This is a genomic window from Sphingorhabdus sp. (genome assembly GCF_041737645.1).
Lineage (GTDB): Bacteria > Pseudomonadota > Alphaproteobacteria > Sphingomonadales > Sphingomonadaceae > Sphingorhabdus_B.
The window spans coordinates 57,672-115,342 of the sequence record NZ_JBGSRI010000046.1 but is presented as its reverse complement, the minus strand read 5'-3'; the positions used below and the strand labels follow the sequence as shown (position 1 = coordinate 115,342).

Below are 57,671 nucleotides of genomic sequence, written 5' to 3'. Positions count from 1 at the left end.
GCGAACCAGGATGTCTTCCGGCAATTGTTTTTTGCGATTTACACATTCCATATGCCGCTATTTTTTCTGCTGTCGGGCCTGATGGTTACAAAGCGTCTGGAAAAGGGGCAGGGGATATTCCTCCGGGGTTTGATACCTTCGATTATTTGGCCCTATTTTTTGTGGTCGGTAATTCAGTTTTCGATAATTTACGGACTCGGCAGTTTGGTAAACCGTCCAGCGGAGAGCTATTGGCCGGTCATATTTTCCCTCCCGTGGAATACGGTTTCGCAATTCTGGTTTCTATATGCCCTTTTCTGGATGCATATTTTATCAGTCCTGCTTATTCCAAGACTGGGTCGCGAGGGCTTTGTCCTTTTCGCATTGGCGTTAAAGTCACTGGCGCTCATCCTGATTTTGCCGGTGCCCGTAAAACTGGTTTGCAACCATTTGTTCTTTTACGCCGTCGGCGTCTGGTTAATGACTGCGGGTCTTGAAACGTTGGTCATAAAGCGCGGGCTGTTGGTCAAATCCTTGGTCTTGCCCGGTATCGCACTGGCTGTGATATTGGCAACATTAGTGGCGGCCCCGCGTTATGGTTCCGATATTATGTTGTTAAGGGCGGGCTCGCCCGAGATCGCCAATCTTGCGTGGCGCTTCCCGGCTATGGCGGCTTCGATATTTGGTGTTGTTGCGGTGGTTGCAATTGCCAGCCTTCCGCGCATTGCCGATTCCCGTATCTTATTGTGGCTTGGTCGCATGACGATGCCGATTTTCGTCTTGCATGTCATGTTTCTGGCGGGGACGCGCATTGCCCTGATGCGTTTTGGCCCCGCCGTTGATCCGGTCCTCATTCTGGGAATTAGCGTCGCAACCGGGCTAATTGGACCATTAGTCGTCGAACGGATTACACGGGCGCTCGGTCTCAATAGATATTTGGGATTTCAATGACTGGGTCAAACATATTACTTAACGGCAAATTCTTGTCAGCCGCACCCACAGGGGTTCATCGCGTAGCGCAAGAATTGGGCAATGCGCTGGCCGATTTGGTGTTTGAAGAGCATGAAGCCGTGCGGGGCCTGAGGATAGAAGTCGCCGTCCCGCATGACGGAATAGAGCGGTCGCATAACATGCGTTTGCCGGTGCGGCTGCTGTCTCCGTTCAGGGGAATCCCGTGGGAGCAAATCAGCCTGCCTTTGAAATCAGGTGACGCAACGCTGCTTAATCTGTGCAACATCGGGCCTGTGATTGCGCGGAATGCCGTGACAATGATCCATGATGTCCAAGTGCATTTGTCGCCGGAATCCTATTCGAAAGGGTTCAGGCTATGGTATCATGCCGTGCAACCGGTCATGGCAAAGCGCCATCGGCATATTCTGACCGTTTCCGAATTTTCGCGCCAGGAAATTGCAAAGGCGCGATTGTGTAGCCTCGACCATATCTCAGTCGTGCATAATGGCGTCGACCATGTTTTGAACGTGGCGTCAGATGATTCGGTTATTACCAAGTTCAATTTGAACCAGTCGCCTTATGTTCTGGCGCTGTCGACCGTGCAGGCGCATAAAAATATTAGTCTGTTGTTGAAGGCGTTCGCCGACAGCAGGCTGTCGGGTGTGAAACTCGTTTTGTTTGGCGGAACAGCGAAGGCATCGTTCGAAGCGACGGGAATCAAGGTTCCCGACAACGTAGTTTTTGCAGGCCGGGTCAGCGACGGGGAATTGCGCGGGTTGATTGAACAGGCGCTCTGTCTGGCGTTTCCATCCACTACGGAAGGTTTCGGATTACCGCCGTTAGAGGCGATGTTGGTCGGTTGCCCGGCGATTGTTGCGCCTTGCGGGGCATTGCCGGAGGTGTGCGGTGACGCCGCACTTTATTGCGCGCCGGATAAGGAAGAAGAATGGGTGGAGGGGATCTCGCGGTTGTCGATTGACCCGGCATTTCGTTCGCAACTGGCAAAAGCGGGGGTACATCATGCAAGCCAGTTCACTTGGCGCGCCGCCGCTATAAAGTTGGCGGGAATTCTTACACAAATTTGATGGTTAAAATTTAGTTAGTCACAGAACTGAAACCCTAATGCCTTCGAATCTACATGAACGCCGCGCAGAGGGTTTGCCGACCCGAGTACTAACTTCTCAATAAACCGTCAGGGATTCTTCTGCTTCTATGCTGTGTCGATCTGCGATATGTGCACACCTGTCCCGTGCGGCCGCCGGATTGGCCCTTGCGGCTGTCCCAACCTTGTCGTTTGCACAAGAGACGGGCATTGCTGCTCCGCAGGTTTTAGCGCCTCCTGAAAGCTTCATGATTAATGCTATCGATGTGGTGGGAGTCACAAGCCTGTCGCAAGCAGAGGTCGAGCGGACCATTTACCCTTTCCTCGGACCAGGTAAGACGCCCGCTGATGTCGAGCTGGCTCGTAAGGCCATTCAAGACGCATATGCCAAGCAGGGTTTTGAAGCCGTTGTCGTTGAAGTTCCGCCCCAGCCGCAAGAGGATTTTTCGCGGGGACTGGTGCAAATCCGGGTCGGCGAGGCACCCGTTGCAAATGTTAAAGTGTCGGGATCAAAACATCATTCTGCGCTTGTTCTGCTGAGCCAATTGCCTTCGGTAAAAACAGGCCAGCCGCTCAATTTCAAAGATTTGCAGCGCGAACTTGCCGCCGCCAATCGCTTTCCGGATCGTGAAGTCACGCCGTCATTCGATGCTGGCGAGGTGCCGGGCACCATCGACATCGATTTGAGAGTAAGGGGCGATTTTCCGCTTCATGCTTCATTTGATCTGAACAATGATAACAGCCCCAACACCGTGCCTCTGCGATTGACAGGGTCAGCGCGTTACACCAATTTGTGGCAAATCGGGCACACGATTTCTGCTGGATTTTCCATCGCACCCGAACGACGGTCTGACAGTGCCGCGATATTTGGATCCTATTCCGCACCAATCATCGGCACGCCTTGGACCTTTAATCTAAACGGCTACAAATCGAACAGTAACATCGCGACACTCGGCGGGACGAACGTTCTGGGTAATGGCTATCAGGTTGGCGTGCAGGCCATTTATCGATTGCCATTTGATAGGGACTATCACGCATTTCGGGTCGGCGTTGATTATAAAGATTTCATACAGGACATTGGACTGCGCGGGACTACACTCAGTAATTCCCCAATCAGCTATGTGCCTTTAACGCTTGGCTATAATGCCTCAATCAGTCGGGAAAAAGCCGCGCTGGACCTAAGCGTCAGTTCAACGCTTGGTTTGCGAGTGATCAAAAAAATTCGCTGTTTCGACCCAACGGCAGTAATTTGTCTTCCCGAAGATCAATTTACGAATCGTGAGGTGGATAGCACCGAAAACTTCGCGCATGTGAATGTCGACCTTACCTATACCGCAAGCTTTCCCGGCGATTGGGTAACAGAAGCGAAATTTTCCGGGCAATATGCCGACAGCCACCTTGTATCCAATGAGCAGTTCTCGATCGGCGGCCTTTCGACCGTTCGTGGATATTATCAATCCGAAGCGGTTGGTGATCGCGGTATCGCGGGGTCCGTAGAATTTCGCGCGCCATCACTGGCGACCTACGTCGGCACATTTGTCGATGAACTTCGCTTTTTCAGTTTCATGGAAAGCGGGATTGTATCGGTTATCGATCCGTTGCCGGATGCCCAGTCGGTATTCCGCATCGGATCATTCGGTGGCGGCCTCCGCATAAAGATACTCGGCCGCTTTACAGGTGAAGTGATGGTGGGTGTGCCTGTTGCAAGTACCAATGATACTAAAAAAGGCGACCCACGCTATACTTTTGCAGTCAAGGGTGAATTCTAAAAAATGTCTTCGGTTCAGGAAATTTAATATGATACGCCAACTCTTAGTACTTATTGTCTCTTTGATCGTATTCACTTTACCGGCACATGCTGCTACAGGTTGGTGGAATGAGGATTGGGATTATCGTAAGGCTGTTACGGTAGATACCACTGCAACTGGTGTGAATGTGAGTGGTCCGGTCGGGCGGACGGTTGTGCTTGTGCGTCTGCACAGCGGCAATTTCACATTTACCGAGGCACTTGAAAATGGGGCCGACATTCGTATCGTCGACACCGACGACAAAACGCCATTGCCTTATCATATCGAGAGCTTTGACGCCAAGACAGGCATCGCGACAATCTGGGTGTCGGTGCCAGCATTGAACGGTGGCGAGAAAAAGCAGCTATGGCTGTATTTCGGTAATGCAAATGCGAAAGTCGGCGAAGATGTCGCCGGCAGTTTTGACGCCGATTATATGGCAGCGTACCATTTTAGCGAAGGCCCAGGCGTAGCGCCTGCGGACAAGACCGCAAATGCAAACGCCGCCCAGACGGCTCCTCCCGGAGTGAATGACAATGGAATCATTGGTCGCAGCGCACGGTTTCCAGGACAGGGCGCGATCACCATTCCGGCGTCGCCCTCACTCGCTATGGCCGCCGGCGCACCATTTACGTTCAGCGCTTGGGTAAAGCCTGATCAGCTTACGGGCAATCAGGCCATTTTTGCACGGGGACCGATGGTTATCGGTATCAACGGGGGTGCGCCTTATGTCGCGTTGGGCGGGGCGTCAACGCAGGCGAGTTCAGCGGTAAAGCAAGCCGATTGGAGCCATATTGGTGTTGTCGCGGACGGCACGACGATCAAGATTTATGTCAACGGGATAGAAGCAGGGGCGGCGACCGCCGCGCTTCCAGCAATTGACGGTCCGATCCTGATCGGTGGAGCCGAAGGCGCGCCCTTTGGTGGTGAAATTGACGAAGTGCGTCTTTCGAAAGTGGCCCGTCCCGCAGCGATGATGTTGGCGATGGCCAGCGCAGAGGGGCCAACAGGCAAGCTGGTCAGCGTATCGGAATCGAACGAGAAACAGGGCAGCGGTGGCGGTGTACTGGGCTTCATTCTTGGTAAGATACACGCCCTTGACGCATTCATCATCGGTCTTTGCATGCTGCTATTGGGTGCTGCAATTTGGCTGATGTTCACCAAGATCCGTGATCTGAACAAGGCGGATCGCACGAACGCTGTGTTCAAAAAACGCTTTATGGACATGCATGAAGAATTGGTGCCGGTTGCGGACATCAAAGGTATCGACCCGGCTGAAGTCGCTTATATCAAAGCATCCCCACTTGGGCGCTTGTACGAAACGGGTATCGACGAGTTACTTCTTCGTCAGAAAAACAGGGGAGTAAGGCCACTGTCCGGCGAAGCCGTAGAAGCCATGCGCGCAGCCGTGGACGCCATTGTTGTAGATGAAAATCAGAAGATGGACAAATGGATGGTCATTTTGACGATCGCCATTTCCGGTGGCCCATTCATCGGACTGCTCGGTACTGTGATCGGGGTTATGAGTACTTTTGGCGGCGTGGCTATGGCTGGCGATGTCAATGTCAACGCAATCGCGCCTGGCATTGCAGCCGCCCTGTTGGCAACCATTGCCGGCATGGCCTGCGCCATTCCGTCCTTGTTCGGGTACAATTACATCAACAGCCGGATTTCGTCATCGGCCGATGAAATGCGGGTATTCGTTGACCGCTTGATAACCCGGCTCGCGGAAATGCAGGCCGATGCGGCGGAAACTCCGCCTCCTTACCAAATCGCTGCTGAATAAAGGGAGATCAGACCATGCAAGTCGGTGGCGGCCGCAAGGCCTATGACGAAATCAACATCACGCCAATGCTGGACTTGGCCTATGTGTTGCTGGTTATTTTTATTCTGATGGCGACGGCCTCTGTTCAGGGCATTAAAGTGGATTTGCCCAAGGCAAGTTCCGCAAAAAGCCTGGTGCAACCCAAAACGATTGCGTTGACCGTAAGCAATGACGGCCAGATTTATATGGACGCATTTCCGGTTACAATTCCGGATCTGGAAACACGTTTGCGAAACGCAAAGGCGACCGATCCGGAAGTGCCAATTGTATTGAAGGGCGACCAAACGGCGCAATATGGCAAGATCATGGAAGTCTTGGATTTGTGCCGTCGGCTTGACCTAAGCAAAGTCGGTCTGGTCACTGGCAAGCAAGCCGCGTCGTAGGCGATCGAAATCCATTATGGCACAGGCCCCAGCTTTTCAGGAACCAAATTCAAACGGTCCCAAAACCTATCTGGCGATGGTGCTGGGTGTTTGTGCGCTATTGGGCTTGATCTGGTTTATATATACTTCGTGGAATTCGGTATCGGGTGTTGCGGTTGAACAAACACCGCCGACGGCAATCGATATGCTGCCTCCTCCTCCTCCTCCGCCGCCACCGCCGGAACCAGAAGAAAAGCCGCCCGAGCCTACCGATAAACCGGACCCGACACCTGTACCCACACCCACGCCGACGCCAGATCAGCCGACACCTGCGCCAATGCAGATTGATGGTCCGGCACAGTCGGGTTCTGACTCATTTGGACTGACATCGGGCAGTGGTGGCGGCATGGGTGCGCCGTCTAGCAAAGGCACTTGCATCGGTGCGAATTGTGGGGGGGCACCCAAAGCGGCCTTAGGCGCTGACCGATTTTGGGGTCGTAATATTGCGAACGCTCTCGAAAACCATGTTGAGAACAGCAAAAAAGTAAATGTCGATTCATTTGTAGGTGAATTCGATGTCTGGGTCAGTTCTTCCGGTGTTCTGACACGCGCGAAGCTTGCACGATCAAGTGGCAACGCGAAGCTCGACCAAACGGTGCTGGGTCTGCTCCAGACCGCCCGCGGATTGAAGCCTCCACCTGAATCGTTGCGAATGCCGCAACGCGTTAAAGTGGGACGCAAGCGGTTCTGAAATTAATCGGTTCGAAGCCGAATGTTAAATCAAAAAGGAAAGTAAAATGGGATTGAACACAAACATTTCGACTTTGGGTCGGCACTTGCGAAAGGCTGTACTTGCGTCGGTTTTGTTGATGCCGCTTCCAGCATTGGCGCAAGCTGAGGCACCGTCGGAAAGTGCGATGGTCAATCTTGTCCGTGCTTTGGTCAAGCAAGGCGCTTTGGATGCCGATGTGGGAACCGCGCTGATCCAGCAAGCCGAGGCTGAAGCCGCACAGGCGCGCGCAGCTAACCAGCGGAACGTCTCTAGCGAATTGCCACCCGCACCCAATGGAGCCATTCGCGTACCTTATATTCCCGAAACTGTTCGGGCACAAATCAAGGACGAGCTTCGCAACGAAGTAATGAAAGAAGCGCGCGTCGAACGTTGGGCCGCTCCAGACCAGGCCGCACCAGATTGGACGCGGCGGATTAAAGTGCATGGCGATGTTCGGGTACGTTCACAATCCGAGCTCTATGCGCGGACGAACTCCAATGAAATCATCGATTTCGCGACAATCAACTTGCTAAGCCCTTATGGCATCGATGATCCGCGCCTTTTACTGCCGCTTTTGAACACACGTAATGATCGCTGGAATAACTTGCGCCTTCGCGCGCGCCTTGGGGTTGAGGCTACGATTGCGACAGGCGTGACCGCAGGCATAACAATAGCCACGGGCGAGAATGAAGGCCCGATTTCAACGAACTCATCCTTGGGCGGTGGCTTTTTCAAACGTGATCTATGGCTGGATAAAGCATGGCTGAAGGTAGCGCCCGTATCTTGGGGGAATGTAACTTTTGGACGGTTTGATAACCCATTCAGTTCAAGCGATCTGCTATATGACAAGGACGTCAATCTTGACGGGATTGCGGCGGACATAAATTCAGGAACCATGCTGGGTGAAGATATCAGCATAGCGGCACGCGGAGGTGCCTTCCCGCTTGATTTTGGTGCCCCAAGCACACCATTGTTCGAATTTGACAAGATCGATACGCCCCAAAAATATCTTTTTGCGGGCGAGATCGAAGCATCCGCCAAATTTGGCGATATTTCGGTCAAGCTTGGCGCAGGCTATCATATCTTCAAAAATCTTCAGGGCCAGCTTTCGACGCCTTGCCGGGTTGAAACGGACAGCTTCTGCTCAACCGACTTTTTGCAGCCGATGTTCCTGACCAAAGGCAATACTTTGTCACCGCTTCGTCAAATTGTGACGGTGAACCCAAATGCGGATCTTCCACAATTGGTTGGATATACTTTCAAATATAATATTCTGGACATCAACGCATCAGTAAACGTCCCGATAACGGACAAGATGGACGTAACTTTGGCAGGTAGCTTTGTAAAAAATCTTGGCTTCGATGAAGCCGACGTCTGCCGCAATGGTTTGTTGGGGCGCCCCTATAACAACAATGCTGCTGGTGGTGCGACATTCTGTGCCGCGGTTGATCCAGCCGAGTTTGTTGGAGGTGATACAGGCTATCGCTTCGAGGCTGTCCTGGGCCGTAAAGACATTGAAAAAGCAGGGGAATGGAACGTACTTGCCGGGTATCGCTATCTTGAAAGCGATGCCGTTCTTGATGCTCTAACGGACAGCGATTTTCACCTTGGAGGAACAAATTCCAAGGGGTATTTCGTCGGCGTAAACTACGGTTTATATGATGGCGTGTTCGTTGGAACCCGCTGGATGAGCGCAAATGAAGTCTCTGGTCCGCCCCTTTCAATTGACGTCCTGCAAGTCGATTTGGTTGCCAAGTTTTAGGCCGCAACAAAACGGTCAAAAGAAAGAAACAAATCTAACCTAGCTGTTGAAATTAACCGATTCGTAACTTTTCTCGAAACGGCTTTTTCTAAAAAAATGGGTAATTTGACATGGTTGATTTGAATGTCCGCTTGACGCGGCTTGGGTTTGGTACGCGTTCTATTTTGATGCGTACTGCAAGCGTAGCCGTTCTTGCGACGTTGATTGATCCCACCGCTGCTCATGCTCAGTTGGCGGCTCGTCGGGGTGCTACGGCCACTGCCCCGGTGGTTGCGCCGCGCGCGGTTCCTGGTCAAGTGCGACCCCGTGCCGCAACCGAAGCGCTGGACCGCTCCGTTGCCACGCAAACGCGCGCCGATGATATTCAGCGATTTGTCAAACAGGCACGTGCAGCGGCTGGCGGTGTAGTAGTTCCCGAAGGCTTGCAAGGTCTCGTCATTGCACGCGGGGTCACCCGCGAAGCGCTTGCCGCAGGAGCTTTGCGGGCAGCGCAGGATTCCACAGGTCGCGTCACATGGCAGGGCGCGGGTTTGCCTACCGAAACGGTAACGGGCAGCTCCAGCTTGGTGACCATTGTCCAAAATGAGTCTCGTGCGATTTTGTCCTGGGACCGGTTTGACGTTGGCCGCAACACCACCGTTCAATTCGATCAGGGTAAAAATAAGGATTGGGTCGCGGTCAACCGTGTGGTCGACGCAGCCGCCTCTCCTTCGCAAATCCTTGGCTCTATCAAGGCCGATGGCACGGTTATTGTCTTAAACCGTAACGGCGTTTTGTTCGGCAATGGCGCGCAAGTAAGCGCGAATTCATTGCTGGCCAGTAGTCTGGAAATCGGAAATTTTGTAAAAACAGGGAATGTCATCGCGCCCAACGGCACGATCGAAAACGGGTTTGTCGGACTGACCTTAAGCGAACGCAATATCAGCTTTTTACAAAACGGCTTGCTTCAACCATCAGTAGGTCAGGCCGACCAGGTTCTGGGGTCAACTATTGTATCGTCCGAAGTATCCGGTTTTTATACGTCTTCAAACTTCAGTTCGGCATTCGATGCCAATCCCAATGCAGCAATAACGGTCGAACGCGGTGCGAATATTACCGCTGGAACAGGCGGCTTTGTAATATTGGCGGGTCCGCGCGTATCCAATGACGGATATATATCTGCATCGGAAGGTCAGGTTAGTCTGCAGGCGGGCAGGGCTATCACCGCAACCGCGTCGACTGGAGCCACCGATTCAGTCGATCCTCTGGTTCGCGGCCTAATCCTTCGGACATCCTTTGGTGTAGCAACCGATACGGTAATCAACTCCGGTCTTATTGAAACAACGCGCGGCTACGCTTCCCTTGGCACCGGGTTGACAGGTAACATTACGAACGCGGGGCTTATTGCTGCGACAACCAGTGTCTCCCGGAACGGTAGCATCTCAATATTGGGTGGCAATATTATCCTGTCCGGCGCGGATATCGCGGGTGAGGCAAGCGGACTGGTTATAACCCCTGACAAAAATGGTGAAACTGTCCCGCAAGGAACATCTGCCGAGCCGGCCAATTTCAAAACGTCGCGGATTCAGATTGGCGGCGTATATCTCAATCCATTTGCTGGCGCGTCGTCGCCGCTGGGTGAATTTGGTCCCGCCGCGATAAGCTTTGGAAAAAATTCCCTAATTTATGCACCCAACGCAAATGTCGACGTGGGCGGTGCAGCCGGCCAGACCTTCGTTCGCAGCCGTTTCCAAAGCGTGGATATACCCGATGTATTCGCAGCATTGGCTGCGAGCAGGATCGACATTGCCGACGGTGTTTTGATCGACGTCGGCGGCGTTAAGGACGTATTGCTCGATGCGTCGCGCAACAGTTTGCTGATTGACCCGGTTAAACGGAACGAACTGCGCGACACCCCGAATTACCGCGAAACAAATACAAATGGTGAGTTTACACTCAACGGTACAGCGGTTTATGTCGACCCGAGGATCACAGGAGTTCGCGATGATGGTGTCGCTTATATAGGCTCGCCTCTGATCGAATCGGGTAGCGCCGCAAGCCAAATTGGCGTGACTGCCGCCGAGTTGATGACCAAGGGCGGAAATTTGAGCCTGAATGTCGGGATTTTGGAAACCGCTACATCTTTGGCCGCAACCCCCAAAATTACGATCAGCCGTGGCGCAACACTGGATTTCGAAGGTGGCTGGGTCCGTTATGCCGACGGCATTGTAAGAACCAGCCGCCTTTTGACATCGGACGGCCGGATCATTGACATCGGTCAAGCCGATCCGAATGATGAATTTGTTGCAGTCGGCGACGGCTTTACCGAAGTGCAATCCAAATTCGGAATTTCCCGCACTTATGCCAATTCGATTCTGCAAGGTGGTCGTTTTGAATATGGATATGATGAAGGTCGCGACGCTGGCTCGCTGATTATCAGCGCATCTGCGGCCACTATCAAAGGCACATTGCGCGGCAGTGCCTTTGCCGGTGCCCGGCAAATTCAAAGCGGACGTCGCCCCGGACTATCGTCCACTATTGCGGGAGATTTAAGGCAATTGCAGGCTAATGCCGGCGACCTGCCATCCGGCGGTTACCTGCGCGTAGGGGCTTTTGACCGGACGAACACGAACGAACTAAGTGGTGATATCGTCATCGGGCGCGGGATACTGCCAACGCCAACTGGTTCCATATTGCTTAGCGATGCCGCTTTGTCCGCCGCAGGCCTTTCTGCCATTTCTTTACGCACAAGCGGTGGATTTCTGCTCGAAGCGGGCAGCAATCTGTCACTTGCAAATGGCGGCGTGTTTAGCATTGAGGCTGGGCGCAATATTAGTTTGGATGGCAATATCACCACTGCGTCCGGTTCCATTCGCGCACGTACCACTGATTTTGGAGCCGCAAGTGGCATAAGCCTTGGCAGTGAGGGTTCGGCATTTCGCGACGATGATAATCTAGCCGCCTTCTTCGCTTCAGATCCCATTTTGAACCCGTTCGATATTTTAGTGACCGGAACATTGTCCACAGCGGGCTTGTGGGTAAACGACTTCATCGCCCCGGATAGCCCAGTAGGAAATGCTTGGGTCGATGGCGGTTCGATTAGCCTGACAGTTGCTCCCAGCGTTTTTGCCGGTATCGGAACCACAACCAATAATCTGACAGCCGCAGTGGACCTTTCAGGTAGCATCAGAATCGCACAGAACGCGTTGCTTGATGTCTCATCTGGCGGGTATATCGCATTCGACGGTACGCTGGATCTTACCGCTAAAGGCGGCGATATTGCGCTGATAAATCGCACGCGATATGCTGCTGCGGGGCTGACCGACACCGATACCAGCAACACCGGAAATGCCGATCTGCCACTTGGCGGGACCAACCAGACGGTCGGGTTCACGCCCTATAATATCGGTGAGACGAGCGTCACGCCGTCGCTTGTTCCCGATCGCCTTGTATCGGAAATCAGCTTTGAAGTCGGTTCGCTCAAGGGCTTTGGTTTTGGCGGCGGTGGCACGTTCCAACTTGTTGCACCAGATATCGCAATGGGTTCAACCATTACCGGAAAAGGCCCCCGTATCGGTTTGGATTTCCTGCAGAAAACAGGTTTCGGCACGCTTGATCTGTCGGCGTTCAAATCCCGCATTGTATCCGGGCTTTTCAACAATAATAATAATGGTAATTCGGCATTTCTGGAAACAGAAATATTCCGGATAGGAGCCGGAGAAACCTTAAATTTAACGCAATCTGTTTTGCCATCGTTGCTGGATATAGCAACGATTACGTCTTTGACGGCGCTGGCGACGGGCGGGAATATCGGCTCGATAGTTACCGCGGGCATTCCGGTAGATATATGGGATCAAAAGGCCGCAAATCTCCGACTGGGCGGCTTGACCGAACTTGACGTCGAAGCAGGCGGTTCGATTATCGGCGCAGCAGGTGCCACGATATCTATTCCAAGGCTTTACAATGCCGGAACGATAAGGATCGCAGGCGGTTCGATAGTCCAGAATGATACGCTTGATGAAATTTTAAGCATCGCGTCGCGGGCTTCGCGCGTTGTCGGTGTGCGTGATGCTTCACTTGGCGGCGGTGGTTTTACCGAAATTTTTGGCGGCGCTGTCGCCGGTCAAGCGAATGGCTTTGATGAAAACGCTTTGTCGCTTATCGATGCCTTTCCGAATAGCGCCGGTATCCAGCAAATTACCAATGGACAGCTATTCAGCCTCGTCAATCCGGCTACGGCAGGAAATGATGACGTCAACTTGATATTTACGGGCCGCGTTGATCTGAATGAAGGCATTCATCTGGCATCATCAAGTGTCACCGATCTTTCAGGTACGGCATTATATGATCCACGTGCGCCGTTTCTGGCCAATGGCAGCCAGCAAAGCACCGGTCGTCTGGTTGGCGGGGGGCTGATATCAACCGCGCGTTCTGGTGGCGTTTTCAACGAAACAGGCAATACATCGCCGATCGACCCGAGTAACAAACTATTCGCCGCTGCCGGAGCCGTTATCAATTTGAACGGCAGCAGCGGCCAGTTCGACGAGCGCATTTCCCAAACCAGTTTTGGAGCCGTCGCCCAGTGGAGTGACGCTGGTCGTATCATAATCGGCAACGGCGCATTGCTAACCGGGGCTGAGATTACGGCATTTGGCGGCGATGACGGAGATTCGGATTTAACTAAAACGCGGGCGAATGGCGGGTTTCTTGATTGGGTTGCACCGACTATTCGCCAAAGCGATGACGGGTCTGCAAATGCCGGAAACGCCCTTTTCGCCCAACAGATTATGGACGCCGGTTTCCAGACACTGGTGGCACGCGGCGGCTTTACAACAATCGGTGATGTCACCCTCAATTTGGGCAAGGCATTTATCGCGACCACAGATTTCGTCACCGGAGGCCGTTCGGTTGGCAACTTGGTCATCAATGCGGCTGCGGATTCAAATGCGTCGATACTTGCACCATATATCCGATTTGCGAGCAGCAACCAGATTATTGGCGGGCAAGGTGTCTCAACCGGCGCCGGAAATATCAGTTTCGGCGCTAAGGCAATCGATATCGTCGGTGCTGTCGAATTTAACGTATCGTCCCGGATAGACGGGGTTGACCGGGGAAGCGTCAGCTTTGACGCCTCCGGTGACATCCGATTGATCGGCACAACATTACAAGCCAATTCCGAAGGACAAATTTTACCCGGTCTTTCAGGGCAACTGGTTTCCAATGGCGATCTGTCATTCAAAGCAGCGCAGATTTATGCGACGACGGGTACCGGAAATCTACAACAGCTTATTGAAAATCGCCGCGCCGGTCTTCCGGATAATGCCAATCCATTCACGGTCGCATCCAGCAATGTAAACGGTCTGGTCAAAATAGAAGGGCAGGGCGGTGCAATTCCCGATGCTCCGTATTCGGCTGGAAGCTATCTTCGGATTTTGGGCGCGAATATTGAACAAAACGGTGTTTTAAGGGCACCTTTAGGTTTGCTCGACATCGGTTCGAACTCGTCCACCCCAGTCAGTTCCACGGTCATCGCACCAGCGACGCTTTCTCTAAAATTTGGTGCGGACAGCCTTACGTCGGTTTCGGCCCGGACGAATTTGAACTCCAACGACGCACTCTTAATTCCATACGGAACCACAACAGATACTATCGAATATTTCTTTTCGCCTGGAACTAACGCCGTCTTGACATCCGCGCCAGTTGGCGAATTGCGTCTGGCGGGCAGGGATATCTTGATCGATAGCAATGCGGCTGGCGAAGTGCGCGTCGATGCACGTGGCGGTGGCGATGTTTTTGCCTTCGAATTTATTCCGGGTACCGGTGGTTCGCGCGATGTTCTCGACCGGTTCAACCCCGACATTTTCAGCGGTAATGATGGCTTCCAATTTGCCGATGGCCGCCAAGTCTATGCGTTGCTACCCAAAAACAATGCAACCATCGCGTTGTTTGATCCAATATATTCGGCAGATTATGGCACAACCGCCGGTGGGGATATTTACGGGGCAAATGCGGGACGCAGCGTAACCCTTGATGCAGCTCCAGGAATTGCTGCCGGGGAATATATCTTGTTGCCCGCGCGCTACGCCCTTTTACCCGGTGCACTCAGGATAGTTGAAAACGCCGGCGCAGACGTACCGACGATTGGCACGTCAACGACATTGCTTGACGGCAGCGTCTTGGTCGGCGGCGTCTATTCGACCGCCGGGACCGAGTTTGCCGAATCCCAACGTCGATCATTTACGATCCAGACCAAAGATGTATTCACCAAATTTTCGCGCATCGAAGTCACATCCGGAACGGCATCAGCAATCAAGTTGGCAGAGAGAAGCAACAATGTTGCTCCGCTCCTTCCCCTCGATGCCGCTCGAATTGTTCTTGCGCCACTGACCTCGTTACGGGTCGCCGGTGCATTTGCAACTGCTCCATCCGCGGGTGGTCTGGGCGCACAAGTTGATTTGGGCGGTACGAAAATCCGTATCGCAGCCGCCGGTGCATTGGCGGAGGCCGCAACGCAGGATTATGTGTTGCTGACAACCGATACGCTTGCAAATTTCAACGCGGAAAGCCTGTCTATCGGTGCCATCCGGAACAACAACGCCGATGGAACGACCCGCTTGGACGTTGTTACCAACACGTTATTGGTCGACAACAACGTTAATTTCACAGCTCCCGAATTGTTATTGGCCGTAGGTGGCCCAGGTTCTCTACTAACTATTGAAGATGCGGCAGTGGGCACGACCGGCGCGGTTTTAACCGCTTCGGGTATTTTGAATGACAAGCGGACGGGTGATTATATCATCAACGCCGATGGGCTTGTCGGGTCTTCTTCGGGCAACATAGACCCAACCGGGTCAGGCGCACTGATCCGGCTGGCCAATGGCCCGGAGCGTCTGGTCACCCGTCAAGGCGATTTCATTCTTCGCAATACTTTACTACCTGCGCGGCTTGATATCGGTGCAGGGGCAACATTGGGCGCAGCCTCGATTACGCTGGATACCAGCCGGACATTTGCGATTGATCGAACTGCGAAAATTGGCGCAGCAACCAGCGGTGGCGAATTCACACTTGCGCTGTCTGCCGATGCCCTGCGGATCGGCAGCTTGACATTCCGTCCGGAAATCGAAGCGCAATTTGGCCTTGCAAGCCGGTTAACGTTGCGGTCACCCGATATCATCAATTTCAATCCTGGAACCTACCGTTACAAGGATCTGTCGATTGATGCCGCCGGTATCGGTCTGTCGCAACCCATCCCGCTAAATGCGTTGACCGGCGATGTGGCGATTTTTGCCGATAACGTCACACTGGGTAATTCATCCAAAGACGTCGGGGCGTGCAAAGATGCAGGTGCCCGTCTATGTGGTGCGTTGAGTACTCTCACTATTGATGCGACCGACATCACATTTGGCAGCGGTCAATTCAGAACCTATGGCTTTGACGCCGGCCTTGCAGGAACGGGCGTAACACTTGCCGCGCGTGAGGGGATGTATATCACCGGCGCAGGCGGGTTCAGCTCGGTCAATTTTGACGAAAATCTTGATACGCCGATCAATCTGATAACGCCGTTTATCATTGACCGGTCAAACGTTGCAGATCCGCGGCAAGATTACATCCGCCCTGATTACAGCTTCTCAACTGTCGGTGTGATTAATGTCACAAAGCTTGCCGGAACCGGGTCTGCATTCAAAGGTGACGCCGCACCAGGCGCGCGGATTGCGTTCAATGCCGGTAATGCTTTCAATGGGATAGCATCAGACATTACAATTGACGGGACGATCATTCGCGCATCCGCCGGTACTGTCGATGTCACAGCAGAAGGATCAATATTCCTAAAGGGCGAAGCCTCCATCCAGACACCTGGATATACCCGTACATTTGATGATGGCATCGACAAGACGGTCGTTTCGGCAAATGGAGGCAGGATAAACCTCATCTCGACCGGTGTGGGTACCGTCATAGATACATCCTCGGCAAGTTCGCTTATCGTCGATAATGGCGTCGGTCAGGCGGGGTCATTGAATATTTCGGCGGCCGAAGGCGAGGTTACCTTATTGGCTAATCTGAATTCGGGCATCGCGGCAGGAATCAATCGCAGCGCATCGTTATTCCTCGACGCAGGTCAATCTGCATTCTCGCTGGGCGAGTTCGTCACTAAATTTGGAACCCGTTTCCAGGGCGATATCGCCATTCGATCAGGCTCGGGTAATCTTGACCTTGCAACAGGACAGTCGATCTTTGCAGACAGCGTCAGCCTGACCGCAGACGGTGGCGTCGTCACAATCGCCGGATTGATCGATACTTCAGGCGATGATGTTACCAACATCGCGCTGACCGATCCGCGTTACAAAAATGCGCGGATTGATGGCGGGGACATCTCGATATTCGGCCGCAATGGTGTCGCACTCGCTGCCACCGCTTCGCTTGTGTCAACAACGTCCGGCTATGGCGAACGCGATGCGCGCCAAGCGAGCGGCGGCAATGTTACGATCGGCATTGGCATTCCCGAAACAACCGGAACCGAAGCCTTTTTGTCAATCGCCGATGGCGCGAAGATAAACGTTGGTGCAGCCCGGACCAATGATCGCTTGATCAGCGAATTTGTAACCGATCAGCTGACGCGCATTGAATCAACAATTTACCGGTTGGCTCAGGGCGATCAAGGGGGCTTGGTTTCGTTCCGTGCGCCGCTGCTTTCTGACAACAGCATCAATTTCATTAACAGTGGACAGATTTCAGGTGCACGGGATCTGTCGATCGAGGCGTATCGCACATTCGACCTTGATGCCATTTTCAACAGCGGCGTCTATTCCGGGGTCGGGTTAAGATTGGCATTCCCTGCAGATGTACTCACCCTTGATGCGGGTGAGATCACGCTTGGCAAGTCGAACTTCCTGAGCGACTTTGCGCCCGGTACAATCCCTGAATTCATCCGGAACTTTTCGGTATCCGGTCCAAATGGCGAAGCGCTGGACGATTATCGCTTGCGCCCCGGCGTCGAGTTGAATTCTTTCAACGACGTCCGGTTGCTCAGCAACTGGAACCTCGGTGCCGGGCAGATTGTCAATGCCGACGGCACAGCGGGATATCGGGACGCCATCGCAGCGGGGTTGATAGTCGAATCTCCGCTTGGCAATTACACATCCGGACCGCTAGCCGGACAGCCGCGTTATGAAGTTGTTTTCGGAAAAGAAGCCGAGCTTTTCGAACGGTTTGTCGACATGGCATATCGCGTCAACGGAAATGTTCGCGGCGAGGCACCGGTTATTACCCTGCGTTCCGAGGGCAATCTCGACATCAGGAATAGCGTGAGCGACGGGTTCTTTGCGTTCCATGATGCAACCAATCCCGATTACATCAACTACCAATTGGGTGGCGGAAACCGGACGTATAGCCCCTCACTCAACCTTGTTTGCGGCGTTGGTGAAGCCGCGGCTTGCGGGGACTCGGAACTATTTAGCAATATCACGCCCAGTATTATTGCAGGGCCACCTGCGACACGGGTAACCATTCAGATCGGCATCGCCCAACAGGGATCTGAATCCAGCCCATCTTATGTCAATGCGCCTTATAATCCGTTGGCTAACCAAGTAGCTGCCGGGGGTACCGGCGATCCATTTGGTGTCGCCGAACTGTTTCCTCTGTTTTCGGATGGAACCGCGGCGCATTCGTCGAGCATCAACTTTGTTTCCGGCGCAACAACCGGGTCGGCCAATCCGTTGCAAATCAGCCTGTCACGCACAGGTTCGGTTACGATTTCCGGCGAGACGAGCTATAAGATCGAGGGCACACGCGGCACAGGTAGGTTGGCCGGCGCGTTACAGCTTGGGTTCAACGGCCCTGAAATCGGGAATGTAGATCGCACACTATATTCGCTCGACGAATTGCTCGGTCTGCTGGACAGCGGGACTGACCCTGAATTTAACGCAGATTTTTATACCGTCTTGAACTGGGGTTTAGGAACAACGGGTGCGGCAGCCGAGGCCAGAACACGGGCCCGCAATTATGCGGCATTCCAAAGCGGCAATCAATTCCTGGGACCACGCACTAACCCGACCGGCGTCCAAGCCCGATTGCGTGATGTAGTTGCATTTTTGAGAGATTCCGGATTTGCGGAGGCTTATAGCCGCGGTGTCGAACAAAATCTTCCAGGCTTTGGGTCCGTCGCAAATATCCTGACGCCGACAGTGGCGTTACGGTCCGAAACGGCGTATGTCGGCACTAAGGTGCGAACCGGTGATGGCACGATAAACATAGCCGCAGCCAACAATATCGATCTGCGTAAAACTGTCGGCGCAGTGCTTCGATCGGAGGCACTGAACGCTGTTTCCGCACAAGTGGGCGGAACAGCGGTTTACACTGCCGGTGTCCGTGCATCTGCTGATGATTTGGCCGGGGCAATCCTTCCCGAGCCACAAGCATTCATCACAAATTATGTTCCCGGTCCGTTTAGCGGACTTCGCACCACGCCGGTATTCTCAAAAGACGGTGGCAGCATTTCGTTAAATGCGGGGAATGATGTTCTTGGCCGACGTGACGTCTGGAACGAAATCAACGGCGAAAACGGATCTTTGTTGTCACCTTCGTTGCGCGATGTATCGATCGGCGGAAATGTGCCCACGTTATTTGGCGCAAATTCGCCAAATCAACGCTGGCGCTATGGCTTTGCAACCAACACGAATACAATAGCCTCAATTGCACCGAACTTTTTCACATCGGGCGTTGGCGCGCTGGGCGGTGGAGATGTCAGTATCCATGCGGGTCGCGACCTTTCCGACCTTACGGTTGCACTCAACAATAGCCTTGTAACCGGATCGGTTGATGGAACCCAAACGCTCGTTACCCTCGGCGGCGGTGACCTCGCGATCGTAACCGGTCGAAACATCAATGGCGGCCAGTTCGATATCGCCTCGGGAAGCGCATTTGCACAAGTTGGCGGGAATGTTGATGCTGCCGGTACGACTTCAACACTGGGATCGTTCCAGCTCGACAATCGCAATTTACTGCGCATTCGTATTGCCGATGCGACATTTGATCTGTCAGCGAAAGGTTCGGTCACCATTGGTGGTCTTGGCGCACTCGGAGTTACGGGTACGCAATTGCAGACAGCGCAGTTATCGAATGTAGGATTTTTCTCGTCCATAGCCGGGGCGCGGTTAACCGGATCGGGTGATGTCACGATTGTCGGCAACCGTGTAGACCAGACATTGACCGTGACAAATAATGTATCCGGCTTTGTTTTGCCGCCGTCACTCGCCTTGAATTCAATCAACAGCGACATCATTTTCGGGAATATTGACGGTAGAAACTTGTTTACATCAAACGTCATGTACGCAAGCGAATATGGACAACTGTCGCTGTTCGCCGGCGGAGATATCTCCAATCTCGTTCTGGCAATGAGCGATGCTGTACCTTCCGTTTTCTTTGGCGGTGACACCAATTTGACAACCGGGTTCCCGACATTCCGCAATACAAGCAGCGACAATGAACTCAGACTTCTGCACAATCGCCGGATTACGCATTTATCCGATCCGGAGCCCGCGCGCATTTTCGCAGCTGGAACGATAAACCTTGCCGATATATCCTTGCCGAAACAGGCGCAGATTACCGCAGGCGGTGACATAGTCGACCTTTATTTCCAGGGTCAGAATGTACGCGATAATGACGTAACACGCATCATCGCGGGCCGTGACATAATTGGTTCCACCCTTGTCGGGACCAACCCGATCACAAGTGGCAGGAGCATTGTTAAAGGCAACTCCATCCTTGTCGGCGGGGCAGGCGCATTGTTTGTTGAAGCCGGACGCGATCTCGGTCCGTTTTTGACATCGACCGGAAATGAAGCAGGCGGTATCCGCACGATCGGCAATGAAGCTAACCCTTGGCTTGATCCGCAAGGTGCGGACATTTACGCGTTTTTCGGGGTAGGCAAGGGAATCCAATATGGCGCTTTGCAAAGCACATATCTTGACCCCGCCAATCTTGCCCGGCTCGACGGCGACTTGTTTGAACAAGTCGAAGACGAACTTGGCAATAAATCTGCGGATCGCACCCGCTTTACTTACGCGCCCGTTCTGGCTTCTTGGTTGAAGTCAAACGAGCCGCAAGCTTTTGCCTCGATCTTTGGAACGACTGTTCCGACGAGTGCCGATATTTACGGTCGGTATGCGGACATTTATGCGGCGTTTTCCGCACTCAACCAAATTACCCGCAACCGGTTCTTGATTGACCAGCTCTACTTTGGTGAACTCGCCGCCGCGTCCAATCCGAATAGCGCGTCGTTCAATCAGTTCATTCGGGGATATCGCGCAGTGGAAACATTGTTCCCGGCGCGGTTGGGATATACTGATAACTTGTCGACTTATGAAACCGATCCTTCAACAATCAGCGCCGAACACCCGGCTGGCGTACCGACCAAAATATTGGTCAATGGCCAGCCTCTGGTTGCGACCGCAATCGAAACCGGCAATGTGGATTTACGCCTCGGTACCATCCAGACAGCACGGGGTGGCAACATCACGCTTGTCGGTCCCGGCGGCAATTTCATCGCTGGCTCTGTTGTCCGCACTGAATCGCAACTGACCCGGCGTGGCACGATAACGCGCGGTACCGGCATCATAAATCGCAATGAATTATTGGCCGCCGCCCGCAGGATATCCAGTATCCCGCTTGGTGCAGAAGGTATATTGACCCTGCGCGGTGGCGAAGTGCGTGGCTTTACCGACGGCAGCTTCGTTCTCAACCAAAGCCGATTGTTCACACAGCGCGGGGGCGACATCACTTTGTGGTCATCCAATGGCGATTTGAACGCAGGTCAGGGTCCGAAAAGCTCATCGAACTTCCCGCCCGTCGCGCTGCGGTTTAATCCGAACGGATTTTCCGAAGTCGATAGTGCGGGCAGTGTTTCAGGCGCTGGTATTGCGGCATTCCGTCCTTCGTTGGATATCGAGCCTTCTTCAGTCAGGCTGATCGCACCGGTTGGAACGGTGGACGCTGGCGATGCGGGTGTGCGTGCATCGGGTGATGTTTTTGTTGCCGCCGCGCGGGTGACAAACGCCGACAATTTCAAGGCAGGTGGCGCAGTTTCAGGCGTGCCGAGCTTAGGGACGACGGCCTCGCCGCCGGCTCCTGCAAGCGCCGCATCGGCCATCGCCGCCAATGCGTTCCGGGCAACAGATGCCGCCGGTCAGGGTGCAGATCGCCAATCCCGAATTTTCGTTGACGTTCTTGGCTATCTCGGTGGCAGTGACAAATGCCCTGATGGAACTGAGCCCGACGCGAATGGGCAGTGCGCGCCGGAGTAAAAATCGCGAATAAGTTGCGGCGTTAACGATACTGCATAACCTGGCTTTGGTAATTGCCGCGTTAATCATGCTCCCCTGAATTGGGGGTATGCTATGAGTTTTTGGATGCTTGCTGGCGGGCAGGTGGGCAAATGGGCTTTGCTCGCACTACCTGCATTATCGCCTGTGAATGTTAAACCCGTCGTTGTTCCGTCATCGGTGCCGAGCGCCGCCGTCGCCGTTAGAAATATGGGTTTTGTGGATGTTAGCCCGCGGGCCGTACTCGATACCGGCGAAATCCTGCGTGCACCCGATGGTCTTTTTTACATCAACGCGCGTGTAAACGGCACCCCTGTGCGCTTTTTGGTTGATACAGGGGCATCGACAATTGTGCTCACACAGAACGATGCCGCGCGGGCGGGGGTGTTGCCCGATAATGATGCTTACAATGAAAGCGCTGATACTGCCGGCGGGAAAACTGCGATGGCACGCACAAAGCTTGCGTCTTTGACGGCGGCCGCGACAGAGCGGCGCGATGTTGATGCCGTGATAGCAAGTGAAGGTTTAGGCGTTTCATTGCTAGGTCAAAGCTGGCTTTCGCAGCTCGAGTCGTTGCAAATCAGAGGTGATCGCATGGTGATGCGATAAAATGGTGATGCGATAAAAAAACGGCCCCGGATTGCTCCGGGGCCGAAAGTCTACTTTCGGGGGTCGAAAGTTATGCGCCTTTGGTAGGATCGCAACCTGGGTTGCTCTTCTGATCGGTGGCTTGAACCAGACCATCAACGTCCAGAGCGGTCGTTGGATAGTTATCCTGGATCCAAAGATTCAGAAGGCCGAGTGCTCCTGGACCCTTCTTGAGGAAGGTATCGGTGATGGCGTTCTGCCATCCAGCCGATGGAACCGCGGTGTTCGACTGCGACAAGATACCAATCGAAGTTGCGCCTGGGCCCTTGAACGTGTTGGGGCTTACAAATGTATTCACGCTGCTCTTGGTGATCTTACCAAAAGTCGATGCCATGTACTGAACGATACCAAAACGGTTTGCGTTGTTACCAGGTACCGCCGAGTTGGCAGGCTTGAAGCAGGTGTATGTCAGCATGAATGCCACACCTGTTACTGGATAGCCCTTGGCAGGCGCAGCCAGCGTCGATGTGATTGGCACGTTTGGATTGTACAATGCAGCTGCCCAGTGAAGTGGGTTTGCACGGTTGATCGGCGTGGCTGGGTTGGTTACTGGATCGATGATCAGATATGGATCGGTCGAACCAAGTGTACGTGTATCCAGCAAGCTGTACGCGCCCGAACCAGCAGTTGACTGTGGTGGCAGGATCGTTCCGAATGCAGCCGATGCATTAAGTGAGCTTGGCATAACATAAGATGGCAAGGCACCAGCTTGTACTGCTGCAGAGAACAGATTACGTCCGGCAACAGGCTTCACGAAGTCTGCACCGATGTAACCGAACTTACCGTTCAGCGTGATACCAGCTGTTGTCGAATTGATCATCGCGTTGTTTACAGTTGTTTCGATCGCTTCGGCTACACCTGACGAACCGTCAGAAACCGTGAACAGTCCAGGAGTAGGTGTGTTGGTGAACACGCCGCCAGGTGCAAGTGTTACATCGCAACGTGCAGTTGTCGGGCTTACTTCGCTCCAAAGGCAGATATTGTCGGTTACGCGGTCATAAACCAAACCACCAAGCGACTGAACTGGACCAGAGAAGCGGCTGCTCGATGAGGTCGGAAAGTAGTGGGTGTCAGGACGCAGGTTACGAATGTCGATTGTGCTGGTATTGTTATATGGCAACGATTCAGCATTTCTGTCAAACTTGTTGGTTGTGACGAAAGGATCGCACTGAGCAGCCATTGCGCGTGTGAACACGTCGCTTCCGCCTGAACGGTCGGCACGTCCGATAAGACGGATTGGCGCGCCTTCAGCGGTCCAACGAGCGAGCGTATCATCAGTAGTGTCGTGCAACGATAGGTTGCTGTTCAGTGTCTTCAATGCCGCATCGTTCCAGTTGGTGATTTCACCATTGAAGATTTTGCAATATGCAGAACGGTTCAAACGCAGACCGCCTGATACAACGCCGTTGATCGAAGCAGGAACCTTAACGTTGAACGTCATGTCGGCTGCGCCGTTCTTACCATAAACTGGGTTATAGGCAAAAGCGATTGGAATGACGTAGAAAGGAACCTGGATAGCAGCACCGGCACCGTTGGTTGCATTGCCTGCACCCGCGTTATAGGCTGCGAGATCGCTAACGGAAGTTACAGCTTCCGAAAATGCGAATTGTGTATTGGTCCAAGTGCCGAACGGGTTCTGGTTACCAGCTGCACCGGTCAATGGTGGATTGGTTGCAAAAGTGCGCCAGATCTGACGGCCTCCGCCTGAACCGGTACCGATATATTTGCCTTCAAAAGCCGGCTGTATTTCCTGGGTAGCACAATCACGGGCAGGGTTAGTTGCGGTTGGAGTGGTTGGTGCATAGTTACCGGGCGCGATGGTCAACAACTGGTTAGAGTTGGTGCCATATTGGTTGAGGCCAGCACCTGGGTTACCGATGCAGTTCAGCGAACGAACGACGACGTCACCAACGGTGGTCGCGCCAGCGCCGCGCAATTCGACGGCGGGGATTGCTACCTGTGCATTGGCTGCACTGGCAACAAAGCTTGAAGCGGCACAGGCCACTAAAAGTTGAATGCGTGAGATTTTCATGGAAAAATATTCCTTCGAGTGGTTGAAAATTAGGTCATATTACAAAAAGGAGACTTTGTTCTTGAGCATAAACACTATTGAAATCGCATTTCGACAAAAGAAAAAGTATATTATCAAAGTGCATGATAATATTTAAGTATTGTTGATTTTTGTACTGCCTTGTTACACAAATATGTAATAACATTGAAACATTTGGAAAGTTACAATATGATTATAAATCTGTGTTTCCGAAAATATCAAATATTGCACTAATATTTCAGAATAGACTCGAGCATTTGATTGTGCTTTCGCCGATCCCGCTGCTATCTATATTTAATGACAGAATTGTGAAGTGTGGCGGTTGGTAAAAGTCGCTGGAAACCGCAGAATTCCGACCTAAAATATTAAATTATATGATTAAAATTTGCCTGCGCTTTGATTTCGCCGCTAAATTTTCAACAAATATTTTTCGCCTCTACCGGCTCGGGAAAATTCGCGACCGACTCATTGTCGGGGGCGATTGCAAACAAACTGTAGCATTCGAAGTCTATCAAACAGACTGAAAGGTGCCCGAGAATATAATGCCTCCAATTGCGACACGATCAGCCACGTCATCCGTGTTGACGATGGCTGTGGATCCGGCTCATCTAACGATTGAGTCCGTGATTGAGAGTACCGGGCTATTAAGCGACGAAGCGATGGCGCGGCTGCGATTGGCGGTGCAGGAAAGCGGCGAACGCTTTGATGTCGTGATGACCCGTTTGGGGCTGATTTCCGAAGCGGTTCTGCAGCAAAAGCTGGCCGCTGTTACCGGGCTGGCCATCTCCGAACTCCACGACTTTCCGGAAAATCCAGTCGGAGCCGATATGCTCTCGACGGCATTTTTAAGGGACAATCGGGTGATCCCCTTGTCGATCAGCGGTTCTGCCGTTGTTATTGCTTTGGTCGATCCTTTTGACGCCTTTGTCCGGCAATCGATCGGGTTTGTATTTGCCCGTCAGGTCGATGTGCGATTGGCAAGGGCGAGTGACATCGATGTGGCTATCGACCGGCTGTATGGCTCACTTGCCGCCAGCGATGGGATCGACGAGTTTGCCGACGATGACGATATCGAACGGCTGAAGGATCTGGTCAGCGATGCACCCGTTATCAGGGCCGTTAACCGCTTGATTGCCGCTGCGTCAGATGCGCGCGCTTCGGATATCCATATAGAGCCAACCGAAGACAGGTTGGCCATTCGGTTCCGGATCGACGGTGTGCTTCAGGATCGCGAGCCTTTGCCATCGGCGATGCGTGGGCCGTTTGTTTCCAGAATAAAAGTCATGGCGGGTCTGAACATTGCCGAACGGCGGTTGCCGCAAGACGGCCGGTTGAGGATTGCCGTGCGCGGCCAAGACATTGACTTACGCGTCGCAACAACGCCCGCAATTCATGGCGAAAGCGTCGTGATGCGGATATTGGACAGATCCAAGCTGGCGCTCGATTTCGTATCATTGGGTTTCGACCCGGAATTAACGCAGCAGCTTCGCAATGCGGTAAACCGGCCTTATGGAATTGTTCTGGTCACCGGGCCAACGGGCAGCGGGAAAACGACCACGCTTTATGCCGCATTGGCCGAGTTAAACACCAGTTCGCGCAAATTGCTGACGGTTGAAGATCCCATTGAATATCGACTTCCCGGTGTCATCCAGACACAGGTCAATCCGCAGATCGGCTTTACATTCGGATCGGCCTTAAGGTCTTTTCTGCGGCTTGATCCCGATGTCATGATGGTCGGCGAAATCCGCGATACAGAGACCGCCCAGATCGCAGTTCAGGCGGCGCTTACCGGCCATATGATCCTTTCGACGCTCCATACAAACAGCGCAGCTGGCGCGGTGACCCGTCTGATCGATATGGAGGTTGAGCCATTTCTATTAAGTTCGGTCCTGAGCGGAATTTTGGCCCAGCGCCTTGTCCGCAAGCTTTGCCCATCTTGCCGTGAGCCTTATGCTGCCTCCCCCGAATTGCTGGCGGATTTGGGGATTTCTGCAGATGAAAATGTGACATTCTATCGCGCAAAGGGATGCGCCAGTTGTGAAGGATCGGGCTATTCCGGGCGGACAACCTTGCTGGAATTCCTGACGATAGATGACAGGATTTCAAAGCTGATATTAAAGCGGGCAGATACGCGCGAAATCGCAGACGCCGCGCTTGCTGCCGAGATGCGTACATTGCGCAGTGATGGATTGGCAAAGGCCAAATCCGGAATAATTGAGATTGAGGAAGCCGTGCGCGTCACGGTTGGCGATTGAGCGTGGCGACGACGTTTAGTTATCGTGCAGTTTTGACAAATGGGACAGTCGGGACCGGTTTTGTCGAGGCTTCGGATCACGCCGCTGCAATCCAGTCGATCCGTCAAGGCGGTGCCCGTCCGATATTGGTAACCGCCGTAGATCAAAAAATGGCGACCCAGCCTAAAGCGAAAGTCAACGGCAAGATCAGACTGGCATCCATCAATTTAACTGGCGAACTTGCCGTCTTGCTAAATGCCGGATTGCCCTTGGATCGATCACTTTCTCTCGCGATCGCGAATGTCGAAGACAAAGCGGCAGCGGCCCAATTCGGGGCGTTGCTCGAGGAAGTCAGAACCGGTGTTCCGCTATCTCAAGCAATGCAGAAAAGGCAAGATATCTTCTCCCCTGCAGCCGCTGCCATGGCGGAGGCGGGTGAAGCGAATGGAGCGCTCGGTTCGGCACTAACCCGTCTTTCGGAAATGTTGGAGCGGGCCGAAGCATTGCGCCGGTTGATAGCCACATCGATGATCTACCCGATCTCGCTTACGATCATCGCCGTTGGTGTTATCCTGCTCATGTTGCTGTTTGTGGTTCCGCAGTTTGAAAGTCTGTTCGGTCAGGCAAAGGATAAGTTACCGCCCGCATCTGCTTTCGTAATGGGAGCCAGCCGTTTTGTTCGCGACTGGGGCTGGTGGCTTCTTGCCGCAATAGTGGGCTTAGGATTCATGGTCCGCCATTTGCTCGCGCGACCGGCAATACGGATCGTTACCGATCGACTGGTGTTGCGCGTTCCCCAGCTTGGAATGCTTGTGCGCTATATCGAAACCGCGCGGTTTGCGCGGACGCTTGGCGTGTTGATAGATGGCAATGTTCCGCTGCCCCATGCGTTGGCGTTGGCGCGCAAGACTGTCGCCAACAGCCATATCGGCAACGCAATCGCACAAGTTGCTGACGGGGTCAGGGAAGGTGGCGGTCTTGCTTCACCTCTGGCTGCGGCCAATGTCTTTCCGAAACTTGCAATCGGCTTCCTGCGAACCGGCGAGGAAACTTCGCAACTTGGGCCAATGTTGGGGCGATTGGCTGATGTGCTGGATCGCGATGTTGGCATTCGCATTCAACGGTTAATCGGCATTCTTACCCCCATCATCACAATCATTTTGGGCGCTAGCGTAGCGGCAATTATCGCTGCGATAATGTCCGCGATTATGGGCTTTAACGAATTGGCTATTTCATCATGAAAAATAAAAACAGAAAAAACGGTTTCACGCTTTTGGAGCTTTTGGTCGTACTTGCAATTCTGGGGTTACTGGCGGCGATCGTTGGCCCGCAAGTGATCCGCTATCTTGGCAGTTCAAAAACACAAACGGCGCAGGTCCAGGTAAAGAATATAGCGGCATCGCTGCAACTTTTCCGGCTTGATGCCGGCCGTTACCCGACAAATGCCGAAGGGTTGACTTCGCTGGTCAAGGCACCGGCGTCCGTCCCGATTTGGAACGGCCCCTATTTGCCGGACGCATCGGCGATAACCGATCCTTGGGGAAAGCCTTATTTGCTTCGTGTTCCCGGTCAGCATGGCGAAGTTGATGTGTATTCGCTGGGATCTGACGGTGTTGCTGGTGGGAGCGGAGAGGCGCAAGATGTCGGCAACTGGAAAGGTTGAACGCAGCGGCTTCACGTTAATCGAGATGCTGGTTGTACTGGCGGTAATGGGTCTTTTGTCGGGAATCGCTTTTCCGGCAATAGAACGCAATTTGGCGATGCAACGGTTTAATATGGCGGTCGGTGCAGTTGAATCTGCTTTGACGGGTGCAAGGGCCAATGCCATCGGCAAAGGCGAAGAAACTCGGTTCGTGCCCCCACAATTGGCGGATGACGTTACCCTGACGACGACCCGTGACGGCATTCGCTTTTATCGCGACGGAAGCGCAAATGGCGGTTCTGTCCAAATGATCATGGGGCCGCGCAAGGCCAGTTTTTCGGTTGATTCTGCGACCGGTCTTATCGGTAGCAGCAGATGAGACGGTCCGGATTATCGAAACGCCGGAACGGATATGCGTTGATCGACGCGATGGTTGCGCTTGCCATTTTTGCAGTGATGTCTGCGTTACTATTCCAGACCGTCAATTCGACCGCGCTCACCAAAAGGCATCTGGCCGATAGCAGGCGCGCAATCCTGATTGCCCAATCCGCACTTTCCGAATTGCAGGACGAAGAAGGCGCTGGTGCTTTGCGACAAGGTGGTCGTGTCGGCCGCTTCATTTGGCGATCCAGTGTCGAACGGCTGGCTGATTCTGCGAAAGATAATAGCAAGGGTCTGGAAACGATAAGCGTTGCCGTTATCGATTCTGCGACCGGCAAAGTTATTGTCACACTCCAAAGCTTGCGGCTGGCGCGTTGACGCTATGACCGGAATTTCCCGTTATATAGACCGGCCGATATCGCCCATACGTGTAACTGCGCCTGTGGCAAACGGGTTCACACTGATCGAACTTCTCGTCGCCTTGGCGGTTTTGGGAATGGCGGCCGCCATGATGGTTGCCACTTTAAACAGTGCCTGGCTCGCTTTGCCGCAACAAAAGCGCGGGAACGATGACCAAAGCGTTGTCGCCGCCCAACTTGTTTTGCGGGGAAGACTCGAACGATTGTCTTCGGCAGTACGGCTGGATTCTTCCGAACCCATTGTCGATACCCAAGGAGACTCGCGGATACTGAGCTTTGCTGCGCCACCGTTACCGCGCCTCGGTCCGGATGCGCTGCAAAAATACCGCTTGATCGTTACTCCTGCAGGCGACCTCATGCTGTATACCGCGAGCAGTCTTGATGATCGTATAGATTTGCGCGACCGTGCACTTATTGGTTGGCAACCCAATCGACTTTTGCGCGGTGTTCAAGACATCGAAATTTCCTATTTTGGACCTGATCGATTTAGTGCCTCCGGACGTTGGCAGCAATTCTGGATTGATCGCCCGCAACCACCTGCGTTGATACGAATTCGCGTTAGATTCGGGCAAGGCGATTCGCGGCAGTGGCCCGACCTGATTATTCGTCCGCGTGCGACCATGAATGCCGCTTGCCGGATACAACGTTCCTCAGGCCGTTGCGAGGCGATCTGATGGCGGCCGGCTCGATACTTGATGCCGATATGGCGACCGTAACTGGATGGTTCCGGTCGGGCTTTGCATGGTGGCTTGAAGAAATGCAAACGATCATGCCCTTTGCATTTGCCAAAAGTGACCGGGCTATCGGCAATTATCTCTATTACCAAAAAGACGGAACATTGGCCTCGCACGGAACGGGAAATCCAGAGGCAATTCTTGTCGATCCGGCGATGTGCCTGGTACGCGAGATCGTGCTTCCAGTGCTGGGCGAAGCGGATCTTGCGCGTGTGGTTGCGCTTGATGCCGACCGGATAATGCCAATTCCCGCCGAACAATTGATCGTCGGGGCCAAAGCCGATGCAAAAGATCGCACATCTGTTACTGTCGCGGGTTTACGTAAAGCGACAGTTGTCACATTGCTCGAGAGCGCCCGAGAGGCAGGGTTTGCGCCGCCGCAGCGGATCGGCCTTTTTGATCAGGCTTCGCCTGGCCGCATGGCCATCGATTTTTCACAGGGCTGTACCGCAGCCGGATTAACCGCGGCTATCCGGCCTGTGGCTTTAACATATTGGGCGGTCGTCGCATTTCTATTCGCGCTCAACATTGGGGCACTCGTCTGGCGGGATGTCGAAAGTGTCAGGAATTTCGAGGCACTTGTTGCGGCACAAGCGCCGGCGGTTAATGCCGCGCGTACAATTTCAAAGAAAATTTCCAATACCCAGAAATCGGCGCAAATTCTTGCTGAACGAAGGGCAAATCAGAATGCTTTTGTCGTCTTGGCAGCGGTCACGCAGGCCATGCCCGAACGTGCATGGGTTCAACGTTTTTCGTGGGATGGGCGCAGAATAAGGTTGTCGGGTTACAAGCGTGAAGGCATCGATGTAATCGGTGCACTGCGGAAATCGCCTTATCTAAAAGATGTCCGGGCCGCCAATGCAGAGGCAATGGCGGAGGTCCCTACAGGGCAACCGTTCGATCTTAGTGCGACTTTTTATGCAGGTGCAAAATGAAACCGTGGACGGCACGCGAACGTAAATTGGTTGCGGTCGGGCTGCTCATCGCGGCCTTTGCGATTTTCTGGCTCGGTTTGGTTTCGCCAATTTACGGCATTTTTTCTGCCAATGCTGAACGACGGATCGAATTGCAACAGAACTACACACAGAATGAAAAATTGATTGCACGAATTACGTCGCTTCGTCGTACTGCCGAAGAACAACAGAAATTGCAGTCGCAATATACAGTCAAGGCTGCAAATGCCGAACAGGCCGGTGAGTTATTGAAAGAACGGCTGGAAACAAGTCTGTCCAAAGTAGGCGGGGAACTTCGTACAACCGAAAGCGACAATGCTCAAAACGGTTGGGCACAGGCCAGCGCAACTGCGCTGGTATCAAATGAACAACTCATCGCATGGCTTGAAATTCTCAACAATCAGCAGCCCTATCTCGTCGTGGAATCGCTGAATATTGTTGCTGATCGGGCTCTTAACTCTGGCCGTTTAGATGTAATGGATGTGAAAATTGAAGTTTCGATTATCATTAGCCCGACCAACTCGCGCTAACCGCGCCTTGTTTCCGGCGATCTGTGCTGGCGGCCTGGCGCTGTGCCTGGCGCTGCAACTCGCGTTGACTGGCGGAGTTGAAATTCCGGAGGACAGCCCTTCGGGTGGGCAAATGCGGGCCGATTTCCCATCCATTGGTGGTCAGTCTCTGCCGCCGGTTTTGCGCGAAAAGTCCATTTTTTCGCCAGGGCGTACCGCAACAAGTGCTGCGGCAGAAGCAGCACAAGCCCCGTTGGGGGGAGCAGTGGTTGCGGGCGCCGTTTCCATTAGGGGACGAAGCTACGCCGTTATACAACGACCCGATGGAAGTATAATAAGGCTTGGGGTTGGTGGATTTTTCCAAGGCTGGCGACTGCGCGCACTTACTTCAAATGCTGCGCTTTTCGATCAAGGGGCCCAAAAATTGATCCTGAATTTCGGCGCCAGATCTATTCAGGCGCCGCCACAATCCGCAGAGTATGAGGAAGAACAATAATGAAAATGCCCGTCTGCAAACCGATGATATCAGCGCCTGTAATATTGCTGCTGCTGCACGGTTGCGCTTTGCAAAATCAACGTCCGCCTCTGCCTTTGCCGAGCGCTGCCGCCGCGGAAGTTTTTGTTGGCGATACCAACGCCGATCAAAACGCTGGTGTGACGATTATCGGCGGTGAAGCACCTGTGCCTGTTGCACCGGTGACGTCACAGGACATGACGAAGCCCGGCGATATCCGGCTAAACTTTCCGTCGGCAGATGTGCAAATTGTTGCAAAGGCGGTTTTGGGTGATCTGTTGCGTGTTCCTTATACGATCGCGCCGGGGGTAACGAACCAGATATCATTGGTAACGCCTGGCCCAATTGCCCGCAGTTCCGTTTTTGCAGTATTCGAAAAATCTTTGGCGACGGCCAATCTTGCTTTGGTGCCACAAAATGGCGGGTTTACAATCATGACGGTGCAGGCCGCACAGGCATCGGGCGTCACCGGGCCGACAAATCTGGGCTATAGTACAGAGGTTATCCGCCTTGGTTTTATCAATGCTGCGGAACTGAAAAAATTGCTTGATTCCGTCATCCCCAATGTCGTGATGTCTGTCGACCCAACCGGAAATACGATGACGATTGCCGGAACAGCCGGACAGCGGAAAAGTGCGCGTGACTTGATCGAACAATTTGACGTCAACTGGCTTCGCAACATGACGTTCGCTTACTTTACGCCGCAACGCATCGATGCGCGACTGATCGTTCCCGAGCTGGAAAAATTGATAAATGCGCCCGATGCACCGACCCGCAATCTGGTGCGGCTGATCGCTATGGAGCGTTTGAACGGTATAATCGCGGTAAGTGCTCAGCGACAATATCTGGACGATGTCAGCCGCTGGATTGAAGTTCTTGACCGGGAAGGTGCCAATAACGAGCCACGCATATTTGTGTATAAAGTCCAGAACGGCCGATCCCGCGATCTCGCCAAGACGATCAATTCCGCATTCGGTAACGGCAGCCAAGAAAGTGGTACCGACCGAAATGACGATAGTTCGACCTCTGGCCAGTCGGGTTCAACAGCCTCACGTAACACGAATAATACAACGCCGCCGGCGGCCGTTCAAAATAATGGCGAAGGGGTATCATTGGGCGGAAATGAGCCGTCGGGCGGCACCGCCCGTCGCGGCCCGCCTGTTTCGATCACAAGTGATGATACCAACAATGCCGTCATCATTTTCGGCAGTCCGCGTGACTATGCTGTGGTCGAAGAGGCGCTCAGGAAACTGGATATACCGCCTTATCAGGTGTTAATAGAGGCGGCGATTACCGAGGTTACATTAACCGATGACTTGCGCTTTGGCGTGCAATGGAATTTCCAGACAGGCGACAGTAACTTCGCGCTGTCACAAGGAACCGGGGCTAATCCCACCCGAATTCTGCCGGGCTTCTCCTATTTTTTCTCGGGAAGCGATATTAGCGCTACCTTGAACGCTTTGGAGGAGCGGACCAATGTAAAGGTCGTGTCCGCACCCAAGCTGGTGGTTCTGAATAACCAGACCGCGTCGCTTCAGGTCGGCGATCAGGTACCGATCCAGACACAGTCGGCGCAAAGTGTTGAAAATCCCAACGCCCCAATCGTCAACGCAATCGAGTATCGCGATACCGGCGTCATTCTGAAAGTAACGCCGCGTGTAAATGCCAGCGGCCTGGTGCTCCTCGATATCGCACAAGAGGTGAGCGACATCTCCAGCCGGTCCATTCAGGGTATCAGTTCGCCCATCATCTCGACCCGCCGCGTTTCAACATCGATTGCTGTTCAAGACGGGCAAGTGGTCACTTTGGGTGGGTTGTTTAGGGACTCAAATAGTTTTGGTAAAAATGGCCTGCCTATCCTGTCGCGCATTCCGATATTGGGTGGGTTGCTTTTCGGAAACCAGAAAAATGTCCAAAACCGGACTGAGCTTATCATATTAATCAAGCCCCATGTCCTGCGGACTGCGGATGACGCGCGTGCAGTCACCGAAGAATTGCGCGCAAAAATCCGCACTCTGGAGCCGTTCAAAACCGAAGGCCGCATTCCATGACACCCCCCGACCGCGAGCAAGGCTATGCCATGGTCGCCGCGGTTGCAGGTATCGCTGTATTTGCTTTGATGGCATTGGCTTTGGTTCAATCGAACCAGAATGATATCGTCCTTGTAAATGCCGAGGTAGGTCAGGCAAAAGCCGCCGCAGCGGCCGATGCGGGTCTGGCAATTGCGCTGAATGGTTTGCTCGCAAAAGACAGGGCAAATAGATGGTCCATCGATGGCAGGCCGCGAACAGCCAACTTTGGTGGGGCAAGTTTGCAAATCCGGATTGAAGACGAGCGCGGAAAGGTTCCGATCAATTTACTGGATGATGAACTGGCGGCACGATTGATGGAAGCAATCGGCCTGGGCTATGGTGGCGCTGCGCGAACTGCGGCTGACTCGCTGGTTGACTGGATTGATGACGACGAGGAACCGCGACCTGATGGGGCCGAGGTCGATTATTATCAATCCCGCGGAATTCGCCCACGCAATGGCCCGCTTCAGTCGATTGAAGAGTTGGCTGTGATCCGTGGATTTAATACTAAAATGGTCGAACAGATGAAGCCTTTTGTGACCGTAAATTTCGGAACCGGTGGTTTTGATGCGCGTTATGCCCATCCGCGCGCTATTGGTGTGATGCTCGATGGCGGTGCAGATAGTCCGGCGGCCATCAACCGGCAACGTGAACTTGATGGTCAGCGTGCGGCAATCGAATTGGGTGATGCAATCGATTTGGTCGGACGGCCTTTGTCAGTAACAATAGAGGCTGTGCGGCCCGATGGCGCGCGTTCAAAACGGCAAGTCATAATTGAACTTACCGGGGCCGATACCCGACCTTATATCATTCGCGCGTTTGAATAAGTATTCACCCTAGGGCAGAGTGGGTAGCCCCCAAGGCGCGAAGGCGGCGGGCTTTTTTTCCGATATGGCGACTTGGACCGTTTTACTCTGACTTTTTTGCGTGAGTGAATCAGGGGCATTGGCCCAATTCCCCAAGCCACCCACTAATGGTTCAATTCCCCCATTATAACGGGCGGGCCGATCTGAACTGCCGGGTGCCCGATAGAATATATGTGCGCCAATCCGTCCCACTTTAACTAAACTTGGGGCCCAATAAGGCGAGACGTAATTCGCGTGGTAATGTGTCGCTCCACCAACATAAGGGGTGAAATTGGTGGTAAGGACCTGCTCGGCAATATTGCGCGAATTTTGCATCACTTTTGCTGACAAGGTACGTTTCATGGCGCCGTCACAAGTGAAAGTGAATTGGCACCCGGTTTTCCGGGACGAACCCTGAAACACGACGCCGCACACACTTTTCGGGTAGGCAGGGTGACGTGTCCGGTTGAGTATCACTTCGGCAACGGCCTGTTGGCCCTCGAACGGTTCAAAGCCGGCCTCATAGGCGATAGCAAGTGAGAGGCAATGCGATGCCCGCTCCAAATCTGTTCCGGAAGCCGCTGGCGCGTTATTGCCATCGACACCCGCAGTCTGGGCAGAAACCGGGGACGCAGAGAGCGAAACCGCAAAAAGGGTGGTAAGTTTGAAGCTTTTGAGAAACACGCAAAATCCTTATTTGCCGCATTTCACACCTGGCATGTCATGATGACATTTTATGGACACTAAAACGAAATTTCGCGACAGCTGACTTTAGCTGAAATCGGCGCTTGTCAGACAAATGACATATAGCTGTCATAGAGAAACAGGCTGATACTGTGATGTTGCTTGAAAGAATCACCGATGACCCGTTTTTGTGTTGTGTTATTTTGCATACTGCTTGGAGCATGTACCCCAGTGGCTATGACGGAAGGTCCGAGCGTCGCAAATTATGTGTACCGGATTGGTTCGGGTGATCGGCTTAAAATTCAGACTTTTGGCGAATCAACATTATCGGGCGAATTCGCCGTGAATGCTGAGGGCACTATTGCCTTTCCTCTGGTTGGCGATGTTCCGGTTGGGGGTAAAACGGTCACGGAATTCAAAGATGATTTAACCCAGCGGCTTGGGTCGCAATATCTTCGCAATCCCAGGATATCCGTTGAAATGGTCAATTTTCGGCCCGTTTACATTCTAGGCGAGGTCGCCAAGCCGGGCGAATTTAATTATTCGGAACGAATGAGTGTTTTCGCTTTGGTCGCAAAAGCTGGTGGATTTACGTATCGCGCCAACCAATCCTATGCATTTATCCGTCGTGAAGATGAGACCGAAGAAAAAGCCGTCCGACTGACAAGCGCAACAGCCGTCCAGCCAGGGGACACTGTACGCATTCCCGATCGGGTCTTTTAGGGTTTTGAAAAAAGAATTGATCCAAATTCAGTGCCATATTTGTTCAATTTTTCTATTGAAGTTAATATGTTAAGTGGAACTAATATTTAATTTCCGGCTTTGCTTGTTAAATTGCGCTTTGTAAAAATACCGCAACACTCGCCCGTTAAGAGAAAATTAACGGCGGCTATCATGCTCGACCTTGAAAGCACTTCAGCTGCTCTTCAGAAACACGACTGAAAATTAGATGGGCCAAAAAATCGGGTAGGCCGAATATCAAATGGGGATGTTAGGTTAATGTTGACGACTGACCAGCTCAATCAGAGAGTTCTGCTTGAAACCGATGTGGATTATTCCCGCAGCTTGATTGCGATCGCTCCAACGACTCATGTTCGCGTCACAGATAAGTCTTTGCCAGACGCTGGCGGTGAGCCAAAGGCCGATCATCTCGAAAAGCACGAACAAATATTGAAGCGCGTTTTTGATATTATGTTTGCAACAATTTTCCTGCTTGTCTCTTTCCCGGCCCTTATTCTGCTTTCCATTGCGCTCCAGATTGACAGTCCGGGTCGGCTGTTCTTTGTGCAGCAAAGAGTGGGGCGAGGAGGGCGGATGTTCAATTGCTACAAACTCCGCACCATGCACGAAGATGCAGAGCGGTTACTTGAAGAACTTTTGGCAAACTCTCCTGAAGCGAAACGCGAATGGGATTTGGATCATAAGTTACGAAACGACCCGCGCGTTTCAAGGCTGGGTGGCGTAGTTCGCAAGCTGAGCCTGGACGAATTGCCACAATTGCTGAACATTCTATCGGGTGAAATGAGCGTTGTCGGACCACGACCCATCGTTCGCGCTGAAATTTTGAAATACGGCAGCTTTTTCTCGGACTATTGCGCGGTGAAACCCGGGTTGACTGGCCTTTGGCAAGTTAGCGGTCGTAACGATGTAAGTTATGATGAACGGGTGCAGCTTGACTGTGAATATAGTCGCAGAGCGTCATTTTTGTTTGATATGAACATTGTATTGAAAACGGTGCCCGCAGTATTAGGGGCCAAGGGTTCTTATTAGAGCCGGCAGTTAAATCACGTAAAAAAGCGCGCCCCAAATAGCGGCGCCTGCTACCAACGCGAGGCTCCATCCCAAAATCGATACGGGACGTTGAGTGGCATTCAGCGACGATATATCGGATATGGCGTGCATATTCCGTTCCTCTCCAGCGATCTTCGAGCCTTTAACAGGTTCTCGAGATGCTGCTCGCCGAAGATTGGCGTTTACCTCTGACCTGTTTTTGTTATCCATTTTGGGTTACCATATCGGATTTTTTACATAAATCCCAGATGTTTTACGTCTATGGGAGCAAACTGTTTATACCGATGTGATGTTTAACGGAAATAAAAAATGCATTAACCTAGTTAAGGCTTTGTTTATCTATCTAAAAGCCCGGGCGACTTGGTCCGTCAGCGGCTTGAACAAATAGGCCATTAACGTGCGGTCACCGGTCTTGAAAAAGGCTTCTACGGGCATTCCCGGACGAAGTTTAAGTGGACCCAATTTTGAAATCTGCCGTTTTGAAATCTTCACTTCGACAGGATAATAAGCGATTCCCAGCTGAGGGTCCGTTGTCCGGTCAGCTCCAATTTTCGACAGGGTGCCTGCAATTTCCGGCGTTGTCTGCATTTCAAATGCCGAAAATCGCAACATCACATCCTTGCCGGTTACCAACTGGTCTACATCCTGCGGACTGACCCGAGCTGTCACAATAAGCAAGTCGTCATCTGGCACGATTTCCATAATAGTTTCACCCGCGGGCACGACGCCGCCGACGGTGCTGAATGCCAATTTGTCAATCACACCGTCGGAAGGCGCACGAACGAGATTGCGGCTATTGGTATCTTGCGCGACAATATTGCTTTGACGCAGCGAGATCAGTCTCGTCTGCACTTCTGCAAGTCCTTCGCCTGCGGCTTTACGTGCACTGTCTTCGAGCAAATACATCCGCTCTTGCAACTCCGCTATCCGCGCCCTGGTCTGCGCTTCGCTGGTTTCGGCAGACGCAACGTTGCCTTTGACGCCTTCTGCCGCGCGATGCAGCTCATTTCGACGTTGAAGGGTGGTGTAACCTTTCTCCCATAGCTTATCATTGGCGTCACGTTCTTCTGCAATGAGTGCTTCTTGTTTGCGATAAACATCGGCCTGTACTTGATATCCGCTTATGGAATGCCCGGCCTGGTTGATTTGTTGCATAATCGTTTGTCGCTGGGACGAGATGGCTTGACGATTAATTATAAATGCACGCCGCTCTTCGGCTAAAATACGGGATACTTCCTCATCGGATAGGCGTGAAATAAGAGTTTGGGGAAACGGAATTTCGCGCAACCCGTCACGCTCAGCCCGCAATCTCGCCTCTCTTGCGAGCAGCTGGTCGATGCTTTCGACGGTCATTGCGGCACCTGCAGCCGATACATTGGTGTCAAATCGCAACAGTATCTGGCCTTTTTTAACACGGTCACCGTTGCTGACCTCGATTGCAGAGATCACACCGCCCATTGGATGTGCAATTTTTTTCACACCTGATGCAATTGCGACCTCTCCGCCGGCAATTACAGCGCCTGAAATTGGGACCAAGGTAAGAGCGCCACCAAATCCCGCACAGAGCAGAAAAATCGCAAATTTTGATCTTCGCAATATATTGGTAAGCTGCTGCTCTGGTTCCGCATTTTCATTTTGCGTGCCCAAATTAAGCGACATCCTGTTCATCATATTCCACTCATCACACGTTTTCGGTCGAAGATATTTGGCTGGTTTTTGTAGAGTTTGGTCCGGGCGCGAGCTTGGCGAGTACCTCGTCCTTGTTTCCGAACGCACGAACGACGCCTTGGTCGAGCCAGAGAAGTTTACCTATTTCCGCAAGGGCGCTGGGCCTGTGGGCGACAATGATGATGATCGCTCCACGCGCGCGGGCGGTGGCAATTGCGTGATTAAGCGCGAAATCGCCCACAGCATCGAGATTGGAATTAGGTTCATCTAGAACGATGAGGAACGGCTTGCGAAATAGCGCGCGTGCCAAGGCGATCCGCTGCCGTTGGCCGGCAGACAGGTTCCGACCATATCCCCCCAATAACGTGTCATATCCCTCCGGCAGACCGATGATAAGTTCATGCACGCCCGCATCTTTGGCTGCTTCAACTACTTCTTCACTTGTCGCGTCCGGATTAAATCTTGCGATATTTTGGGCCACAGTACCATCGAACAATTCTATATCTTGCGGCAGATATCCTAAATGGGTCCCGATGGTGTCGCTTTCCCATTGGTCAAGAGTAGCACCATCAAGCCTTACCGAGCCTCGCGCAGGAGGAATGATACCAACTAGCGAAGATGCAAGGGAGCTTTTGCCCGATCCGCTTGCTCCAACAATTGCCAGGCTATCTCCTGCAGACAAACGAAAGCTGACATCGCGAAATAGTACAAATTGCGAACCGGGAGCAATCGCGACGAGGCCTTGCACTTCTAATTGGCGGGAGGGTATTGGTAATTTAGTCCGCACATCAGCGTCGCCGTGCATATTAAAGCATTCGGCCAATCGGTTCCATGCCTGTCGCGCCGAAATGAAGCCGCGCCATTGGCCAATTGCAACTTCAATCGGTGCGAGTGCGCGGGATGCAAGGATGGTACTGGCAATGATTATGCCGCCTGATGCTTCACCATTTATAACTAACCAAGCGCCGCATGCAAGAATGAGCGATTGTAGCAGCATTCTGAAGCTTTTGCTGAATGTACGCATGGCGCTTAGGCGTACAGAGATATCCGCGTTGGTGCCGAGATAGGATTCGCTCAAGCTGGTCCATCTGGCCAAGGCATGTTGTTTCATTCCCAACGCGTAAATGACTTCGGCATTTCGGCGGCTGGATTCCATATATGTTACGCGTTCTGCGCCGCGCCTTGTTGTGGATTCGATTTGCGCGATGGTCATTCGATCGGTGATAATCGTCAGGATTACGAGTATCGCCGCCCCGGCAAGACTGACTAACCCCAGAATATAATGGAAGGCGAATAGGATTGCGAGGAACAAAAACACCCAGGGCAGATCGAAAATTGCCATGGGACCCGGACTTGATAAAAATTTACCCAACTGGTCGAGGTCGCGGGATGGCTGGGGTGTGTCGCGACGTTCGAGCCCGCGTAATTTGGAAGCCTGCATGATATCGAATACACGGCTGGAAAGTGATTTTTCGAAAATTGTGCCGCAATGAATGGTCAATTGATTACGCAAATGCTCGATTACAGATTGAAACGCGAAGGCAATGATGAGCAAGATTACCAAACCAATCAGGCTTGGGATACTTCGGCTCGGCAGCACTTCATCATATACCATGAGCATGAAAATGGCGCCCGAAAGCATCAAAATATTCAGGAATGCGCTCATGACGAGTAAGGTTCTGAGCACACCTCTGCGGCCTGAAAGAGCCGCATTGAGCTCGGGCGAATGAATTAAACCGAAAGTCGATTGGCGGGGCAATTGGGTCACCGGAGCACAAGGCTCGTTCATAATGAAAGAGGAGCAGCGCGCCAATTTGTGCCGCGCTGCTCCGGGATCAGAATTAAAAAGAGTTTAGATCAGCAGATCTGCAAGCGTAACTCCAGTCGCGTTGTTCAACTGGATTTCATAGTCTACAACTGAATCGCCATCGGTATCGATTGCGATCACTGTGCTTGCACCACCGGCGAAGCTATTGAACGAAATCTGTGATGCATCAAGATTGAGCGAAGCAAGATTGATTTTGTCTTCGCCAACGGAAAAGTCGGTGATGACGTCACGAAGACCGGCACCAGCTTCGGATTCGCCTGCACGAAAGAAGAAGATATCGCCCTCGGTTCCACCAGTCATGACGTCACGGCCCATGCCGCCGGTCAAACGGTCGATGCCTTCGCCGCCGGTCATCACGTCGTTGTCATTGCCGCCGAGCATGTAATCTTCGCCATTGCCGCCGTTGAGAATGTCCGCACCATCGCCACCCGCCAAACGATCGCTATCGTCGCCGCCGAACAATTTGTCGTCGCCTTCGCCGCCGCTAAGGTTGTCGTTACCGAAGCCGCCGATTAATGAATCATTGTCGGCACCACCGAATAATTTGTCGTCGCCGTTGCCGCCAAGAAGTTGGTCATCGCCAGCGCCACCGATCAAAACATCGTTACCTTCACCGCCAGAAATTTTGTCATTTCCGGCAAGGCCGTTGATGGTATCATCTTCGGTTGTGCCAACAATAATGTCGTCACCGCTAGTTGGAGTAGTAGGCATGTTCTTAATTCCTTTTCTAAAAATCGGAAAAATACTCGAGCTTGCTTAGTCAATTAAATAAATACAGGTGGCCGCCACAGTCTTGACGCTCTGTTATACAATTTTTAGCAGACCCTGTTTTCACTTCATCTATGCGATGATAGTTTAACGATTTGTTAAGCAGAAATTCGTTACACCTGCGTGACAGTGGCTAGTGCTTCGTCATATAAGTTGTGCAACGCTTGTAACCTGTTGTCAGGCAATTTGATCTGATGCAATTTATCTGTAGAAGTTGTTGAAATATCGTCAGATATTATTTTGTTATACTTGTGTGAGGTGAGCGGATCGCCGGCGCCGTGGCCCAATCCATTTTTGGGTTGCTGATAACTGTTCGTGAGTGGCGGTGTTAGGCCAATCATTTCGGAAATTTTGACCAGATTTTTTTCGGGATTAGTTTTCAATTGTTCGAAAGATATGCCTATCCGATGCCGAGGAGGGAACTTTTCCCAATTGGCCATTAAAGAGCATATGCGCTCTTCATAATAATCTGAGGCCAAACCGTCATTTGAATACTCATTCGAGCCAATAGATGAAAATAAATTCCGAATAGATTCTATGGTTTTTATTGGTTCGCGTATCATGAATATTACGCGACTTTTAAAAAATTCGGCAGAATTTTCTGAATCATACCGTGAGTGAAGTATTTTATCGAATAGATATGCCGAATTCTGTCGATAAGAATTTCTCTTGATTTGATTTAAGATCAATAATCCAAGTTCTGATCTACTCTTGTAACGGATATGGGCTTCTCCATATCCACTGATTTGTGGATGGCTGCATAATATGTTCGAAAGCGCGGTCGAACCGCAACGCATATGACCCATAATAAATATCGATCGGTCAAAACGGCATTTCGGGAGAATGAAAGCTGTGGCGCTGCCTGCCAAATGTTTAATCATGGGGTCGCCCGGCTGGGTTTTGCATCGGGTAAATGTCCCAAGCTACCGATAGCAGTCAAAATCCGGGCTCTCACAATGAAAGCTCCGGTGATTGAGCCGACGGCTGCCGCGAACAATCCCCATATAACCGCTTGTTCTCGCGAGAGATGAGGGAACATCTGCTCCAACAGAGAAAGCGCGAGGAAAGTTCCGATAACCGGGGGGGCACTGGTTTTAATCATGTCCAGGATTGCCTGAGTGCCTGCCTTTGACAGTTTCAACACCATATAGCCGTATATCAGGCTCATCGACGCGGTCACGCCACCGACGACGATAGCGACCTGTTGAGGACCAAACGGAGCCACAAACCAGGATAGTCCGACAACCGCTATTGCGACACATATTTGCACGCGCAGCATCTGCTTTTGGCGGTCATGGCAGACCAAAAAGGAGGTGGTTACGGCGTCCAGCAACATGAAGGACTTAATCGCGCAAAAGCTCACGACAATTGGCACCGCCGGCGTCCACTTTTCGCCCAGCGCCAAAGGAACGAGATCATCGGCAAGAAAGCCAAGGGTTAAAAGGCCTGCCCATCCAATTGCTCCGACCCCCGATAGCATTGTCAGCCATGAGGTGCCCAAGCTTTTCTCCTGCACCAGCCTTGCCGAAAGGTTGGTTTGGGAAATTTTTTGTAATGGCTGTGCGAACAGGTCCGTCAAAGTCGACACAATCCTGCTTGATGCCCGATACAATCCGGTAGCGGCCGGTGACAGCATTATACCCAATACTACGTCAGCCCCATAAGTTGACGTAAAATTCAACAGGACGGCATAATAGCGCTCTTTTGACCACAAGAACACTTCACGCACGTGCGTCCATCCTCTTCCTAGGGCGGGGCGCTGTGTCGTACCGATGGCATAAAGCACAAACAGAATTAGGAGCCGCGCGTAAGTTTGTGCCACAAGCGAAACAACGCCATATCCTTTGATGAGCAAAAACACAGCCAATGCTGCGCCAATGCAATCTCCGATCAAAGTACTTAAATAATAGCGCCGAACGCGCAAATCGCGGAGCAGAACGGCTTCATACCAAGCGGTAATTGCGACCAGGAAAATGGAAGGTGCCAATAATGCAATGAGTCTGCTTACATCGTTGGTATCAAAAATCCGGAGCGCAAAGAAATATACTAATGCCAGCAAGCACGAAATCATTGTGGCCAAAATGATGTTGGCCCTAAGGCAAGTAGCATACAACGTCGTGGTGAGCGGAGTTTTGAGTAAATACTCATAAGGCCCTACGTAAAATAAAGCGCGTGCAACGATCAGGAAAAGTGAAGCCAGCGCATAAGAACCAAATTCTTCGATTGAAAGTTGGCGCGTCGCCACGATCGTAACGCCAAATAAAAGAAATTGCACGGTCGCGCGGGACAGAAAGCCAATCCCTCCGCTCACTATGCCTTCTTTGTTTGAAGCCATGAAAAGTCGCCTAAAGTTGTAAGATACGCTGAGGGTGCAGGCGCCCGGCACATAAGTCAAAAAACGCAACAGCATTACCCTGTAAACGACCAAAGCGATCGACATGAGGTTCCGGGTAAAAGCTGCGGGCTAGATTTGCTATGAAGTTGCGGCTCATGAGACGCCAGGCGAGCTTCGGAGGAATCGTCTTTTTCTGCAACAGATAAACCGGGTTGGCGATTTGAGAATATCCTAGCCGTTTACCCGACGTGCGCCCACCCTTCATTCCAAGATGCACTCCGGTCAGGAGGTTGGTGTAAATCAAGATGCCGTTGCGACCCAGCTGGAACGAAAAGTCCACATCTTCTTGCCAACCGTAGAGCGGCAAGGTTTCGTCAAACCAGATATTTTCCGCTGCCGACATCCGGACACATAAATTGCAGCCATAAAGGGCAGGGAGTGATCGTTCTTGAATGATGTCAGCTGGTTGATGCGCGTCGACCATAGCCTTGCCCTGTTCAAACGATATGCCTGAACTTTTTATACCGTCGGCAAGCAGCTTACCGGTCGCGCCGACCAGATTGGGTCGAAGCGTAAATACCTCTTCCAATGCCTCAAGATAATTGTGTGCAGGTACAAAATCGTCATCGAAAAACACAACAATGTCTGCCCGGCCAGCGATGTGGCGAAGCCCTGCATTGCGCTGCCTAGGCAGACCTTTTTCAGCGAAAATAATCTCAACCGGCAAAATTGATTTGTGCTCCAAATCGCCGACATCGCTATCCACTGATGCACAGATGACGATGCCATCTGGCTGCCGTGTTTGTTTGGCAAGTTGGTTCACCGTATGTTGCAAAAGATCAGCACGCCCTACAGTCGCGACAATTACAAAGACCCGCACTTTATTATGCCCCATTTTTCGAATCGAATTATCGTTTTGCCGATTGTTGTTACAAAACCGCGTCTGGAGGGCCGATTTCGGACGAGTGGAGTTAACGGTTCATTGTATTCGTAGGTGTTCGCCGCAGTGCCAATGCAAACCCGCAAAAAAAGCCCCAGATAAAGCCTGGATCAGGAGAGGCCGCCGAAAAAGTCGCCGGTATTAGCATAACAATAGCTGCCCATGAGGCGGCTACACCGGTCGCTTGGCGCGTATTGTCTACGCGAAGATAACTTGATCTGTAATGTGGCTTGAAAACGCGGATTAAGTGCACGATTATGGCCGCGCACCCAATCAACCCCGTCGATCCGATGACCGCGGTAACAATACTCGAAGAGCGGAAGCTGCCGGGGCCAACACCAAGCCCGCCCGTCGCCCAGAAGGCTTCAATACCTTGCCTTGCCCAAAACCCACGCTGCAATGCAGAAGCGCTGGATGCCTTGTCGACCGTAAATTTGGAAACAAAATCAGCAAACGAACTTGCTGCTTCGGGGCTGAATGCCAATATAGCAAGAACAGCGGCAAGCCCAACCATCCCCCCGGAAATCAGAACAAGAGCTTTCCGCATGGATACCGAGCCAGGAAAAAAAAGCATCCGTAGCGCGATGATCAGGCCATAAGCCGAAAGCCCGATATATGCGGTGGTTGACGTGGATATCAGCAAGGCAATGGCCAATAGAGCAGCCCCGCGTCCGGTCCATTTCGGCTCGACATTGCGAAGCCAAAGTTCCGTTGTGAACACCAGCCAGGCAAAGCCATAGGCTGCAAATACCGCGGGTTCCGGCCAAATTCCGTTCATTCTTACAAAGCCGTCAAATGTTTGGTCCAGCTGGGCATAAAAGCCGTTGCGGAAAAATTTTAGGACGGAAACCCAAGCTGTCCCCGCCAAAACAACACTCGACAACCCGAGCAGCGCATGCACCCCGCAAACTGTCGCAGCGGTCCGCGCAATTGTGATTTCTGATTTTTCCCCCTGACTGGCGATATGGCCGCACAGTGCCGCAATCAATGTCGCAAGAAGATAAACCGCCGAGGTAATGTTTTGACTGCTAAAGCTGAGCGGAAAAGCGGCAAAAATATATCCGTTGGGAATAGGTCTAAGAGGTGTGACATCTATCTTGCCAGCAAAAATGTTGGGAAGAATGAACGCGCCTGCAACGCCATACAGAATGAAGATTGCAAGAAATGATAGATCTTGGGCCGCGAGTTGAAATTTTTGCGCTTGTCCCGGGCCCGGGAGCACCGCTTTCAAAAATAGGAATCCCAAGGCAAAGATAGCTGGCTGTAAAGTCGAGCCACCCAATGCAGTCAGGATAATTGCCGCTGAACCGCCCATCAGGGAGAACAGCAGCGTCATCCTTAGCATAGCTGTCATGCTTGAGCGCCAAAGGAGAATAAGCGCTATTCCAGCGACAAGCACTCCGAAATGTGTGGGAAGCATTTTAGCAGTCCGCGACGTCGACGGCCGAAAGAGAAACCCTGAATCGATACCCCATCCGGTCGCCTCCGGCATTTGCATTTGGACTTAGTATCAAATCGACATTGTCACCGGTTTGCAGCCTTACCGGGACATGGGCGACCCGTTTGCCAGATAATATCCCGACCGGGCCAGACCAAATCCTTTTCCCATTATGTTGCATTGCTGCAGTGACGCCGTCCCCAAATTTTCCCAATGGTGTAAGACAAAATGACGCAATAGCAGCGACTGGCCTGTCTGCCGTATAGCGCACCAGCGAACTATATTGTCCCGCTGGCCCGATACCCGCGGGGTTTACGATCATTTGCGGAACAGTTTTGTTCCCCAGATAGCTCGTCCATTTCCAATCTATTGGAGTCAAAGGTACAAGTGCACCAGCCTTATTCAAAGCAAACCAAGAGAGCGGCGCGCTGGGAAAACCAAATTGGCTGTCGGCGAGAATTTCGGCGCGTCCAAATTGAACGTTTGGCGCGCTTTCAACGATTACCGGTGTGTCAGACACTTCGTTTATAGCCGAAATTATTGAACCTTCGGCATCACGAAACCGCGCATTGGGGCCAGCGCTGATCGGTCGGCGTGTTCCCCATATTACATGCGTGGTCGGGCCATACCGAAAATGGAACAGTGAAGGATCGGCATGGTCGATCCGGCGCGCCAATCCTTGTGGAACCAAGTTATTGGCCGCATAAGCGAAAGCCCGCGCCCCGGGTTTTTCTGCGCCCTTTAATGTAAGCAGTCCCATCGTGGGAAACCAAGTCTGGTCAATCAGGGCATACCAGTAAATATCTTTCACACCCGCACCCTGCATCAAAGACAACATCTTGAGAAAGAAAACGGGGGCATCGGCCGGTTGCACAAAGTCACGGCTGAATTCTGTGACCCAGATTGGCCGAACCTTTCCGGCGTCTTTCATAGCGTCATTCAGGCGTCCAATTTCCCAATCAACCGCTTCAGGATCTTTGCGATAGGGATGGATCGCGACCCCATCCATAAAATCCAGAGCACCAGCAGCGAACAGTGATTTTAGAAAGCCCGTTCCAATTGCGTTTGTTGAACCGCCAAGAATGGCAATATCGGGATGACTTGGCTTTACGCGTTGAAAGACGGCTTTCAATAACGCGGTATGCGATGCGGCACGCGCAGTCGCCGCCGGGCCCGTCATTCCCCCCCGACCATTGATTTCGTTACCCACTTCAATTGCTATTACACATCCTGAATAACGATCAGCAATTGCCTTGATGTAATTGGCAAAAGCTAATTGGGCGCCGGGCGAATGCGCTGTCAATTTGCTATCGTACAGGGGGTTGCGTGGTTCAATTCCGAGCAATACGGTCATGCCTGCAGCGCACGCGGACGTAATATGCTGCGTTTTCTTGACCGAGAAATCATAAACACCCGGGCTTTTTTCAATGTCCGGCCAATGGAGCGAGTCACGGATCGTTCCCACACCGATAAATGTCGCACGATCGATAAGTGAAATGGGCCAACCCTGACTGAAATGTGTCGTGACACCGATACGTGTCTGGTTATTTTGCGCCCGAACAACCGGGGCTTGTGCGCTTGCCGACAAGATCAATGTCAGAAATAAAATGGCGCGCCAGTATATCATCCGCCCGCCTTCTTTAATGCCCCGATGAATGCCCGGTCGAACTTGTCCGGTGAAAAACGGGACGCATTTTTGATTGCAGCGTCAGGATCGAAATGAGGAAGCCAGGCTTCGAACAGCTGCAGCGCATCCATTATAGATTCTGCGCTTTGTTCTTGAAAGAACAATCCGGTTTCTTCCGGAATAATCGAGTCATTTATTCCTCCGCGTCCAAAGGCAATAACTGGGCGTCCGCTGGCGTTGGCTTCAACCGGTACAATGCCGAAGTCTTCTTCCGCCGCGAATACCAAAGCCTTGCAGTTTGCATAAGCGTGTTTCAATTTCGCGAAATCCAGCCGCCTTTTTACGGTTATGTTGGGACCAGCGCGTTTTTCTATCATGGCCGCCATGTCGCCATCACCGACCATCATCAGCGGCAGTCCAAGGCGATTAAATGCGTCGACGACTATATCGGGTCTTTTGTAAGCAATCATTTGCCCGACCCACAGATATTGTTCGCTGACATCATGCGAAATACCGAATTCATGCGTCGCGACCGGCGGATGTACTACATCTGCATCGCGTCGCCATGCCCTTGCTATGCGTTGTTTTATGAAATGCGAATTGGCGACAAAATGGTCGACGCGCGCCGAAGACAATGTGTCCCACTGTCGCAAATAGTTGAACACCGGCGGCATTAAAATTTTGGTCAATCGGCCAGCCGAACTGCGATAATCATGATAGTGATCCCACAAATAGCGCATGGGCGAGTGGGTATAACAAATGTGCAACGCGTCCGGCGCGGCAATGACTCCTTTGGCGGGGCCTGACTCGCTGCTGATGACCAGATCATAGCCACGCAGATTAAGCGCCTCTAACGCCATCGGCATAAACGGAAGATATTTCTGGTAATGACGTCGCGCGCCGGGGAGCCGTTGTATGAAGCTTGTGTATACCGGACGGGCGCGGATCACGTCCGACATTGCTTCAGGTACATAGACATGCGTAAAAATATCCGCGTGTGGAAAGAGATGCAGTAATCTTTCGAGTACTCTTTCTCCGCCCCGCATCCCTACGAGCCAATAGTGGATAATCGCAACCCGGCGATGTTTAGCGACGTCGGTAGTAATTTTTGTATTTGTCATAATAAAATGCCGCATCGCCATCGCCAAATTTGACCTGCTTTTTCATGTCAATCTGGTTGAGCGTGATCCCGATGTCATTGATTGTATGAAGAGGTAGCAGCTTCAACGCCGCACGGACCGCCGTGTCCGATGTTTTGCGCCAAAGGGTTGTGATGATAACATTGTCGACCAACGAGACAATTTCACGTGTTTCAGCGACGGGTAGAACCGGCGCCAGATCAAGGACAATAAGCGAAAAATGCTCCCGCAGAACGGCAATTAACTTATGGAAATTGCCCTTTTCAAGCAAACGTTCACTATCCGAAAATGAATTGGTAATGGGAAGGATCATCGCATTGCTGTCGGGATCTTTGATCATGGCGTCGCCCAGCTTGGCTTCGCCGTGTATCATCTCGCGCAGGCCCGGGCGCGATTTTCCGGAATTAAATCGCTTGCTTAACGTGCACCGGACGAGATCGCAGTCAATCACAATGACGGTTTCTCCGGCAAGAGCGGCTGCCCGCGTAATAGAGGTCGCAAGCGATGTTTTGCCTTCGCCGGGCAGGGCCGAAGTTACGGCGATGACATGGCTGCGGTTGCTGTTGCTTTGGCGGGTCGATGCGAGCAAACCGCGGACCGATTCAGCATAAGCAGACCCCGGATCTGTAATGAATGACTGTGCAGGGTCGTTCCCTTCTACATTTACAGATGCGAGTGAAGGGATGCCGCCCAAATACCGAATACCAAGACGCCCTTCGACTTCATCGCCTGTGGTCAGTCCGGAATATGCGGTTTCAGCGGCTATCGCTGAACCGGCCCCTAACAACGTTCCGATTACCAATCCAAGTGCGAGATTCAGGATCATGTTCGGGCTGGATGGACGCTCAGGCACTTTTGCGGAAGAAAGCAGTCGTGCCTCTGGCCGTTCAGTCCCCGATTGCGCCAGCACTTCCCGATATCGGCTCAAATAGCTTTCATACAGCGTTTGAGAAGCTTGCGCCTTGCGGTTCAAATCATCCAGTCCAACGAGTGCAATATTGTTCGCCGCAAGCGCTGCCCGAGCTGAACTGAGATTTCCTTGTAACGACCCTACCTGTTGTGAGGTTGCCGACGCGCTGGAAGCCAAGCCTGTATTTATCCCTGATTTAACGCGTTCTATTTCAGCGGAAATTTGTCCATCAATATCGGCCAATTCACGCCTGGCGGTTGCGAGATCTGGATGGTCATCAAGATAACGCCCCGAAAGGTCGGCAATTTTTACGCTGATCGTCGCGCGTTGTGCGCGAAGAGATTGTATCACCGGCGAATTTACCGCCGCTGCAATTCCTGCGCCGCCAGCATTGTTTGCGCGCCCACGGTCCGCAGCAGCGGCGGCCCTCGCGGTTGCGAGTTGCTGACCATAAGCCGCCGCTTCTTGCTCAGAGAGTTGTGTGGCCTGGGCGCTCAATAAATTATTGCGGACACGAAAGCTCTGTACTGCTCCAAAATCGGATTGGGCTTGCGTACGCAATTCCTCGATCCGTGTTCGAAGCAGGGCCAGGGTCTTTTCATTTTCCGCACGTTTGGTCCGCACTGCACTTTCTGAATAGCTGGACGCAAAGGCATTGGCGATTTGGGCGGATCGCTTCGGATCAGGATTCGTATAGGTTATACGGATGGCATATGCTGTTTCCATCCGGTCTGCCTTAAGCGAGGCTAGCATTGCATCGGCCAGTCGCCGCTTCAGATTGTCGGCTGGTATTTCCGGGGGCTTTATGCCTACGAGACTCTTGATCGAGGCAGTGATTCCACTGCCGCCGGCAACAGTTTCAACAAAATTGCGGTCTTTTTCCAGTTTCAGGCGATCGACAACCTGCATCGCCATTTCCTGCGATTTGATGATTTTCAATTCGGTATCGACCTCTTCAGATCGTTTTGGGCTTTCACTCTGTATTTCACTGGAATCAGGAACAAGTTCACCGGAAAACTTGTTCATAACGACATCAACCGTCGCCTGATATAATTTCGGCTGTTTCAATGTGAACAAAAACGCCAGGAGAACAGCTACGCCCACGATTGTTGCAAACAAACGGAAACGGCGACGAAAAATGCTTACAAGAAATCGCAGATCGAGCCGGTCAGCGGTCGACGTGTTTATGGGTGTGCCGAGCATTCCGGCCGGAACAGGGCGAACTGCCAATTCATTGCCCAAATAGCGATCAGGTAGGTTCATGTTGTCCACCGCTGTTATAGTGAGGCCCGAAGCCAAAGCCCCGCCTCAAAACCGCTGCCACCACTTAGCTGCAGCCGATTGTTTGAAGACCGGTCCCGCAACCTTGAAAAAAGTCCGCCCGTAAATCGGCTATTGATAATATAGCGACCTTCCACACCGACCAAAGTTGCAACGGCTTTAGTATCGATTTCGCGATAATTTTCGTCAGAGCGCGCCAATGTTAAAACGACATCAATGTTACGGCGGACTTCGTAAAAAAGTTGGAGCGATGTCGCGTCGACAACAATTCCCGCGACCGTTGGAATTCCGCTGTTCACTATCTTCCGTCCGCTCGCGACAGAAAGGCTCATCAACGGCGTGGGATACCAGTCGACCTTTGCTTGCCAAACGGGTCCGTTGAAATCCTTGTATATATTGGAAATATAATCACGGGTTACATATCCCGCTGATATTTCTGCACTGACGAGTTTGCTCAATTCGGTGCGGATACCGGCGATGGCTTGGCCACCTTTGGAACTTTGGTCGCAGCAGCTTGGCGCGTTGGGGCTATCGGCTTTGCTGTAAGTGCCGGCGGCGAATAGAATTCCGCCATTTGGGAGCGCATATTCCGATTTGAGCGCAAACGACACAACGTTGCTTGCACGAAATTGCTGATCTTCGGTCTGGCCATTTTCCAGCTTGATGTCTGCATAGTCGCGCTTGGTTGCTGTTACAGATGCCGTTAGGCGCATGGCACCGGTTTCGGCCCGCGCCGCGATCTGCGCTTCGAATTGCCTGTATTCGGCTGGACTTCCCTCTGTAATTGATTCGCCCGCCTGGCCACGGGGTTCGATTTTTTTGTCGAATGCTACACGCGTAAACACCGATGCCTTTTTGGCTACAGCAAGTCGACCATTTGCTTCGATGCCAAATGTTTCGCTGTTTTGGCTGGTTATTGACGCAAATCGCGCGACTGCAGCCTGCGCTCTGACAACATAACTTGCCTGTTCAGTTCCGCCTGCGGCGTTTACAGTCGGCATTACCACGACAAAAACAGACCCACGTTTCTGCGTCGCCCGGTTCAAAACATTGCTGTCACTCTCCACTTTTACCGTCAATGAAGGCTGAATTAGAATGCCGCCTGTTGATATACCTTCAGATGCCAAGCCAGCCTGTTGTCTCGAACCTGCAACATTGCTGCGTAAAAGGGGGCCTGACGGTTCGGATTGGAAGGGTTCGCGCGTTTGTGCAAACGCAGTTCCAGAAACAAAAATCGTCGCCAAAAGTGTAAGGCGAAAGAATATCATGACGTCCTGTGCTAGAAAAATGGTCGCGGCTAGCTCGTGGTCGCTAGAACAATTATTTGTTGCAAGTTGATGACATGCGCGAACTGATTTTTTTGGCATTGGCTAATCATTTGCCGCGATTGCGTGCATCTGACCGAATTCGGCACATTTTATATGCTTTTGCCGGATTAAAAATCGACGGTCGTTGCCTTTTGTGGGGGCCATTTACGATCCGCCCGATCGGTGGTGCAAAGAATATTTCCATAGGCCGCGGAACCTTTATCAACAGTAATGCACGGTTCGGTGTACCAAGCGCTCCGGTTTCCATCGGCCGGAATGTCCAGGTCGGACCCAATGTCTCGTTCGAAACGGTCAGCCACGGGCTGGTCTATGTACCCGGCAAGGGCAGGGGCGATACCATCTTGCCAATCATGATTGAAGACGAAGTCTGGATCGGTGCGGGTGCTATCATAACGGGCGGTGTCACTATCGGCAAAGGTGCCGTAGTGGCGGCCGGTGCCGTCGTTACAAAGGATGTCGCTCCCTTAACGGTCGTGGGCGGCGTTCCTGCGAAACTTATAAAATCGGTAGAATAAAGATCGGCTGAACGCAAAATTCTGCGCATTTCATTTTATTGTCATAGCCTGGCGGCATGGCCGCCTCATGCGTATACTGCTTTTATCATTGCCGCTCGCTCTTGGTGCGCTGCAAACCCCCGCATCTGCCAAGGTTGCGACAGGAGTCGCTTCATTTGCGGAAATGTTACCAGCCCGGACACTGCATTGCACATTGGCCCGCGCGCTCAATCTGGATCCATCACGTGTCCAATCCCGCGGTGAAATTCAATATGAGGGATCATATCCCTTTTCATTGCATTTGCCCTCGATCCCAAAGCGTCAGACCCCGCCACCTGATCCAACGGAAGATCCAGAACCTGTTGATCCTGCGACGGCCATAACCAACGATCCTGCCGGGTTGGCCAACGATGGGAAACGGGCATTCGACCGCGTCATTGACCTTTGGCCCAACCGCGTTGAAATGGCGCGTGCCATTGGGCCTGCATTGTCGCGGCTCATTATCATCAGTGATATCGATACGGCTAAAGGCTCCGCAAACCTGTTCATGGCTCCCGCCGCGGATGCAGCTTCAATGGACATGAGCAAAGTGTATCTCGGTTCCTGCCGCATCGCGAGCTAGACCTATCGCTTAACTTAGGTGCCTTAGCCGTTATGGTTGACCGGGCGCTGTACGAAACTGGTTGAGCACCTCATAGGCCATAACTGCCGTTGCGACTGCGGCATTCAGGCTATCCGCCTTGCCTCGCATTGGCATTTTGACGCGTACATCGCATTGAGCTTCATATGCATCGGGCAGTCCCTGTGCTTCGTTTCCTGTCAGGATAAAGCATGGTGCGGTGTAAGTTGCTGCTTGATAATAAAGTTCGGTCTGAAGGCTCGTTCCTACCAACTGGCCTTCACCAGCGCGAAGCCAAGTCAGAAATTCATCCCACCGGCATTGAACCACTTTCTGTGTAAAAATCGCGCCCATACTAGCCCGAACCGCTTCAACTGAAAAAGGGTCAGTGCATTCGTCAATCAGGATCAGTCCTCCTGCACCAACCGCGTCCCCTGTGCGTAACATCGTCCCAAGGTTGCCGGGATCGCGCATGGCCTGTGCCACCAGCCAGATTGGCGATTGATTGCGGTCAATATCTTCCAGCGCGGTTGGATGATCTTTATATACGCCAACCAGCGCTTGCGCGTTATCTTTTCCGGATAACTTCGCCATTATTTCTGTATTGGTTTCGACTACATCGCCACCGGCCGCCAAAACCTCGGTCTCTAGTGAAATTTCCAATGCGTGGACATCGCGATCTTTCACGCGGAACAGCATTTCGGGCAAGAAACCGGCTTCGCGGGCCTCGGTCATAATCCGCAGCCCTTCAGCGAGAAAAAGTCCGGCGCGCTTTCGATACTTTTTTTCCCTTAACCCGCGAACCTCCTTCAACAATGGGTTGGAAAATCCGGTAATTTCACGGCGCATTAGTCTTCGCCAAAACCGTCAACCACTAAACCGACGAGCTTGCCCAAGGCCAATTCGGCCTGCTCGCCCTCAACATGGATTGTGATTTCGCAGCCCTTGGCCGCGCCAAGCATCATCAATCCCATGATTGACGTTCCGGTCACGGACTGGCCATCTTTTTCAACTTCAACCTTAATATCTTCCGGCAAGCGGGTGACAAACGTAACAAACTTTGCACTGGCGCGTGCATGCAAGCCTTTCTGATTAACAATCGTTACTTGTCGGCTAAGCCTGTTCACGCGACGCCTCCAGTACTTCGGAAGCTACGCTGATATATTTGCGGCCTGCTTCGCGGGCGGCAGCAACTGCTTCGCGCACATTCATATTTTTGCGCGCGCTATCTAGCCTGATGAGCATAGGCAAATTGACGCCCGCGATTACTTCAACCCGTCCTGCATCTAATAGGGATATGGACAGATTAGACGGTGTTCCGCCGAAAAGATCGGTCAGGATGATAACACCTTCACCGACTTCAACCTTCTTTATAGCGGCGGCAATTTCCTTGCGCCGCCCTTCCATATCATCGCGTGGTCCAATGCATACCGTTGCGATATTTTGTTGCGGTCCCACGACATGCTCCAGCGCGACAAGGAATTCCTCCGCCAGTCTGCCATGCGTCACCAAAATCAACCCGATCATTTGCTTTTGCTACCCCGTTTAGCCATCTTGTTGCTGGCGCCGTTAGCAGGCCCCTCCAATGCGTCAATCGGTCTTGACGTCAGATTGCGATGGACAACCGTGGGCGAAAAACCGTCGTCACGCAACCATTTGCCGAACTGTTCGGCGACATGTACCGACCTGTGACGTCCGCCGGTGCATCCAAATGCGATATTGACATACGCTTTTCCTTGCGAGTCATACAATGGCAGCAAGAATCTCAACAGATCGCTAATCTTTCGCATAGCTTCGTCATATGCCGGATCGGATTCAATATAGCGCGATACCTCCGCATCCATCCCGGTCAGTGGACGCAGCACATTATCCCAGTGCGGATTTCGCAGGAATCTCAGATCAAATACCAGATCAACATTATGTGGAACACCTCTGGAAAATCCGAAGCTTGTTATTGAGATTGTTGAATGAAGGTTTGTGTCCGTCGAAAAGCGCAGTCGAATATCATTTTGCAGGTCATTGGTTGACATATTACTGGTGTCGACAATCGTCTCGGCCCATCTTCGCAACGGCTCCATCATCATGCGCTCTTGCGCGATACCGTCCATCGCAGGCCGGTCCTGTGCCATGGGATGGCGCCGGCGGGTTTCGGTGTAGCGACGCTCGATTTCTGCACCGGCGCAGTCCAGAAACAGCGTCATGATGTTCAGTTCGGGACGCTTTTGCAGTTGCATGATCTGTTTGATAAGAGCGTCGGCCTTGAACCCGCGCGTACGGCTGTCAAATCCCAAAGCCAAGGGTATCGATGGATTCGAACGGCCGCCCGAAGCTGGAATATCCAGCAATGGGCCGGCAAGGCGAATGGGAAAATTATCGACCGCTTCCCAACCCAGATCTTCTAATGTTTTAAGAACAGTCGTCTTTCCGGCCCCTGATAACCCGGTTACTAGCAATATTGTTTGCACTTTAGGGCTGGATTTGCGGGTCAAGTTGCGGGACTTTCGTTTGGTCGGATATGTGACAATGGCATTGGCCATATGTCAGCGTCAACGATGGAACGTAACGCATATTCGACCTTTAACGGAGCGCTGGCTTCTAACGCTGCAATTTTGACCAATGGAACAGAGTAGCCTGCGATATCGGTGGAAAGATTTTCCGGCGGTATCCGTTCGTATGAAGGAGCCATTTCAGCGACCATCCGCATAGCAGCGTATTTTGTATGCAGAACCTCAATTATGCCGACCCCTCGAAGTTCAATCCGGCCTTCGATATTGGGTGCTGCGCGTAGCAAGGGTTTTCCCTCGCTTTGTTCTACATATACAATATCGTCACTGACCAAAACTGCGCCCCGGTCGATAAGGCGCAAAGCCAGGTCGGATTTTCCTGATCCTGATGGACCAACCAGCAAAACCCCATGATAGTTGATGGCGATTGCGGTGGCATGGACTGATATCGCGGTCATCGGCTCGATGCCGCCGCGCAAGGAAGGGCGATTTCAAAGCATGCGCCTTGTTTGCCATCGACTCGGTCCCGAACCGAAATTCGGCCATGATGCCCCTCGATAATGGTACGGGCTATGGCGAGACCGAGCCCGCTGTGTTTGCCAAAATTTTCAGAAACGGGCCGCTCACTGTGAAACCGCCTGAATATCGCTTCGCGCTCATTTTCGGGGACACCTGGACCTTCGTCGCTCACTCGAATGATAACTTCTTCTTCGGCCAGAGTAGCCGAAATCTCCACTACCGACCCGGGTGGGGAAAAGGATACCGCGTTATCGATTAAGTTGGTCAACATCCGTTCCAGCCTGACATCTTCGCCCATTACTGTGGCGATAGTCCGGCGTGGTCGGGCGAATGCTATGGTCACATCGCCATCGCATGCCCTATTTTCGCGCGCCTGAAGCAATTGTTCGATCATATCGCCAAGATCGATAGGTTCGAATTTGGCTTTCGCCAGTTGCGAATCGACCCGGCTCGCATCTGAAATGTCGCTAATCAGCCGATCCATCCGTAGGACATCGGCCTTTGCAACTTCCATCAATTGCTTTCGCAATGACGGGTCTTCGATCCGTTCCGAACCATCCAGAGCCGATCTTAAGGAGGCCAGGGGGTTCTTGATTTCGTGCGCAACATCTGCGGCGAATGCTTCGGTGGCATCAATGCGCTGCCGCAAAGCGATGCTCATGTCCGACAATGCACGTGCCAACATTCCGATTTCATCGCGGCGCGAAGGAAGTCGCGGCACGTTAACTTCTTGCGCTCTCCCTAATCTGACTTTCACCGCCGCTCTGGCTAAATGGCGCAACGGCCTGACAATTGTTCTTGCCAAGAACATCGAGAGTAGAACCCCGATTCCAAGTGCGAGCAGGAAAAACATACCGATTTTGAATCGCTCGGCGCGCACAAAAAGCCGGATGTCACGTTCATTCGCGGTGCTGAGAATGTAAAAATCACCAGTTGGTGAACCGGCGCCAGCGCTGATGACG

At 52.4% G+C, this 57,671-nt stretch carries 43 protein-coding genes (2 of these 43 cut by a window edge); 24 read left to right on the top strand and 19 right to left on the bottom strand.

The window, feature by feature from the left end; genetic code table 11:
- The 9 genes from ACEW72_RS07830 to ACEW72_RS07790 form a co-directional block, all read left to right on the top strand.
- On the top strand, nt 1–930 hold the 3' portion of the coding sequence (locus tag ACEW72_RS07830) for an acyltransferase family protein (protein WP_373475824.1). Its footprint begins 99 nt before the window's first position; the window shows 930 of its 1,029 coding nt (coding positions 100–1,029); the start codon falls outside the window, past its left edge; it ends in the stop codon at nt 928–930.
- Complete coding sequence (locus ACEW72_RS07825; RefSeq protein WP_373475823.1) at nt 927–2,015, top strand: glycosyltransferase family 4 protein; 1,089 nt, start codon at nt 927–929, stop codon at nt 2,013–2,015. The genes ACEW72_RS07830 and ACEW72_RS07825 overlap by 4 nt, the downstream gene beginning before the upstream one ends.
- 265 nt (nt 2,016–2,280) lie before the next feature.
- The gene (locus tag ACEW72_RS07820; protein WP_373475822.1) at nt 2,281–3,801 is read left to right on the top strand and encodes a ShlB/FhaC/HecB family hemolysin secretion/activation protein; all 1,521 of its coding nucleotides are present in this window, start codon (nt 2,281–2,283) and stop codon (nt 3,799–3,801) included.
- Nucleotides 3,802–3,829: 28 nt separating this feature from the next.
- Entirely contained in the window at nt 3,830–5,605 is a 1,776-nt protein-coding gene (locus tag ACEW72_RS07815) for a DUF2341 domain-containing protein (RefSeq protein WP_373475821.1), read from the top strand.
- 14 nt (nt 5,606–5,619) lie between these two features.
- Nucleotides 5,620–6,027, top strand: a complete 408-nt coding sequence (locus ACEW72_RS07810; RefSeq protein WP_373475820.1) for an ExbD/TolR family protein — start codon at nt 5,620–5,622, stop codon at nt 6,025–6,027.
- A gap of 16 nt (nt 6,028–6,043) precedes the next feature.
- Nucleotides 6,044–6,757, top strand: coding sequence for an energy transducer TonB (locus ACEW72_RS07805; RefSeq protein ID WP_373475819.1), 714 nt, complete (start codon nt 6,044–6,046; stop codon nt 6,755–6,757).
- Between the two features lie 46 nt (nt 6,758–6,803).
- Nucleotides 6,804–8,540, top strand: a complete 1,737-nt coding sequence (locus ACEW72_RS07800) for a putative porin (protein ID WP_373475818.1) — start codon at nt 6,804–6,806, stop codon at nt 8,538–8,540.
- Nucleotides 8,541–8,650: 110 nt separating this feature from the next.
- On the top strand, nt 8,651–21,817 hold the full coding sequence (locus ACEW72_RS07795) for a filamentous haemagglutinin family protein (RefSeq protein WP_373475817.1): 13,167 nt from the start codon (nt 8,651–8,653) through the stop codon (nt 21,815–21,817).
- Nucleotides 21,818–21,910: 93 nt separating this feature from the next.
- Nucleotides 21,911–22,444, top strand: coding sequence for a TIGR02281 family clan AA aspartic protease (locus tag ACEW72_RS07790; protein ID WP_373475816.1), 534 nt, complete (start codon nt 21,911–21,913; stop codon nt 22,442–22,444).
- A 70-nt stretch (nt 22,445–22,514) separates the two neighbouring features.
- On the opposite strand, the gene ACEW72_RS07785 is transcribed toward ACEW72_RS07790, so the two are convergent.
- Nucleotides 22,515–24,515, bottom strand: a complete 2,001-nt coding sequence (locus tag ACEW72_RS07785) for a substrate-binding domain-containing protein (protein ID WP_373475815.1) — start codon at nt 24,513–24,515, stop codon at nt 22,515–22,517.
- A 641-nt stretch (nt 24,516–25,156) separates the two neighbouring features.
- Here ACEW72_RS07785 and ACEW72_RS07780 point away from each other — a divergent pair.
- The 11 genes from ACEW72_RS07780 to ACEW72_RS07730 are packed head-to-tail and all read left to right on the top strand — an operon-like array spanning nt 25,157 to nt 34,818.
- Nucleotides 25,157–26,788, top strand: a complete 1,632-nt coding sequence (locus ACEW72_RS07780) for a GspE/PulE family protein (RefSeq protein WP_373475814.1) — start codon at nt 25,157–25,159, stop codon at nt 26,786–26,788.
- A gap of 2 nt (nt 26,789–26,790) precedes the next feature.
- On the top strand, nt 26,791–28,008 hold the full coding sequence (locus tag ACEW72_RS07775) for a type II secretion system F family protein (protein WP_373475813.1): 1,218 nt from the start codon (nt 26,791–26,793) through the stop codon (nt 28,006–28,008).
- Entirely contained in the window at nt 28,005–28,430 is a 426-nt protein-coding gene (gene gspG / locus ACEW72_RS07770) for a type II secretion system major pseudopilin GspG (RefSeq protein WP_373475812.1), read from the top strand. Before ACEW72_RS07775 ends, gspG begins: the two co-directional genes overlap by 4 nt.
- Nucleotides 28,408–28,788, top strand: coding sequence for a Tfp pilus assembly protein FimT/FimU (locus ACEW72_RS07765; RefSeq protein WP_373475811.1), 381 nt, complete (start codon nt 28,408–28,410; stop codon nt 28,786–28,788). The genes gspG and ACEW72_RS07765 overlap by 23 nt, the downstream gene beginning before the upstream one ends.
- Nucleotides 28,785–29,168, top strand: a complete 384-nt coding sequence (locus ACEW72_RS07760; protein ID WP_373475810.1) for a type II secretion system protein — start codon at nt 28,785–28,787, stop codon at nt 29,166–29,168. Before ACEW72_RS07765 ends, ACEW72_RS07760 begins: the two co-directional genes overlap by 4 nt.
- 4 nt (nt 29,169–29,172) lie before the next feature.
- Nucleotides 29,173–29,883: a type II secretion system protein gene (locus ACEW72_RS07755; RefSeq protein WP_373475809.1), complete on the top strand. Its 711-nt coding sequence runs from the start codon at nt 29,173–29,175 to the stop codon at nt 29,881–29,883.
- Nucleotides 29,883–30,878 (top strand): PilN domain-containing protein, encoded by a 996-nt coding sequence (locus ACEW72_RS07750; protein WP_373475808.1) that lies wholly within the window; start codon nt 29,883–29,885, stop codon nt 30,876–30,878. Before ACEW72_RS07755 ends, ACEW72_RS07750 begins: the two co-directional genes overlap by 1 nt.
- A complete protein-coding gene (gene gspM, locus ACEW72_RS07745) occupies nt 30,875–31,426 on the top strand; it encodes a type II secretion system protein GspM (RefSeq protein ID WP_373475807.1) in 552 nt (183 codons plus the stop codon). The genes ACEW72_RS07750 and gspM overlap by 4 nt, the downstream gene beginning before the upstream one ends.
- Nucleotides 31,427–31,433: 7 nt before the next feature.
- On the top strand, nt 31,434–31,901 hold the full coding sequence (locus ACEW72_RS07740; RefSeq protein ID WP_373475806.1) for a hypothetical protein: 468 nt from the start codon (nt 31,434–31,436) through the stop codon (nt 31,899–31,901).
- Entirely contained in the window at nt 31,901–33,970 is a 2,070-nt protein-coding gene (gspD, locus tag ACEW72_RS07735) for a type II secretion system secretin GspD (protein ID WP_373475805.1), read from the top strand. The genes ACEW72_RS07740 and gspD overlap by 1 nt, the downstream gene beginning before the upstream one ends.
- Nucleotides 33,967–34,818, top strand: a complete 852-nt coding sequence (locus ACEW72_RS07730) for a general secretion pathway protein GspK (RefSeq protein ID WP_373475804.1) — start codon at nt 33,967–33,969, stop codon at nt 34,816–34,818. The genes gspD and ACEW72_RS07730 overlap by 4 nt, the downstream gene beginning before the upstream one ends.
- 9 nt (nt 34,819–34,827) lie before the next feature.
- On the opposite strand, the gene ACEW72_RS07725 is transcribed toward ACEW72_RS07730, so the two are convergent.
- Nucleotides 34,828–35,520 carry a cell wall hydrolase gene (locus tag ACEW72_RS07725; protein ID WP_373475803.1) on the bottom strand — a complete coding sequence of 231 codons (693 nt, stop codon included), beginning with the start codon at nt 35,518–35,520 and terminating at the stop codon, nt 34,828–34,830.
- A gap of 237 nt (nt 35,521–35,757) precedes the next feature.
- On the opposite strand from ACEW72_RS07725, the gene ACEW72_RS07720 reads away from it, so the two are divergent.
- Both ACEW72_RS07720 and ACEW72_RS07715 read left to right on the top strand, forming a co-directional pair.
- A complete protein-coding gene (locus tag ACEW72_RS07720; protein WP_373475802.1) occupies nt 35,758–36,243 on the top strand; it encodes a polysaccharide biosynthesis/export family protein in 486 nt (161 codons plus the stop codon).
- A gap of 276 nt (nt 36,244–36,519) precedes the next feature.
- The gene (locus tag ACEW72_RS07715) at nt 36,520–37,290 is read left to right on the top strand and encodes a sugar transferase (protein ID WP_373475801.1); all 771 of its coding nucleotides are present in this window, start codon (nt 36,520–36,522) and stop codon (nt 37,288–37,290) included.
- 360 nt (nt 37,291–37,650) lie between these two features.
- Here ACEW72_RS07715 and ACEW72_RS07710 read toward each other — a convergent pair whose 3' ends face one another.
- From ACEW72_RS07710 to ACEW72_RS07660, 11 genes are all read right to left on the bottom strand, one after another.
- A complete protein-coding gene (locus ACEW72_RS07710; protein ID WP_373475800.1) occupies nt 37,651–38,970 on the bottom strand; it encodes an HlyD family type I secretion periplasmic adaptor subunit in 1,320 nt (439 codons plus the stop codon).
- Between the two features lie 22 nt (nt 38,971–38,992).
- Nucleotides 38,993–40,747: a type I secretion system permease/ATPase gene (locus ACEW72_RS07705; protein WP_373475908.1), complete on the bottom strand. Its 1,755-nt coding sequence runs from the start codon at nt 40,745–40,747 to the stop codon at nt 38,993–38,995.
- A gap of 84 nt (nt 40,748–40,831) precedes the next feature.
- Nucleotides 40,832–41,518, bottom strand: a complete 687-nt coding sequence (locus tag ACEW72_RS07700; RefSeq protein ID WP_373475799.1) for a calcium-binding protein — start codon at nt 41,516–41,518, stop codon at nt 40,832–40,834.
- Nucleotides 41,519–41,688: 170 nt separating this feature from the next.
- The gene (locus ACEW72_RS07695; RefSeq protein ID WP_373475798.1) at nt 41,689–42,456 is read right to left on the bottom strand and encodes a sulfotransferase; all 768 of its coding nucleotides are present in this window, start codon (nt 42,454–42,456) and stop codon (nt 41,689–41,691) included.
- Nucleotides 42,453–43,910: an oligosaccharide flippase family protein gene (locus ACEW72_RS07690; protein ID WP_373475797.1), complete on the bottom strand. Its 1,458-nt coding sequence runs from the start codon at nt 43,908–43,910 to the stop codon at nt 42,453–42,455. The genes ACEW72_RS07695 and ACEW72_RS07690 overlap by 4 nt, the downstream gene beginning before the upstream one ends.
- 10 nt (nt 43,911–43,920) lie before the next feature.
- Nucleotides 43,921–44,805 carry a glycosyltransferase family 2 protein gene (locus ACEW72_RS07685; protein WP_373475796.1) on the bottom strand — a complete coding sequence of 295 codons (885 nt, stop codon included), beginning with the start codon at nt 44,803–44,805 and terminating at the stop codon, nt 43,921–43,923.
- Nucleotides 44,806–44,881: 76 nt separating this feature from the next.
- Nucleotides 44,882–46,204: a hypothetical protein gene (locus ACEW72_RS07680; protein WP_373475795.1), complete on the bottom strand. Its 1,323-nt coding sequence runs from the start codon at nt 46,202–46,204 to the stop codon at nt 44,882–44,884.
- 67 nt (nt 46,205–46,271) lie between these two features.
- Complete coding sequence (locus ACEW72_RS07675) at nt 46,272–47,915, bottom strand: glycosyl hydrolase (protein ID WP_373475794.1); 1,644 nt, start codon at nt 47,913–47,915, stop codon at nt 46,272–46,274.
- On the bottom strand, nt 47,912–49,036 hold the full coding sequence (locus tag ACEW72_RS07670) for a glycosyltransferase (protein ID WP_373475793.1): 1,125 nt from the start codon (nt 49,034–49,036) through the stop codon (nt 47,912–47,914). Before ACEW72_RS07670 ends, ACEW72_RS07675 begins: the two co-directional genes overlap by 4 nt.
- Complete coding sequence (locus ACEW72_RS07665) at nt 49,002–51,227, bottom strand: GumC family protein (protein ID WP_373475792.1); 2,226 nt, start codon at nt 51,225–51,227, stop codon at nt 49,002–49,004. Before ACEW72_RS07665 ends, ACEW72_RS07670 begins: the two co-directional genes overlap by 35 nt.
- 14 nt (nt 51,228–51,241) lie before the next feature.
- Nucleotides 51,242–52,513: an outer membrane beta-barrel protein gene (locus tag ACEW72_RS07660; RefSeq protein ID WP_373475791.1), complete on the bottom strand. Its 1,272-nt coding sequence runs from the start codon at nt 52,511–52,513 to the stop codon at nt 51,242–51,244.
- A gap of 74 nt (nt 52,514–52,587) precedes the next feature.
- On the opposite strand from ACEW72_RS07660, the gene ACEW72_RS07655 reads away from it, so the two are divergent.
- The gene (locus ACEW72_RS07655; protein ID WP_373475790.1) at nt 52,588–53,088 is read left to right on the top strand and encodes a DapH/DapD/GlmU-related protein; all 501 of its coding nucleotides are present in this window, start codon (nt 52,588–52,590) and stop codon (nt 53,086–53,088) included.
- 67 nt (nt 53,089–53,155) lie between these two features.
- Nucleotides 53,156–53,689 (top strand): hypothetical protein, encoded by a 534-nt coding sequence (locus ACEW72_RS07650; protein ID WP_373475789.1) that lies wholly within the window; start codon nt 53,156–53,158, stop codon nt 53,687–53,689.
- A gap of 30 nt (nt 53,690–53,719) precedes the next feature.
- Here the strand turns inward: ACEW72_RS07650 and ACEW72_RS07645 are convergent, their stop codons facing one another.
- The 6 genes in view from ACEW72_RS07645 to ACEW72_RS07620 are tightly spaced (each overlapping or abutting the next) and all read right to left on the bottom strand, a layout consistent with a single transcriptional unit that may run on beyond the window.
- Nucleotides 53,720–54,535 carry a TrmH family RNA methyltransferase gene (locus ACEW72_RS07645; RefSeq protein WP_373475788.1) on the bottom strand — a complete coding sequence of 272 codons (816 nt, stop codon included), beginning with the start codon at nt 54,533–54,535 and terminating at the stop codon, nt 53,720–53,722.
- Nucleotides 54,535–54,813, bottom strand: coding sequence for an HPr family phosphocarrier protein (locus tag ACEW72_RS07640; RefSeq protein WP_373475787.1), 279 nt, complete (start codon nt 54,811–54,813; stop codon nt 54,535–54,537). Before ACEW72_RS07640 ends, ACEW72_RS07645 begins: the two co-directional genes overlap by 1 nt.
- Complete coding sequence (locus ACEW72_RS07635) at nt 54,800–55,213, bottom strand: PTS sugar transporter subunit IIA (protein WP_373475786.1); 414 nt, start codon at nt 55,211–55,213, stop codon at nt 54,800–54,802. Before ACEW72_RS07635 ends, ACEW72_RS07640 begins: the two co-directional genes overlap by 14 nt.
- Entirely contained in the window at nt 55,210–56,223 is a 1,014-nt protein-coding gene (gene rapZ / locus ACEW72_RS07630; RefSeq protein ID WP_373475785.1) for an RNase adapter RapZ, read from the bottom strand. The genes ACEW72_RS07635 and rapZ overlap by 4 nt, the downstream gene beginning before the upstream one ends.
- A complete protein-coding gene (locus ACEW72_RS07625; protein ID WP_373475784.1) occupies nt 56,172–56,648 on the bottom strand; it encodes an HPr kinase/phosphorylase in 477 nt (158 codons plus the stop codon). Before ACEW72_RS07625 ends, rapZ begins: the two co-directional genes overlap by 52 nt.
- Nucleotides 56,645–57,671, bottom strand: partial view of an ATP-binding protein gene (locus ACEW72_RS07620; protein WP_373475783.1) — the 3' portion only. The gene runs 554 nt beyond the window's last position; 1,027 of the gene's 1,581 nt are visible here — the last part of the coding sequence; its start codon lies beyond the right edge, outside the window; the stop codon is at nt 56,645–56,647. Before ACEW72_RS07620 ends, ACEW72_RS07625 begins: the two co-directional genes overlap by 4 nt.

Excerpts from the sequence above, each read along its gene's own strand:
- gspD (WP_373475805.1), top strand. The coding sequence starts at position 31,901 with ATGAAAATGCCCGTCTGCAAACCGATGATATCAGCGCCTGTAATATTG.
- ACEW72_RS07805 (WP_373475819.1), top strand. The coding sequence starts at position 6,044 with ATGGCACAGGCCCCAGCTTTTCAGGAACCAAATTCAAACGGTCCCAAA.
- ACEW72_RS07715 (WP_373475801.1), top strand. The coding sequence starts at position 36,520 with ATGTTGACGACTGACCAGCTCAATCAGAGAGTTCTGCTTGAAACCGAT.
- ACEW72_RS07695 (WP_373475798.1), bottom strand. The coding sequence starts at position 42,456 with ATGATTAAACATTTGGCAGGCAGCGCCACAGCTTTCATTCTCCCGAAA.
- ACEW72_RS07690 (WP_373475797.1), bottom strand. The coding sequence starts at position 43,910 with ATGGCTTCAAACAAAGAAGGCATAGTGAGCGGAGGGATTGGCTTTCTG.
- ACEW72_RS07665 (WP_373475792.1), bottom strand. The coding sequence starts at position 51,227 with ATGAACCTACCTGATCGCTATTTGGGCAATGAATTGGCAGTTCGCCCT.
- ACEW72_RS07820 (WP_373475822.1), top strand. The coding sequence starts at position 2,281 with ATGATTAATGCTATCGATGTGGTGGGAGTCACAAGCCTGTCGCAAGCA.
- rapZ (WP_373475785.1), bottom strand. The coding sequence starts at position 56,223 with ATGGCCAATGCCATTGTCACATATCCGACCAAACGAAAGTCCCGCAAC.
- ACEW72_RS07625 (WP_373475784.1), bottom strand. The coding sequence starts at position 56,648 with ATGACCGCGATATCAGTCCATGCCACCGCAATCGCCATCAACTATCAT.
- ACEW72_RS07685 (WP_373475796.1), bottom strand. The coding sequence starts at position 44,805 with ATGGGGCATAATAAAGTGCGGGTCTTTGTAATTGTCGCGACTGTAGGG.
- gspM (WP_373475807.1), top strand. The coding sequence starts at position 30,875 with ATGAAACCGTGGACGGCACGCGAACGTAAATTGGTTGCGGTCGGGCTG.
- ACEW72_RS07700 (WP_373475799.1), bottom strand. The coding sequence starts at position 41,518 with ATGCCTACTACTCCAACTAGCGGTGACGACATTATTGTTGGCACAACC.
- ACEW72_RS07795 (WP_373475817.1), top strand. The coding sequence starts at position 8,651 with ATGGTTGATTTGAATGTCCGCTTGACGCGGCTTGGGTTTGGTACGCGT.
- ACEW72_RS07730 (WP_373475804.1), top strand. The coding sequence starts at position 33,967 with ATGACACCCCCCGACCGCGAGCAAGGCTATGCCATGGTCGCCGCGGTT.
- ACEW72_RS07710 (WP_373475800.1), bottom strand. The coding sequence starts at position 38,970 with ATGTCGCTTAATTTGGGCACGCAAAATGAAAATGCGGAACCAGAGCAG.
- ACEW72_RS07785 (WP_373475815.1), bottom strand. The coding sequence starts at position 24,515 with ATGAAAATCTCACGCATTCAACTTTTAGTGGCCTGTGCCGCTTCAAGC.
- ACEW72_RS07675 (WP_373475794.1), bottom strand. The coding sequence starts at position 47,915 with ATGATATACTGGCGCGCCATTTTATTTCTGACATTGATCTTGTCGGCA.
- ACEW72_RS07660 (WP_373475791.1), bottom strand. The coding sequence starts at position 52,513 with ATGATATTCTTTCGCCTTACACTTTTGGCGACGATTTTTGTTTCTGGA.
- gspG (WP_373475812.1), top strand. The coding sequence starts at position 28,005 with ATGAAAAATAAAAACAGAAAAAACGGTTTCACGCTTTTGGAGCTTTTG.
- ACEW72_RS07650 (WP_373475789.1), top strand. The coding sequence starts at position 53,156 with ATGCGTATACTGCTTTTATCATTGCCGCTCGCTCTTGGTGCGCTGCAA.
- ACEW72_RS07800 (WP_373475818.1), top strand. The coding sequence starts at position 6,804 with ATGGGATTGAACACAAACATTTCGACTTTGGGTCGGCACTTGCGAAAG.
- ACEW72_RS07810 (WP_373475820.1), top strand. The coding sequence starts at position 5,620 with ATGCAAGTCGGTGGCGGCCGCAAGGCCTATGACGAAATCAACATCACG.
- ACEW72_RS07790 (WP_373475816.1), top strand. The coding sequence starts at position 21,911 with ATGAGTTTTTGGATGCTTGCTGGCGGGCAGGTGGGCAAATGGGCTTTG.
- ACEW72_RS07765 (WP_373475811.1), top strand. The coding sequence starts at position 28,408 with ATGTCGGCAACTGGAAAGGTTGAACGCAGCGGCTTCACGTTAATCGAG.
- ACEW72_RS07760 (WP_373475810.1), top strand. The coding sequence starts at position 28,785 with ATGAGACGGTCCGGATTATCGAAACGCCGGAACGGATATGCGTTGATC.
- ACEW72_RS07815 (WP_373475821.1), top strand. The coding sequence starts at position 3,830 with ATGATACGCCAACTCTTAGTACTTATTGTCTCTTTGATCGTATTCACT.
- ACEW72_RS07645 (WP_373475788.1), bottom strand. The coding sequence starts at position 54,535 with ATGCGCCGTGAAATTACCGGATTTTCCAACCCATTGTTGAAGGAGGTT.
- ACEW72_RS07720 (WP_373475802.1), top strand. The coding sequence starts at position 35,758 with ATGACGGAAGGTCCGAGCGTCGCAAATTATGTGTACCGGATTGGTTCG.
- ACEW72_RS07655 (WP_373475790.1), top strand. The coding sequence starts at position 52,588 with ATGCGCGAACTGATTTTTTTGGCATTGGCTAATCATTTGCCGCGATTG.
- ACEW72_RS07635 (WP_373475786.1), bottom strand. The coding sequence starts at position 55,213 with ATGATCGGGTTGATTTTGGTGACGCATGGCAGACTGGCGGAGGAATTC.
- ACEW72_RS07755 (WP_373475809.1), top strand. The coding sequence starts at position 29,173 with ATGACCGGAATTTCCCGTTATATAGACCGGCCGATATCGCCCATACGT.
- ACEW72_RS07750 (WP_373475808.1), top strand. The coding sequence starts at position 29,883 with ATGGCGGCCGGCTCGATACTTGATGCCGATATGGCGACCGTAACTGGA.
- ACEW72_RS07670 (WP_373475793.1), bottom strand. The coding sequence starts at position 49,036 with ATGACAAATACAAAAATTACTACCGACGTCGCTAAACATCGCCGGGTT.
- ACEW72_RS07680 (WP_373475795.1), bottom strand. The coding sequence starts at position 46,204 with ATGACAGCTATGCTAAGGATGACGCTGCTGTTCTCCCTGATGGGCGGT.
- ACEW72_RS07825 (WP_373475823.1), top strand. The coding sequence starts at position 927 with ATGACTGGGTCAAACATATTACTTAACGGCAAATTCTTGTCAGCCGCA.